The following is a 56428-nucleotide window of genomic DNA, read 5'->3' as shown; positions in this document are numbered from 1 at the left end:
AGGGCGCGCAGCGTTTCCCGTTCGGGTTCGGGCACATACCCGGCGTAGTAGTCGTACATGTTTTGCCGGGCGATCCGCGCCGCCGCGTGGCCGTCACCAGCGCGGATCGCCTCCACCACCTCGGCGTGATGCTGCAGCGACTCGAGCATCAGGGCCCGGCTGTTCGAGGCGTGGGCGATCTTGTCCGAGATCAGGCTCAGTACGACGCCGCGGACGACCTCGTTGCAGGTCTGGATCAGCGAGTTGCGGCTGACCTGGGCGATCACGTCGTGGAAGGCGAGATCCGCCTCGCTGAACGCCGCGAAGTCGACATCGATCGCGGCCCGCATCGCCACCAGCGTCTCCTCGATGTCGGCGAGTTGCTCCGGTGTCCGCAGGCGGGACGTGACCTGGATCGCGGCGCCGTCCATGATCATCCGGAATCCGATCAGCTCCGCCAGGGTCAGCTCGTCGACGCGGGCGAGCCGGACCAGCTGCTTGCGCAGCGCCGACTGGGAGAAAGGCAGGATCTCCGGCCCGTTCGGATCGCCGGGCCGCGACCGTACGACGCCGTTGCTCTCCAGGACCCGCAGAGCCTCGCGCACGGTGGAGCGGCTGACCGCGAACTGCGCCACCAGTTCGCGCTCACTCGGCAGGCGGTGACCCGGGGCGAGATCACCGCGGGCGAGCGCGTCCTCGACCTGTTCGACGATCCGCTGGTAGGCGCGCACCGGTTGCACCGGCTGGAACTGCGGACCCTTGGTCATCCGGTGCACCCCAATCGCCTTGACAGACCCCTGCGTTCCGACAAACCTAGTGGCCCACTGATACCTAGTCCACTGGTCGGACCAGTCACAGCTGGACGGCGAAGTCCGCCGTACCGCGTGGCCGCGGTCGCGCGAGCGGACCGGGATCGTCAGAATGCGGCGACAGCTCGAGGCACTGGAGGAGTTCGCGTGAAGTCCCCTTTCATCAAGATGGCGCTGCCTACCCGTGCGGTCGCGTTCGCCGCTGCGGCGATCCTGGCCGTGAGCGCCTGCTCAGCCGGATCCAGTACGTCGTCCGGTAGCTCACCCGGCGGCGACCAGTCACTGTCGATCGGTCTGGTTGCTGAGCCGGCCAGCCTCGACTTCACCACCACTGACGGCGCCGCGATCCCGCAGGTACTGCTCGGCAACGTGTACGAGAGCCTGGTCAAGCAGGACGACGCCGGCAAGATCGTGCCGTCGCTGGCGAAGTCGTGGACGGTGTCGCCGGACCGCAAGACCTACACGTTCGACCTGGTCGACAACGCGAAGTTCACCAACGACAAGCCGTTCACCGCGTCCGACGCGGTATTCAGCATCAACCGGGTCAAGACCGCGTGGACCACCTCGCTGAAGGCAGCGATGGACGTTGTCTCCGGGGCGAAGGCGCTGTCGCCGACGCAGCTCCAGGTGACGCTGAGCAAGCCGAGCAACGACTGGCTGTTCCGGATGACGACCCGGATCGGCGCGATGTTCTCGGAGAGCGGCGTCAGCGCGCTGGCCACCCAGCCGATCGGTACCGGGCCCTACAAGTTCTCCAAGTGGAACCGCGGCGACTCGATCGTGCTCGAGCGCAACGACGGTTACTGGGGGACCAAGCCCTTCTTCAACCAGGTCACGCTGAAGTACTTCAAGGATCCGACCGCGCTGAACAACGCGTTGCTCACCGGCACGATCAACGTGATCGGCACGGTGCAGGCGCCGGAGGCGCTCAGCCAGTTCACCAGCAACGACAAGTACCAGGTGATCGAGGGCACCACGAACGGCGAGGTGCTGCTGTCGTTCAACAACTCGCGACCTGTGTTCAAGGACATCCGGACCCGGCAGGCGATCCGGATGGCGATCGACCACAAGGCCTTGCTGGACACGTGTTTCGCCGGTCGCGGCAAGCTGATCGGCAGCATGGTCCCGCCGACCGACCCGTGGTACGAGGACCTCACGAGCATAGCGCCGTACGACCTGGCCAAGGCGAAGTCGATGCTGCAGGCATCGGGTGCGGCCGGCAAGACGCTGCTGCTCCGGCTGCCGACGTTGCCGTACGCAACGTCCTGCGGCCAGGTGGTGAAGAGCCAGCTGGAGCAGGCCGGGCTGAAGGTCCGGATCGATCCGCAGGAGTTCCCGGCGGCGTGGCTGAACACGGTCTTCAAGAACGCCGACTACGACATGTCGATCATTGCGCACGTCGAGCCGCGGGATCTCGGTGCCGTGTTCAACCCGGAGTACTACACCCGGTACGACGACCCGACGCTACAGCAGTATCTGGCCGCGGCGGACTCCGGTGACGAGGCCGCGCAGGTCGACAACATGAAGAAGGCGGCGCGGCGGCTGTCCGAGCAGGCCGCCGGCGACTGGCTGTTCCTGCTGCCGAACCTGATCGTCGCGGACAAGAACATCAAGGGCCTGCCCCAGAACGCGATCACCGAGAACTTCGACCTGTCGAAGCTGGCGAGGTGACCTGAGTGATCCTCCGCCTGATCGAGCGCACCGGAGTGCTCTTGGTCAGCCTTGCGGTGAGCTCGGTGCTGGTCTTCGCGTTCATGGCCGTGCTGCCCGGCGACCCGGCCCGGGTCGCCCTCGGCGTCAACGCCTCCGAGCAGGCTGTCGCCGAGTTGCGCCGGCAGTTCGGCCTCGACCGGCCGCTCACCACGCAGTACGTCGACTGGCTCGGCGGCCTGCTGCACGGTGACCTCGGGACGTCGTACGTGTCGAAGGCGGAGATCGGTCCGCAGGTGTACGACCGGTTGCAGGTGACGCTGTTGCTGGTCGTGGCCGGCATGATCATCGCGCTGCTGATCGCGGTCCCGGCCGGGACTCTGATGGCGGCGCGGCATCGGAAGATCTCCGGCCTGGCGCTGTCCGCGGTCTCGCAGATCGGCGTCGCCGTACCGGCGTTCCTCGCGGGCATCCTGCTGATCATGCTGTTCGCGGTGAAGCTCGGCTGGCTGCCGGCGAACGGCTGGACGCCGCCGGCCCAGGACCCGGCCATGTTCCTGAAACAGTTGATCCTGCCGGCGTTGGCGCTCGGGCTGGTGCAGGGCGCCGTGCTGACGCGGTACGTCCGCAGCTCGGTGCTCGACGTACTGCGGGAGGACTACCTGCGGACCGCGCGAGCCAAGGGACTGCGGCCGTTCCAGGCGTTGTGGCGGCACGGTCTGCGTAACGCGGCCGTGCCGGTCGTGACGGTCCTCGGGTTGCAACTGGCGACGCTGCTGATCGGTGCTGTCGTGGTGGAGCGGGTGTTCGTGATCCCGGGGCTCGGCAGTCTCCTGCTGGATGGGGTGTCGAACCGCGATCTGCTGCTGGTCCAGGACGTGGTGATGGTGCTCGTCATCGCCGTACTGCTGGTCAACTTCCTGGTCGATCTGCTGTACGTCGCCCTGGATCCGCGGCTGCGAGTGGGGTCGCGATGAGGCGGCTGAACCCGAGTCTGATCGCCGGCGGCGTGATCGTCGGGGTCATCGTGCTGATGGCGCTCGTGTCGTTTGTCTGGACGCCGTACGACGCGACGTTCGTCGACCCGTCGATCCGGTTGGCGAAGCCGTCGTGGGAGCACTGGTTCGGGACCGACAAGTTCGGACGGGACGTGCTCAGCCAGATCATGGTCGGCTCGCGGACAACGCTGTTCGTCGGCGTGGTCGCGGTGGGCGTGGCCGCGGTGATTGGCGTACCGCTGGGGATTCTCGCCGCCATGGCGCGTCGGTGGCCGAGCGAGTTCATCATGCGGACCAACGATCTGGTGCTGGCATTCCCGGCGTTGCTGCTGGCAATCATGTTCGGGGCTGTCTTCGGGACGAGCACGCTGACCGCGATGATTGCCATCGGCATCGCCTCGGTGCCCTTGTTCGCGCGGGTGATCCGGAGTGGTGCGTTGCAGGTGATGCGGACCGAGTACGTGCTGGCCGCGCGGGCGGCGGGACGGCAGCCTTGGCCGATCGCCGTGCGGCATGTGCTGCCGAACGTGACGAGTCTGATCACGGTCCAGGCGTCGGTGTCGTTCGCGATCGCTGTGCTGGCCGAGGCCGCGCTGTCGTTCCTCGGATTCGGTACGCCGCCGCCGACTCCGTCGTGGGGGCGGATGCTGCAGGAGAGCCAGGAGTTCTTGTTCAGTGCGCCGCGGCTGGCGATCTTCCCGGGGGTGGCGATCGCGATCGCCGTACTCGGGTTCAACCTGCTGGGCGACGGGTTGCGGGACCGGTTCGATCCGAAGCTGGAGGACCGGCGATGAACGACGTACTCACCGTGCAGGGGCTGACTGTGACGGTGCGGGACAAGACGCTGGTCTCCGATGTGGATCTCACCGTGGGGCCGGGGGAGCGGGTCGGGCTGATCGGCGAGTCGGGCTCTGGAAAGTCGCTGACCGCCTTGAGCGTGCTCGGTCTGCTACCCGAGGATGTGGTCGCTTCGGGGTCGGTGCGGCTGACCGGAGTCGACCACGACCTGATCGGCGCGGACGAACGCCGGATGTCCAGGGTCCGCGGCCGCGAACTCGCCATGGTCTTCCAGGAACCGATGACCGCCCTCAACCCGACCATGCGCATCGGCGACCAGATCGCCGAAGCGATGCTGATCCACCGGACGCGACCTGGTCGCGGTGCCGCCCGAACCGCCGCTCTCGAACTCCTGGAGCGAGTCCAGCTCCCGGCGGACCTGATGCGGGCCTACCCACACCAGTTGTCTGGCGGCCAACGGCAACGAATCGTTCTGGCCCTTGCCCTGGCCAACGATCCGGCTCTGCTGATCTGCGACGAGCCGACGACCGCACTGGACGTCACCGTGCAGGCACTCGTCCTGGACCTCATCGTCAAGGGCGTCGTCGCGCGCTCCTCCGCCTTGTTGTTCATCACCCACGACCTCGCCGTCGTCGCCACCGTGTGCGAACGCGTCCTGGTCATGTACGGCGGCCGCGTCGTCGAATCCGGCCCGGTCGGCGAGGTCTTCACCAATCCGCGCCACCGCTACACCCAAGGCCTCCTCGCCGCCTCGGATCTGGACACCGCCGACCGCCGCCTCCCCACCATCCGCGGGAACGTTCCAGCTGCGGGCCAGTTCCCCACCGGCTGCGTCTTCCGTACCCGCTGCCCCCACGCCACCGACATTTGCGCCAGTACGCCGGAATGGACCGGACCGATCGCGGACGGCTTCGCCTGCCACCACCCGGCTGAGCCTGCGTCGAGCCCCCGACTCCCTGCGGGAGGCGCGCATGCCTGACCACGTGCCCGTGCCGGCCATCCAGGTGATCGATGTCGTCCGCAACTATCCGCGTCCGCGCACATCCTTGTTGCGTCCAGCACCGGTCGTGCAAGCCCTCCGGGGCGTCAGCCTGGACGTCAAGCAGGGCGAACGCTTCGGCATCGTCGGCGAATCCGGCTGCGGCAAGTCCACCCTGCTCCGCATCATCGCCGCCCTCGACCAGCCGACCTCGGGTCGTGTCGTTGTCGAAGGCACCGACGTCACCCGCCTCCCGGAACGCCGGCTGCGCTTCCTCCGCGAGAACCTCCAACTCGTCTTCCAGGACCCGATGAGCTCGCTGGACCCCCGGATGCGGGTCCGCGACATCATCGCCGAACCACTCGTCGTCCAAGGGCATCCCGCCTCCGGAGAGCGCGTTCGCGAGTTGCTGGAGGCGGTCGGCCTGTCCGCGGATGCGGGGGACCGCTACCCGCATCAGTTCTCCGGCGGCCAACGTCAGCGTATCTCGATCGCGCGAGCCCTCGCGCCGCGGCCGCGGATCCTGATCGCGGACGAGCCGGTGAGCGCTCTCGACGTCTCCGTCCGCGCCCAGGTGCTCAACCTCATCTCGGACCTGGTCGACGAACTCGACCTCACCCTGGTGTTCGTCTCCCACGACCTGTCCGTGGTCAAGCACGTCTGCGATCGGGTCGCCGTGATGCATGCCGGCCAGATCGTCGAGACCGGCTACACGGGCGACGTGTACGCCGCCCCTCAGCACGCCTACACCCAGCGTCTCGTCTCGGCCATCCCGACCCTCCAGAGGGCGCTCTCCGGTGCGACCACGTCCGACCTGCTCGCGACGAAGGGAGAACCAGCGTGAAACTGCCAGCCGGCCTACCGATCGGTGAGACCTGGATCGAGGCCCCGTCCACCGCCCCGGTGATCTTCCCGTACGACGGTTCCACGGTCGCCGACGCGCCCGTTGGGAATGTCGAGCTGGCCCGCCAAGCCCTCGACCACGCCCTCGGCGTCCGCGAGACCGTCGGCCGGCTGCCGTCGTACCTGCGCCGGAAAGTCTTGCAGAGCGTGCATTCCGCGGTCCTGGCCGAGCGTGATGCCTTCGTCGACCTGCTCGTCCTGGAGACCGGGAAGCCGCTGGTCGACTGCCGGGTCGAGATCGATCGGACGCTGCTGACGTTGGAGACGTCGGCCGAGGAAGTCGCTCGGTTGCATGGGGAGACCGTGCCGCTGGATCTGCTGCCGAGTGGGGACGGGCTGGTCGGGTTCTGGGTCCGGAAGCCGATCGGGGTGGTCGTCGGGATCACCGGGTTCAACTATCCCTTGTTGCTGGCGGCCCATAAGATCGCTCCCGCCTTCGCGGCCGGCTGTCCGATCATCGTCAAGCCGGCGCCGCAGACTCCACTCGCGACGTTGTGGCTTGTGCATCTCATGCGCTCCGCGCTGCTCGAGGCGGGCGCGCCGGAGAGCGCGGTGCAACTGGTCACCGGGGGAGCGGACGTTGGCGCGACCCTCACCACGGACCGCCGGGTCGGCGCTGTCTCCTTCACGGGTTCGGCGGCGGTGGGTCATCAGATCGCGCGTGATGCCGCGCCGACCAAGGTTCTCCTTGAACTCGGGTCCAACTCGGCGCTGGTGGTTGCCGCCGACGCCGACCTGGACGCGGCCGCCGACGCCATCATCCGAGGCGGGTACTACGCGTCCGGCCAAGCCTGCATCTCGGTCCAACGCGTCATCGCCGTCGACTCCATCCACGCAGCCCTTCTCGACAAACTCAACGCCCGTCTTCCATCAGTCGTAGTCGGCGACCCCCGCGACCCCAGCACTCGCGTCTCCGCCCTCATCGACCCCAAGTCGACCGACCGCGTCCGCTCCTGGGTCAGCCAGTCCCTCGCCGCAGGCGCCGCCGTCGCCTATCCCGGCGCCGACGCCTCCACCGCGGTGCTCGGTCCGACGGTGTTGACGGATGTGCCGGCTGGGCAGCTGGCTTGGGACGAGGAGATCTTCGGGCCGGTGATCGCCGTACGGTCGGTGCCTGATCTCGACACCGCGTTCCGAACGGTGAACGAGTCGCGCTACGGGCTGCATGCCAGCGTCTTCACGTCCTCGCTCGACACCGCGTTCACCGCGATCGACCGGCTCGACGTCGGCGGCGTGGTGATCAACGAGGTGCCCGGGTTCCGCTCCGACGTGATGCCGTACGGCGGGGTGAAGGACTCCGGTATCGGCCGCGAGGGACCGCGCTTCGCGATCGAGGAACTGACCACCACCCGGATGGCCATCATCCGCCCGCGTCCCTGAGAGGTGAACCCGCCCGTGACCGACTACGCGAACCTCTTCCGTCTGGACGGCAAGCACGTCCTCGTCATCGGCAGCGGCAGTGGGATCGGCCGGGAGAGCGCACTTGCTCTCGCCGCCCACGGCGCCCGCGTCACCTGCGCCGACCGCGACCTCCCCGCCGCCGAACAAACCGTAGCCCAGGGCAACAGCCCTCAGCTCGTGGCCTACGAGCTGGACGTGCTGGACGACGACGCGATCACGCGGGCGGTTGTCGAGCTCGGGGATGTGGATGTCCTGGTCTTCACCGCGGCGACCAACGTGCGGAAGCGGATCCTCGACTACACCGGCGAGGAGTTCGACCGCGTCGTGGCGCTCAACCTGCGGGCGTCGTTCCAGCTGCTGCGTGCCTTCGGCAAGCAGATGTCGGAGCGGGGGAGCGGCAGCATCATCGGGTTCAGCTCGATCCGCGGTACGACGGTCGAGCCGGGCCAATCGGTGTATGCGGCAACCAAGGCCGGCCTCGTCCAGCTGCTGAGGACCGCAGCGGCCGAGCTCGGTCCACGCGGCGTACGAGTGAATGCGATCGCTCCCGGCGTCGTCGAGACACCGCTCACCGCCCAGATCAAGGCAAACCAGGCCTGGTACGACGCCTACGCGCAGAAGGGAGCGCTCGGCCGCTGGGCCGGCCCGGAGGAACTCGCCGGCGCGGTCGTCTACCTCGCCTCCGACGCCGCCAGCTTCGTCACCGGCAGCGTCCTGGCCGTGGACGGCGGCTGGACCGCAGTCGATGGCCGCTTCGACCCGCCGAACTGAGGAGCACGTATGACTCTCGCTGACCTGACTGCGACCGAGCTGATGTCGAAGTACCGCGAAGGCGCGCTCTCACCGGTCGAGGTGATCGAGGACGTGCTCGCACGGGTCGAGGAGCTCGAGCCACGGATCTGCGCGACGTACGCGCTCGACCCGGACGGTGCCCGCGCCGCGGCACAGGAGTCCGAGGTCCGCTGGCGTGACGGCACTGCCGGACCGCTGGACGGCGTACCGGTCACCGTCAAGGAGAACATCGCCACCCGCGGCACCCCGGTCCCGCAAGGCACGGCGGCGACCGAGCTGATCCCGGCCACCGAAGACGCACCGGCGGCAGCACGCCTGCGGGCGGCGGGAGCGGTCATCTTCAGCAAGACGACGATGCCGGAGTACGGGATGCTCTCGTCCGGCGTCTCCACCTTCCATCACCTGACCCGCAATCCGTGGGATGTGTCGAAGACGGCCGGCGGTTCGAGCGCCGGTGCCGCGGCGGCCGCGGCGGCGGGCTATGGTCCGATCCACGTCGGCACCGACATCGGCGGATCGATCCGCCTGCCCGCCGGCTGGTGCGGCATCGTCGGCCTCAAGCCCACGCACGGCCGGATCGCGGTCGGCAACCCGTACCCCGGCCGGGCGATCGGCCCGCTGACACGTACGGCGCGAGACGCGGCGCTCGCGTTGTCGGTCATGTCCGGGTACGACCCGCGCGACCACACATCGTTCCCCCCGACCCCGGAGAGCTCCACCGAGAGCGCTCTCCCCGACGGCCTTCGCGTCGCGCTCCTCCTGGATGCCGGCCTCGGACTGCCCGTCGACCCCGAGGTCACCGCAGCGGTCTCGGCGGCGGCCGCCGTACTCGAGAAGGCCGGCGCGACCGTCGAACCGATCGGCCCGATCATCACCCGCGAGATGCTCGACGGCCTGGACCGCTTCTGGCGGGTCCGGTCGGCCGCGGACATCGCCGCCCTGCCCGAGGATCGGCGCGCCAAGGTCCTCCCGCAGATCCGGTCCTGGGTGTCCACGGCCGCCGACCTGTCCGGCTTCGACGTCTTCCACGGGTACAGCCAGATGGGTGCGATGGCGGCGGCGGTCACCGCGATCTTCACGTCGTACGACGTCATCTTGTCGCCGGTGGCTCCGATCACCGCGTTCCCCGCCGAGCTGGCGTACCCGACCGACGATCCGGCGAAGCCGTTCGAACACATCGCGTTCACGGTTCCGTACAACATGTCAGCGCACCCGGCGACCACGGTGAACGTCGGCTGGTCCGCCGCGGGTCTGCCGATCGGTGCGCAGCTCGCCGTACCGCATCATCAGGATCTGACCGCGCTCGGTCTGGCCGGATACCTCGACAGCCAGCAGACCGAGCGGCGAAACTGGCCCATGGAGTGAGGTCTGGGTCTGATGGACGGCTACAGCGGAGCGAGAACCGGCGCTGACGCACAGCAGCGCGGGCTGGTCTCGCACTGCTACCGGATGCTCGCCTCCATCACCGAGGCCGTCGAGGTCGCCGAGTCCGCGCGTGGATCGTACGAACTCGCCACTAGCGAGTGCCTGACCCGAGCGGGCAGCCGTCCGCTTCCCACCGACCTCGCCGCCGCGAGCGACGACCCGGAAGGCGAGCTGCACCAACGCTCCGAAGTCCTCTGGCTCGAACCCATCCCGAGCGACCTCGCCGACCACCACCCGATCGACCTCGGCTACATCGCTGCGCTCCAGCACCTCCCCGCCCGCCAACGAGCGGCCGCACTGCTGCACAACCTGGAAGGCTGGCCGCTCAGCCAGGTCACCGACCTGCTCGGCCCGGTCGAGCTCCCGCAGCTACACACTCCGATGTCGTCGGTGACCGACGACACTCTGCTGGCCCGCTATCGCGAGGCGTTCGAGCAGTACGACGTACCTGCGATCGTCACGTTCTTCGCCGCCGACGCGGTCTGGGAGATGCCGCCGTTCACCTCATGGTTCCGCGGGCCGCGCAACATCGGCCGCCTCATCTCCACCCACTGCCCGGCGAAGGGCCCCGGCGACCAGTTGATGGTCCCGATCCAGGCCAACCACCAACCCGCCTTCGCCGTCTACATGCGAGACCCGAAGGACAACGTCCACCGAGCCTTCCAGATCCAGGTCCTGGCCCTCACCGCGGCCGGCATCGTCCACGCCGTCGCCTTCTTCGACCTGACCCTCTTCCAGTCCTTCGACCTCCCCGAACTCCTCACCGGCCTCCCCCCAAACCTCTACGACGGCTCTCCTCGCCCCCACGTAGAACGCCTACCAAGGCACTCCTAGCTAGTAGTCGCCGTAGACCTGGACCTTGGTGCCGATGGGGGTTTCGTCGAAGATCTGGTGGATTGCGGGGCGGAGGACCCGGACGCAGCGGTGGCTGGCGGGGTAGGACTTGACCAGGGAGTTCACGCGGGAGCCGTGCAGGGCGATGCCGGGACGGTCCTTCAGGAAGTACAGGGAGTCGTACATGTACGCGTCCTCGTACAGGCTGCTCTCGTGCGCGCCGGCCCACTTGCGCCAGACCTTGCCGGTGCGGTTCGGGGTCTCGTAGCCGGGGCCGCCGGTCGACACCCAGACGATCCGCTTGTAGGCCTTCCCGACGATCTGGTACAGCACCTGGCAGGTCTTGTTCACGTAGATGCCGGGGGCACGCGTCGGCACCGGGGCCTTGGTTGCGTTGAGCACCGAAAACGCGTCGGTCAGGTTGAGGCCGGCGCGGTTGACCGGCAGACCGTGGGTCTCACGCCACGCGCACAGCGCCTGCTTGGCCCGCACGGTGATGTCGCCGTCGACATCGCCCACCGGGTACCCGAGCTTGTCGAGTTGCTTCTCCACCCGGAGCGCGTAGTACTGCGGCTTCTGCTTCACCTTCTTCGGCTTCGGTGTGGGCTTGACCGTCGGCGTCGGCGTCGGCGTCGGTGTGGCGGAAGGCGTCGTGCTCGGCGTGCTGGACGTAGTGGTGGCGGAGGACGGGCTGGTTTCGCTCGCGGCCACGTCGGAACACCCGGCGAGTACGAACGACAGAACGACCGCACCGGCCACCAGACCACGTCGACGCGACATGATTCCCCTCTCCCTCAGCTCTGTTCAGAGTCGCAGAACCACGTCGCTCCAAGCGGTAACGCAACGCCGGAGAGGCTAGTCCGCCGAGGGGCCGCCGACCGGACGTTCCGCCGGGGCCGTCACCGAACTGTTGTCGACCACCGGTCCCGGGTCGTCCCGCAACCTGCTGTACAAGTACCCGTCCTGGTACTTTCCGGCCCTGAACTCGCACGCCCGGATCACGCCCTCGAGCCGGAAACCCGCCTTCTCCAAGGACTTCTGCTCGGCCACGTTCTCCGGATGTGTCGCCGCCTGGATGCGCATCACCGGCGTGTGGAAGAACAGGTAGTCGGTCAGCATCGCCTGCGCTCGCCATCCGATCCCACGACCGCGGTGCTCAGGCAACAAAGCGATCCCGATCTCCCAGTACTTCGTCCTGCCCTCGAACGATCCCGATCGCCAGCTCACCAACCCGGCGGTCTCGTCGTCCGCGCGGACCATCAGCCGTCCGTCGTCCGCGCCGAGGAATCCGTCCTCGGCGTACCGACGTCCCGACGCCTGGGCGTCGCGGAACCCGGTCCAGTCGAGCCCGATCAGCCACGGCTCCACCGCGAATCGCCGGAACAGGTCAAGATCGCCTTCATCCACAGGCCGCAGCTCAATCCGCATGCTGCCACACTAGGCCGATGGAGTTCCGCATCCTCGGTCCGCTCGAGATCGTCGTCGACGGTCGCCCGGTCCCGACGCCTGCGCCGCGGCTCTGCACGCTCCTCACCACTTTGCTGCTGCGGCCGCATCGGGTCGTCCCGATCGGCGAGCTGATCGACCGGCTGTGGGCGGACGAGACCCTGCCCGCGAACCCGACCTCCTCGATCCACACCTACGTACGCCGGTTGCGCGCCATCGTCGGCGCGGACGTCCTGCAGACCCGTCCCGGCGGGTACCTGCTGGCCGCCGAGGCCGCCGATCTCGTTGCCTTCCACTCCTATCTCGCGAAGGCCGCCGAGGAGCCGGCCCGGACGGTTGAGCACCTCCGGCGAGCGCTGGACCAGTGGCGCGGTGATCCGCTCGCGGTCGAGCACCACTACGCCGTCGGGCTGGTCGAGGAGCGGCTGACCGCGCTCGAGCAGTACTACGACGCGCAGTTGGCGCAGGGCGACCACGCCGACCTCCTACCCGAGCTCCGGGCATCGAGCGCCAGGGAACCTCTGCGTGAACGGTTCAGCGCGCAACTGATGATCGCGCTCTACCGCTGCGGACGGCAGGCCGAGGCGCTGGCGGCGTACGACGAGATCGCGGCCCGGCTCGTGGACCAGTTCGGCCTCGACCCGGGCGACGAACTGCGTGAACTCCGGCAGTCGATCCTGACCTCGACCCTCGAGCCGGAGCCGCGGCCAACGGGGGACTGGGTCCGGCAGAACCATCTACCGCTCGACATCCGCACTCTCGTCGGCCGGGACGACCTCGTCGACCAGATCGTGTGGCTCGCCGCGCAGACCGACGGTGTGCCGATCGTCGTCCTCACCGGCACGCCCGGGGTCGGCAAGACCGCTCTCGCGGTCCGGTCCGCGCATCAGCTGTCATCGTCGTTCCCCGACGGCCTGTGGTTCGTCCGCCTGCGGGGTGCCTCGGACCAGCCGCGCCGCCCGGACGACGTACTGGTCGAACTCCTGCGGTCCTCCGGCCTCGATCCCTCGGCGATCCCGGACGATCTCGATGCTCGGGCAGCAGCGCTCCGCGCCCGCCTTGCCGGCCGCCGCGTCCTCCTGGTCCTCGACGACGCCCGCGACGCCGCGCAGGTCCGCCCGTTCCTCCCCGGCACAGCCGGCAGCGCGGTCCTCGTCACCAGCCGTCATGCGCTGGACAGCCTGGTCGCCCTCGACGGCGCGATCGGACTGCGCGTTGCCACGCTGACCCCCGACGACGGCGCCGCCCTGATCGCCTCGCTCCTCGGTCGCCCGTACGACAGCGACATCGCCGAACTCGTCGCGATGTGCGCCGGCCTGCCACTCGCGCTCCGCATCGCCGGTGCCGTCGCGTCGCGCGGACCCGTCTCGGGGCTCGTCGACCGCATGCGCGCCGCCGGCGCCCTGCCGGTCCTCACCATCGACGACGACACTGCGGTCAGCACCGCCTTCACCACGTCGTACGACCTCCTGGATCCCGCCACCCAGCGCGGCTTCCGGTTGCTGTCGCTCTTCCCTGGCCCGGAGTTCGGCTCTGGTGCGGCGCAGGCGCTCATCGGCCGCGGGTACGCCGAGGTCCTCGCCCGGCTGGAATCAGCCAGCCTCCTCCAGCCGGTCGGCGCCGCCCGCTACGTCATGCACGACCTCGTCAAGCAGTACGCCGGCCAACGCGCCGAGCCGGACGCCGGCGCCTGGAACTCCTTGTGTGCCTGGTACATCGGTACGGCCGACTGCGCGGTCGACACGTTGTTCCCGACCGCGGTCCGCGTGCCGGTCACGTCGTACGAGCGCCGTCCGGTCGACGACGCGGCGGGCTGGCTCGAGAGCGAACTGATCAACATCGAGGCCGTCGCCACCCGGGCCCAGGTCCTGGGACCGCCGGACGCCGCCTGGCTCCTCGCGGACATCCTGCGCGTGTATCTCTACGAGCACAGCCTGATCGACGCCTGGCGACGTCTGGTGCGTCTCGGCGCGGTCTCCGCCGCCGGCAACCGGCTCGGCGAGGGGGCGATCGAGCACGCACTCGGCGTGCTGGACCGGATCACCGGTGATGCGAGCGGCGCCGTCGAGCACGTCAAGAAGGCGATCGAGCTGTATCGCTCCGGCGGCTTCGAACTGGGTGAGGCAGCGCTGCTGTGCAACCTCGGGCTGGCCTACAACGATCGCGGTCAACTGACCGATGCCACGGAGGCGCTGTCCGCCGGCATTGCGATCTTCCGCGGGCTGGGCGAGGTCAGGTTCCTGCCGAGGGCGTTGCTCAACCTGTCGATGAACCACGAGCATCTGGGCCGCTTCCACGATGCCATCGACTGCACGACCGAATATCTCGAGATCAAGGCAGCGGAGGGCGACCCCGACACGCTCGCCGCGTACGTCAACCGTGCGGGCGCTTACTGCAGGCTCGGCGACCTCGAGAAGGCGGCCGCGGACCTCCAGACGGCGACCCTGCGCGCCGACCGCCGTGACGTGATCGCCTGGCGGGTTGCGATGGCGGCACTCCACAACCGGCAGGGCAAGCACTCGGAAGCACTCCAGTACGCATCCGACGCCGTACAGGACAGCCTGGACATCGGATCGGCGTACCACGAATCGCTCAGCCGCATGGTGGTCGGCGAATGTCATCTGGAGGCCGGCGACCACGTCACCGCGAGGACCTTCTTCGAGCAGGCCGACGCCCTCGCCATGAAGTCCGGCTACGACACGATGCTGGCCGACACCCACTGTCTCCTGGCCCAGTGCACCTATCTTGACGGCCGTACGGCGACAGCCCACGAACTCGCGGCCGCTGCCCTCGCCGAACTCGAAGCAGTGCAGTACCGCGTCGGCGAGTACCACGCGCAGGTCCTGCTGGCTCACTGTTGCACCGATCTCGGACGAGACGACGAGGCAGCGGTGTATCGGGACGCGGCTTCCCGGATGCGTGAGGAGACCGGGTACGTGCCGTCCCGGTAGCGGCGGCCTTACCCTCGGAGGAGGGGGATGGGGGCGCTATGGACGAGCAGACGGTGATCACTCCGGACGGTCGGAAGCTCGGGGTGTGCGTGTGGGGAGATCCCGGGGGTGCGTCGATCTTCTGGCTGCACGGGACGCCGGGCAGCCGGTTCCTCCGGCACCCCGATGACGGGTACGTGACTCGCGGTTTGCGCGTGTTCACCTATGACCGGCCGGGTTACGGGCGGTCGACACGGTTGCCGGGCCGACGGGCCGCGCAGGTGGCGGACGACATCCGTGCGATCGCCGACGCCTACGAGCTCGAGCGCTTCGGGGTCGCTGGGGTGTCCGGTGGCGGTCCGGGTGCCTTGGCTGCTGCGGCGCTGCTGCCGGGGCGGGTGGTTCGGTGTGCCGTCGTTTGCGGGCTTGCGCCGTTCGCGGCGGACGGGCTCGACTTCTCGGCCGGGATGGCGGAGGGCGAGCGGCAGGAGTGGCAGTTGGCTGTGCAGGGTGCGGCGGCGCTTCAGCCGTGCTGGCGGGAGTTCGTCGAATGGGTCGACGTGGGCATGCCTGGTATCGCGGCCGGCGATCGCGCGATGTGGATCGAAGCAGCGTACGAGGCCGGCCGGCAAGGATCGTCGGGGTACATCGACGACCTTCTGAGCCTGGTCGGCGAATGGGGGTTCGCGCTCTCGGCCGTTGAGATCCCGACGCGGATCATGGTGGCGCGCGACGACACGTCAGTGCCCGCCGCGCACGGTCAGTGGCTGGTACGGCGGTTGCCCGCGGCCGAACTGATCACGGTCGACGGCGGCCACCTCGGTCCTCGTGACGAGCCGGAAATGCGACTACTCGCCTGGCTCGGCCACGGCACCGCGTAGCGTCTACAGGCCGAGGTCGCGGAGGAACTCCGGCTTGTAGGCCTGCATCACGACGTACCGGGGATCCGGCACCTCCATGCCCTTGTTCTTCGCGGCGTCACTGGTCGCGTCGTGCTCGCCGACCGGGACGCTCGGGTCGGTCCAGTCCTGCTCGGCCGGATTCCACCGCGTCACCGTGTACTCGGCGATGAGGTTGTCGTGGGCAACGACATCCTTGGCGGTCCGCTCTGCCTCCTGGGCGTCCTCGAGCGTGTGCGTGTACAGCAGCATCCGGTTCCCATCGCGAGTCACCGTCACCTGCCCCCCGAGCCGCTTCCGCGCGTCGTCGTCCAGATCGTGCGCCCGGAACCGCTCCCACATCGTCAACCCGTGCTCCTCGCTACCGAGCACGACCTCAACCCGAAACTCCTCATCCGCCATAGGCACACCCTATCGACCCCGGCCTGTGCGCTTCGATCCCACCTGCCCGCTGTCCTGAGAGTTGGGACAGGTGAATCGCGTTGGTTCGATCGACTAGACTTCTGAGTCATGGAGCTGAGGCACTTGGAACACTTCGTGGCGGTGGCCGAGCAGAAGCACTTCACCCGCGCGGCGGAGGCGATGTCGATCTCGCAGTCCGGCCTGTCCGCCTCCATCCGTGCGCTCGAGCGGGAGCTTCGCGCTCCGCTCTTCCTCCGCAACACCCGCAGCGTCGAGCTCACCGAGGCGGGGCGTGCCCTCCTGTGCGAAGGCCGCCGTACGCTCGCCGCCGCCGAGGCCGCCAAGGACGCGGTCGCAGCGGTCCAGGGGCTGCTCCGCGGTCACCTGACCGTTGGGCTCGAGCAGTGCCTCGGGGTGGTCGACGTACCTGCGCTGCTGGCCAAGTTCCGCTCCGCATACCCGGGCGTCGAGATCGAGGTCCGCCAGGGCGGCTCCACCCCGATGCTCGACGAACTCGCCTCCGGCCGGCTCGACATCGCGTTCGTCGCCACCGCCGGCGACCCGGTCGACGGCCTCGACCTCCGCCCGCTGTCGACCGAGTCGATGGTCCTCGTCTGCGCCCCCGACCACCGCCTGGCTCCGGCGACCGCGGTGTCCCTGGACGATCTGGTGGGGGAGTCGTTCGTCGACTTCGACCCGACCTGGGGAGCCCGCGCCATCTCCGATCGCGCCTTCGCCGGCGCCGGCGTCGCGCACCCCGTGACCATCGAGGTGAACGACGTACACACCCTCCTCGCCCTGGTCGCCCACAACCTCGGGGTAGCCCTGGTCCCCGAACGCATCGCCGCCAAACGAGGCGACCACATCACCGTGCCCCTCACCCCCGGCAGCGCCTCCGACTGGCAAGTCTCAGTAGCCATGCCCACCAGCCCCGCCGCCTCCCTGGCCGCCGACGCCCTCATAGGCATGCTCCCCACCACAGCCGTCCACCATTAAGACCGGCCGCCGCACCGCCCGACCCGCCTCCGCGCCACCCCGGCTCCCCGCTGGTGGGCTGACCCACGAGAGGGCTCCTGGCTGGTGGGCTGACCCACGAGAGGGCTCCCGCTGGTGGGCTGACCCACGAGAGGGCTCCTGGCTGGTGGGCTGACCCACGAGAGGGCTCCTGGCTGGTGGGCTGACCCACGAGAGGGCTCCTGGCTGGTGGGCTGACCCACGAGAGGGCTCCCGGCTGGTGGGCTGACCCACGAGACTGTGGGTTGGCCAGTCGCCTGCCGTGGGTGAACCCACAATCCGCTGGGTCAACCCATCAGATCTCGTCCGCGGACGGCCGCCGCACCCTGGGGTACGGCGGCCGACTGGTTCGTGGGTCTGCCCGCGAGAGGCAGCCCGGGTGCGGGGTGTTACCAGGCGTAGTCTTCGGGGGCGGTTTTGTAGCCCGGGAAGATCTCGTCGAGGCGGGCCAGCGCCTTCTCGTCGAGTTTGACGTCGACGGCGCGTACGGCGGACTCGAGCTGCCCCATCGTGCGCGGTCCGACGATCGGGCCGGTGACGGCGGGCTGGTGCAGCAGCCAGGCGAGTGCGACCTCGCCCGGCTCGTGGCCGAGCTCGTCGGCGAAGGCCTCGTACTGCTCGATCTGCGGCCGCAGCCTCTCCAGGGTCTCCTTGGCGCGACCCTCGAGGCGACGTACGCCCTCGTTCTCCTTGCGGATGACGCCGCCGAGCAGGCCGCCCTGCAGCGGCGACCACGGGATCACGCCGAGGCCGTACTCCTGCGCCGCCGGCAGCACCTCGCGCTCGACGTCACGCACGAGCAGGTTGTAGATCGACTGCTCACTGACCAGGCCGACGTAGTTGCGCCGCGCCGCCGCTTCCTGAGCCTGCGCGATGTGCCATCCCGCGAAGTTGGAGGATCCGGCGTACAGGATCTTGCCCTGCTGGATGGCGACCTCGATCGCCTGCCAGATCTCGTCCCACGGCGTGTTCCGGTCCACGTGGTGGAACTGGTACAGATCCACGTAGTCGGTCTGCAGTCGCTTCAGCGACGCGTCCAGCGCCCGCCGGATGTTCAGCGCCGACAGCTTTCCCTCGTTGGGCCACCCGTCGCCCATGTCTCCGTAGACCTTGGTCGCCAGCACCGTCTTGTGCCGGTTCCCCGGGTCCTTGGCGAACCACTCACCGATGATCTCTTCGGTCCGCCCCGGGTAGATCGCCCGCCCGTACCCGTTGGCGGTGTCGAAGAAGTTGATCCCCTTCTCGTGCGCCGCGTCCATGATCGCGTGCGCATCCGCCACCTCGGTGTGAGGCCCGAAGTTCATGGTCCCCAACACGATTCGACTGACGTTCAGTCCCGTACGTCCAAGCTGAGTAAAGTCCATACCTCCACCCTCCCGCGCGCCCGCTAAGACTTCCAACAAGAGAATCAGCTCAGTCCCATCACCAGAGCTTCTGAGTCACCCGTGGGCGCGCGCCGCCTCCGACAACCTGCTCCGCACCCCGTCGGTCGGCTGAGCCCCACCTTCAGCCAACGCGTCCAGAAGTGCGCCCACGAGCGCGGGGTCCTGAGTGTGCTGAAGGTCGAGGTTGAGTTCCCGACTCTCGCACGTACGACGGAGCGCCGCGAACACCGGCGCACCCGGCTCCCGCAGGAGGCCGCCGCCGGCAACGACGGTCACGGGCTCAGTGAATCCACAGTTGCCCGCCAGGCTGACGATGTAGTCGGCGAGGCGCGATGCCTGCGTATCCACCAGCCCAGCCACCACAGGATCGTCGTCGATCAGCGCCAAGACCGACGGAGCATGCGCCGCCAACGTCGCGAAGTTGAACGTGTTCTCCCGCTTGGTGGTCAGCTCGAGCATCTCCTCCGGCGTCGACGCACCGAACAACGCAGGCAGTACGGCGGTGAGCTTCGTCGACTCGCCCAGCCCGAGCTCCGACAGATACACAGCTCGCAACGCCTCGCCGACCAGGCCTGCCCCGCCGAGCGGATGCTGCAGCCACCACGACAGTGCCCACTCCTTCGCCGGACCTCTGCCCGCCAGCGCGGCCCCAGTACCCAGTACGACGGAGATCCCCTGCCCATCGAGCCGCCCGCACCGGATCAGGGCGAACCCGTCGTTCTTGATGCTGAGGTCACTAAAGCGTGGCTCTAGAGTCGCACTCCAGAATCGTGCGTCACCCGGCCAATCGACACCCGCCAAGCGGAACGCCGCGTGCTTGATGTCGGATGCCCGGAGTCCCGCCGACTCGAGTACGTCGCCGACCAGGCCAAGGACGACAGCCTTCGCCGCCTCAGCCCCGGCCGGCGCGTAGATGTCGCCGACGCCGCCACGGGCCAGGCCGACGAGGTCACCATCGGCCGTCGTCAACCCCGCCCAGGTCTTGGTGTTCCCGGCGTCGACAGCGAGAAAGACGTCCTTCACTGAAGAAGTCTTTCCGGCAGGTACGCCGCATGCGCCGCGGCCATCTCGTCGTACAGGTTCTCGGCGATGGACAGGTCGGGCACCAGCGGGTTCGCGACCAGCACCCGGATCGCATCGGCCCGGGTGCCTTCCCAAGCAGCCTTGGCGGCCAGCATCTGGTAGTCGGCGAGTTGACGCGTGATGCCGCGGACGGCGAGTGGCAGCGGCTGCTGCGGCTCGATGTGGCAACCCTTCCGGTCCACAGTGCAGTAGACCTCGACGACGGTCTCCGCGTCGAAGCCCGGCAGTGCATTGTCGACATTCGGAAGGTTGACGGGTAGACGCGCACCCGTGTCGTTGTAGTAGGCACTCATCACGTCGATGGCCAGTTCGAGTTCGTGGATCCCGCCGCGGGACCGCGCGGGATCGAGGTGGGGATGGCTGGACTCAGCCTGTTCGCGGTAGTGATCCCAGTACCCCGGAACCGCATCCATGATCACTTCCGACCGGGTCCGCGGCGCGGCCTGCTGATCCCTGAACACCTCGTTCCGGAAGTAGTAGTAGTTGAAGTAGTCCGACGGAATGGACCGCATGACCACGGCCAGGTGCAGTGCCCGCTTGGAGTTCGCATCGAGGGTCGGGTCGTCCTTGCGCCGTTCCCACGCTGCGTCGAGCAGCGGCATGACGTCTTCCCCGTCGTACAGGTGCTCGTAGCTCCAGCAGTTGTGGTTCACGCCGGCCATGGTGACCTTGGCTCGCTCGGGGTCGAGTCCGGCGGCCCTGAGGACGACGGGCGGGAACACGATCGGCCCCTCGCACATCGAGTAGATAGGTACGGGCGTGTGGTCGGCAACTGCCTGGGAGACGATGTTGACCGGGTTGGTGTAGTTGAAGATCACCGCGTCCGGGGCAACTGCCTGCAGGTCATCGGTGATGGTGCGCATGTCGTTGATGGAGCGCAGCGCCATGAAGAACCCACCAGGGCCCTGCGTCTCCTGACCGATGACGCCGTGCTTGATCGGAATGCGTTCGTCGAGCGCGCGGGCGGCGAAGTTCCCGGGACGGTAGCTGGTCAGCACCGCGTCGACATCGGCCAGTCCAGCGCGCTGGTCAGTGGTCGCCGTGACGGTGATCCCGTCACCGCCTTCTGCCGCGAGTTTCTCGGCAATCCTGAGGACGGTCTCCAGACGCTCCGGGTCCTTGTCGATCAGCACGACCTCGGATCCCGCGAACTCCGGCCCGTGCCACAAGAACGAGGCTATGGTGCCGGCCGCTCTGGAGGATCCTCCGCCGATGTAGGCCATCTTGATTCGAGCCATGTCCTATGAGACCCCTTCTCGTTCTGACTGTGCGGCTTGTTCATCTGCGTAGATGCGGGCGTTGTGGCAGTCGTGCACGATGGTCGCCGGCCACTCCGGCTCGTAGCTGTCGGCCCGGCGGATGCGCTCGAAGGCGTACGCCTTGTTCGGTCCCCACAGGAGCATCACCACCGACCGCGAGAGCGCCGCGAGTTCCGCCGTACCGATCGTGACGCCGTACGCCGGGACGTCGTCGAGCGACCGCAGACTCGGGAAGGTGGACACGTTGTCCCTGCGGGTCGACTCCGGCAACTCGACGACGCGGGTGGGTGCGTTCCGCGGCGTACCCGGTCCGTTCAGCGCGACGTGACCGTCACCCTGGCCGCTGGCCAGCAGGAACACGTCGATGCCACCTCCATCGATGAGTTCCTTCTCGAAGGCAGCGGGCTCGTTGGGGTCGGGGGCGATGAGACTGGTCGATCGCAGGCCAAGGTCGCCGAGAGGCTCCAGGAGATTCCGCCGGGCCCATCCGATGCAGCTGTGCGGTGTGAGCGGGGAGAGGAGCTTCCACTCTCCGGATTGTCCGGTGACGTACTCGTCCATCATCACGATCCGCAGATTGTCGACACGGACTCCGCCATGATGCGCGAGCCGATCCAAGGCAGCAGCCACCGGAGTCGCACTGCGACCGGCAGGAAAGCCGACGACGTAGCGATCCGTCGCAGCGAGGCCGTCGAGAATCTGCTGCGCGACGACCTCGCCGATCTCGGCGGCAGAGGGCATCACGGTGATAGGTGTCGCCACGTCACTCCTTGACCGCGCCGGCCATGACGCCGCTGATGAACTCACGCTGGAAGAACAGGTACAGAGCCACGACCGGCAACGAGACGATCAGTGAGCCGGCCGCCATCAGGTTCACCTGCAGGACGTGTCGGCCCTGAAAGGCGCCCAGGGCAACGGTCGCGGTCTGCTTCTCGGGGTCGCCGAGGAAGATCAGCGACAGGAAGAAGTCGTTCCACGTCCACATGAACGACAAGATCACCAGGGTGAGAACCGCGGGACGAGCCATCGGGACGAGGATCCGCCACAAGGTGCTCCACACGCCCGCGCCGTCGACGGCCGCGGAGTCCATCACCGAGCGAGGCAGCGCCCTGAAGGTGGCCCGCATCCAGTAGGTCCCGAACGGGACACCCATCCCGAGCTGGATGATGACCAGCCCCAGCCAGGAGTTGGTCAGGCCGAGGCGCTGGAACTCGTAGTACAGCGGGATCACGATCACCTCGGTCGAGACCATCATCCCCAGCAGAATGACCGGGAACAGGAACCGCTCGCCGACAACCCCGAGGACGCCGAACGCGTAGCCGGAAAGGATCGCGAGCAGGGTCTGCCCGATCACAGCCGACACCGTGATGACCAGCGACGCGTACATGGAGTGCGCGAGGTTCCCGTCCCGCCAGGCCGCGCTGAAGTTGCTCAGCGAGATCCTGGACAGGTCAAGTGCACCAGAAGTGTTGGGGCTGACGGAGGTCAGCACGAACCAGGCGACGGGGAAGAGCACCGCGACGGTCAGCACGATGACGATCACGTAGTTCGAGAGACGCTCGTACCTGGAGATCATCGGTCCTTGTTCTCCATCATCCGCGTGATGCCGACCGCGATCCCAAGGCACAGAAGGGCGAGTACGACGCCAGTGGCGGACGCCTTACCCACATCGGGATTGACGAACGCCAACTGGTACAGGAGCAGCGCAGGGGTGGTCGTCGCGTCCCCGGGGCCGCCCTGGGTCGTGATGTAGACCATGTCGAAGGTCCGCAGCGCACCCGTGATGGTCAGGGTCAGTGCGATGGCCATTTGTCCGCGGAGGCTGGGGAGCGTGATGAGCCAGAACTCCTGCCACCGTGTCGATCCGTCCAACCGTGCGGCCTCGTAGAGCTCGTCCGGAATGGCGAGGATGCCGGCCAGGAACAGCACCATGGTGAATCCGAAGCCGCCCCAGACCCCGATCATGCCGAGCGACGGAAGGGCCCAGGTGAAATCGCCCAGCCAGTTGCGGGTGAGCTGACCCAGTCCGACCCAGCGCAACACCGTGTTCAGTGGGCCATCGGGCGCGTAGATGCGCTTCCAGATGATCGCCACGACGACACTCGTCAACACCTGCGGGAGAAAGAGGAACCAGCGGTAGATGCCCTCGCCGCGGATCTTCGCCCGGCTGAGCAGGGCGGCACTGATCAGCCCGAGGCCGAGCGGGATCAGACCGAACATGACGATGAGCACCAGCACGTGCCCGAAGGCGGCGTACATCCGCGGGTCGCGTCCGAACTCCAGGTAGTTCTGCAGTCCCATCCAGGTCGGCTCGCTGACTCCGTCCCACTTGTAGAAGGAGTAGTTCACCGTCTGGATCAACGGCACGAGGACGATCGCGCCGTACAGCAGGAGGGCGGGGGACAAAAAGAGCAGCCCGATCCAGCGCCGTTTGCGGGTCTGTCTCGAGACGGCTCGCGTCCTTGGCCTGGCCCGGACGCTCAGACGCGAAGTCTGAACAGTCATCGGGCGGTCTGGAACTTGTCGTAGTCGGCCTGAACCGCCTTCACCAGTGCGTCGGGTGTACTCCGGCCGGCCAGCAACTGCTGGACCTGTCCACCGAGGGTGTCGAGCATCGAGGGTGTGGACCAGTCGAAGTACGGAACGTACCCGTTGTCCTTGTCCAGCGACCGCTGACCGGTGATCTCCGTACCGAACTCGGGGTTGTCCGCCGGCGCCTTGACGTCGTTCAGGAGCGGCAGGAAACCGTTCTCGACGACGTACTGCGCGGTCTGCGGGCCGGCGAGGAAGTCGAGGAACGAGGCGGCGACATCCGGGTTCTTGCACTTCGAGCCGAGCGCGACAGCGGTGGACGCGCCCGTACCGACGACCTTCCCGCCCGTGACCTGCGGGAGCTGCACGTAGCCGTACTCCTGCTTCTGGGCGCCCTGGAAGGCCAAGGTCCCGGTGTACTCGAAGCGGAACGCGGACTTCCCCTTGAGGAAGGCATCGCCGGCGTCGGCGAACTGGATGCCGGCATGGTTCGGCGTGAGCCAGCCCTTGTCCTGGTACGACTTCAGCCGCTCAGCCGCGTCCTTCAGGCCGATCTCGTCGGCCTTCACCGAACCGGTCGAGTAGACGAAGTCGTTGATCTTCTTCTGATCGCCGAACAAGTCCTGCAGGGCCAGGAGGATCGCCGTCGACGACCCCTTGTCCTGGGACCCGTAGCCGATCGGCACAACGCCCGCGGCCTTGGCCTTCGTGCAGGCGTCCTCGAACGACGCCAGGTCGGTGGGCACCGTGGCACCCACGCGCTCCAGGACTGCCTTGTTGTAGTAGAGGCCGATCAGCGACGAGCTGGCGACCGGCGTGGCGAACAACGATCCCGAGCCCATCTCCGTGCCGTCAGCTGTGAACTGGGTCTGACGCAGGATCGTGCTCGGAAATCTGTCCCAGCCGAACGACTTCGAGTAGCCGTCCAGGTTGAGGACGAGCCCGGCCTTCGAGAGCGTGCCCAGGGACTGCCACCCGTTGTTGACCGTGATGATGTCCGGCGGGTTCTTCTCCTTCAACCGCAGGTTGGCCGTCTGGGTCAGCTGACCCCAGTCGACGGACGTGCGCTTGATCGTCACGTTCGGGTACTTCTGCTGGTACGCCTTCACCGCGTTGCCCACCCACTTGGCGGAATCACCGCCCCAGAAGTCCAGCATCGACAGCGTCACCGTGCCGGCCTTGGCGACATCGATCGACTTGGCAGGCGTGGAGGGCGCGCTGCTCGCCTTGGTGCCCTGCGGCGCGCAACCAGCCAGCGTGAACAGGCCGAGTGCGGCTCCCGACTTCAACACGGTCCGCCTGGTGACCATCGTGACTCCTTCGTCCGTTCCCGTGACTTCCGGCCACCCTACGACTCTGAAACCAGTTATGCCAGTCCCAACCAGTTGCTGAATGCGAGCGGAGTCAGGCCTGAAACTGGTATAGTGACGGCCGTGACAGCAGCAGAGCCCGCGGTCGAACGGGTCAAGAAACGGATCCAAGACGGGATAGTGCGCGGGCGCTACCCGAGCGGCAGCCGACTGCCGAGCGAACGGCAGTTCGCGATCGAGACCGGCCTCAGCCGCATGACCGTCCGGGCCGGCTTCCAAGCCGCCTCCGACGAGGGCCTGATCGTCCCGTCACCCCAACGAGGCTGGTACGTACGCGATCTCGTACTGCGTGAGCCCCCGAGCCGGCTCCAGTCCTTCACGGAGATGGCTCACGAACTGGGCTTCCGCCCCAGCTCGGAAATCCTCGACCACCGCGAACGACCAGCCACCCTCGACGAGGCCCACCGTCTCCACCTGGCCCCCACCGCCCCCGTCGTATCCATCCGCCGCCTCCGCGGCATGGACGGCCGCCCCGTCACCGTCGAGGACCTCGTCATCCCCATAGCCATCGCCCCCTGGCTACCCACCGCCGACCTGACCAACGCATCCCTCTACGAACTCTTCTCCACCCACGGCATCGAGTTCTCCTACTCCCGCTACACAGTCCAGGCCCAAAACGCCGACGCCACCCTCGCCACCCTCCTCAACCTCCCCACCGGCGGAGCCATCCTCGTAGCCACCGAAATAGCCTTCGCCCAAGACACCACCACCCCCCTCCTCTCAGGCACCAACCACTACAGAGGCGACGCCTACCAATTCACCGCCGACCTAACCCGCTGAGGACAGCGCGGAGTTAGCCTGCGTGCCTGGCGTGACCGCTGACGCACGTCTGGGAGCGCCTCAGTTGCAGTGCTCGCGAAGATCAGGATCATGCAACCACGGAAGCAGCTTGGAAGACCTCGGTGGGCATGGGGTGGGTTAGTTGCCAGGTGATCGCTATTGGTCGCTCGCCGGTGTGAGTGGTGTACGTCGCTGGGCCGAGGAAGAGGTAGGGGTCGGTGGCTCCGTCGGTGCGTTTGTGTTGGCGGGCGAAGATGAGGATGTCACTGCCGCGCTCGCGGTGATTCAGGTACCGCTGGCCAGTTTGCGAGTCGACCGCGGTGTTGCTTTGGGACTCCCAGTGGAACAGCGTTGGGCTGATCGCGTAGTCCTGGTACATCGTCGTGGGGGAGTAGTCCGCCTCGGACTTGGTCAGGGTGACGAGGAACGCGTCGAGGTTCCGCTCGTGTGAGTAGAGCACCCCGGATTGGAACGTACTCGGCTTGCGCTGCAGGTTTGCGTAGTCGAGGGCGGCCAAGATCTCCTCCCGCTGGTACCGCGCATGCACGCGAAGGGGCAGGTCGCCGAGTCGACCGCTGAGCTGGAAGGCGCGATGCCGGGCGTGATCCATGGCGAAGTCGGTGATCTCCAGCAACTCGTCGCGCAGGGCATTCTCCTGGCGCAGTGCGTCAATGCCTTCCGCGTACGACGCGAATCCGCCGCCGTCGGGCCAGAGCGAGAAGAACAACATGCGGGCGAACGCACTGTGGGCTGGGTCCAGTTCGTCGTACGTCGGTCCGTCGTCCTGCAAGAGTCGTCGGTAGACGCGGGCTCGGTCAGGGTCGTCGACGTGGGCCAGTGCGCGTACGCGTCGGAGAAGAGCTTTCTCCAGGCTCGATCCGGAGCGCGTGTGGAGTCCGGCGTCGCGGCGCAGGTTCGTCCAGCTGCGGCCGGGGCGCAGTACGTCGCTGAGCTCCGTACCGGACTCCTGGAGGAAGGTCGGCAGGGTCTGCTCGCCGTGAGCCCTGAGCTCCTTGACCATGTCCTGCCAGCGGCCGGCGATCTGGCTGCGAAGGTTCGACAGGACCACCTCTTGTGCGACCTTGTCGAGCACAATCTGGCAGCCAGTCGGCAGAAACGGGAAGCCTTGCTCAACCTGACGTTCTAGCCCTTTTCGGGTTTCGCCAGTCAGTGCGCGGAAGCGTAGGTCGAAGCGGAACTCTTTGCGTTGGTGACCGACAAAGTCGAGGGCCGTGAGAACCGGCTTGGCTTCGGATTGGCGCAGACCTCGGCCGAGCTGCTGGAGAAAGACAGTCGGGCTTTCGGTCGGGCGAAGGAATAGGACAGTATTGACCTCTGGGAGATCAAGACCTTCGTTGAAGAGGTCCGCGGCAAACAGGGCGTTGACCCGGAGGTCCTTGAGGTCTCGCAGCGCCTGATCCCGGTCGGCGGTCAGAGTCTGGCCGGACACGGCGCGTGCAGGGATGCCCGCCTTGCTGAAGACATCCGCCATGTACTCGGCATGGGCGACCGAAACGCAGAAGCCGAGCGCTCTCATGGTGCGCAGGTCTGTGAGCTTGTCACGAACCTGGTTGAGGACGATGGCCGCACGTCTGTCGTTGCCCGTGTACAGGTTCTCGAGTTGCCGCTCGTCGTACCTGCCTCGCTTCCATTGCAGGTCAGCGAGGTCGGTGTTGTCGGAGATCCCGAAGTAATGGAAGGGACACAGGAGATCCGCAGATAGCGCGTCCCACAGCCGAAGCTCGACCGCCGTTCGTCCACCGAAGAAGCTCAGCAGGTTAAAGCCGTCGGTGCGTTCGGGCGTAGCCGTCAGCCCGAGCAGCTCACGTGGCTGAAGATGATCCAGTAGTCGGCGATAGGTCGGTGCGGCTGCGTGATGGAACTCGTCAACGACGACAACATCAAAGGTCTCCGCGGGCATCGTCGTGACGTCGTACGAAGTGAGCGCCTGAACGGAGGCAAAGACGTGTCGCCACCGTTCGGGGCGTGCTCCCGAGTAGTACTCCTCGCCGAAGGTGGCGTCGGCGAGGACCTCGCGGTACGTGCGGAGCGACTGCTGCAGGATCTCTCGACGGTGGGCGACGAACAGGAGTGACGGCGCCGGCTCGCCACGCTTCAGCGCGGCCTCGCGAAGGCGGCGATAGTCGAGCGCGGCGATCACCGTCTTACCGGTGCCGGTTGCCGCGACGACCAGATTGCGATGGCGGTCATGAACCTCGCGTTCGACCTCGATCTCCTCGAGCATCTCGGCTTGGTACGGCCGCGGTCTTACCTCAAGGCCGGCGAGCGAGATCGTGACTCGGTCCGAGGACTTGCGATTGCCTGCCTCGGCCAGTGCATCGTCAAGGCGATCACGGTCGTGCTCTGGGTCGTACTTCTCAAAAGTTGCGTCGTGCCAGTAGGTGTCGAAAGTTGCCTCGAACTTGTCGAGCAAGCTCGGTGTCGCGATCCGCGAAAGACGGACGTTCCACTCGACGCCGTCGAGCAACGCGGCTCGCGAGAGATTGGACGATCCGACGTACGCCGTGTCGAAGCCAGTGTTTCGGCGGAACAGCCACGCTTTGGCGTGCAGCCGAGTGCGAAGTACGTCGTACTGGATCTTGACCTCGGCGCCGAACTCGTTGACGAGTCGGTCAAGCGCAGTGCGATCCGTTGCCCCGAGATAGGTGGTGGTGATGACGCGAAAGGGCGCGCCACGGAGCCGGAGACGTTGGAGCTCAGGCTCGAGCAGGCGAAGGCCGTACCACTTCACGAACGCACAGATCAGGTCCACCTCGTCCGAGGTGTCGATCTCGGCTCGCAACTCCGGACCTAGCGAAGGCTCACCGTGTGCGTTGGTGAGCAGGGCGGCATCGGAGAGCGGAGTGGTCGGCCGGGCCTCGCTATAGGTGGTGGCGCCAGGCCGGACCGGCGGATGCAGCGAATGCAGTTGCCGAAGCTGTCCGTCGGGTAGCTCCTCGCCATTTACGGCAAGGCGCTGCAACAGGTCGTTGACCACCGCAACACGCTTGCCCTCATCGCGAGTGTTCCCAAGCACCCGTAGTACGGCGTCCCGCACATGCCGAGCCAGAACCTCTGGCTGATCCGCCAAATCAACATCATGCAGCCTCGCGACCAGCCCATCACCCTCCCCGATCGCCTCAAGCAGCCCATTCGTCACGAGCGCGTCGTAAATCCCTGGCTCCATCTGCCCACCACCCCTCCCGGAGGAGCTTGCCAGATGCATCCGACATCCCGCTGGACGTTGAGGTACGTGACGGTCAGATAGTTGCCATCCTACCGAATCAGCTGTTGACAAGTTGGTGGAGGGCGTCGAGGTCCGCATTGACGACTCGATCCACTGCGCGGGCGGTGGGAGATCCGTGGCATGCTCGCGGGGTGTCTGATCTGATCGAGTTGCGAGACCGTATGCGGGCCTTCACCGAGGAGCGGGACTGGGCTCAGTTTCATGATCCGAAGTCGCTGATTCTTGCACTGGTCGGTGAGGTGGGTGAGCTTGCTGAGCTGTTTCAGTGGTTGCCGGCGGATTCGGCGGCTGCGCGCGTGCAGGACGAGCCACTTCGGAGTCGAGTTGGTGAGGAGATGGCCGACGTACTCCTGTACTTGGTGAGATTGGCCGACGTACTCGAGATCGATCTGGGGGACGCCGCCATGCGGAAGTTGAGCGGCTCGGCGTCGAGGTTTCCACCCGACGATGTCCGTGGGCAGGCGCCCGAGAAGGCATGACCTTGCTAAGCCACTCCACCGGTAGAGAGGGATAGCCCGCATGCCCATCGAATTCGAGGCCAAGGTGCTGGATGTCGAGCCGGATGCGCTCGCGGAGAGGATTCTTCGGCTGGGTGGGCGGCGGGTGGGGGATCGGCTGATGCGGCGGTACGTCTATGACATCGCGGCGGGGGACGACTCGCGGTGGATTCGGTTGCGGGACAGCGGTACGGCGGTGACGTTGACCGTGAAGGAGATCGCGCACGACGGGATCGACGGGACGACTGAGACCGAGGTCGAGGTTGGTGACTTCGAGGCGACGAACGAGTTGTTGGGACGGATCGGGTTCGAGGCGAAGTCGTACCAGGAGAATCGGCGGATGAGCTTCGAGCTCGAAGGTGCCCAGTTGGAGATCGACTGGTGGCCGCGGATCCCGCCGTACCTCGAGATCGAGGGGCAGTCTCGGGAGCACGTTCTGGGGGTTGGGGCCTTGTTGGGCTTCTCCGAGGACGAGCTCACGGGGGAGAACACCCTCAAGGTGTACGGGCGGTACGGGATCGACCTGACGGAGATCTCAGAGCTTCGCTTCACCGAGTGAGGTAGAAGGCAATCGCGGAAGGTTCTGTTCCGCGATTGGTGGGATGCTGGGTGGATGTTGGAGACGTCGGCTCGGTTGTTGCGGTTGCTTTCGTTGTTGCAGGTTCGGCGGGATTGGGCGGGGGGTGAGTTGGCGGGGCGGTTGGGGGTTTCTACGCGGACTTTGCGGACGGACGTCGAGCGGCTGCGGGTTGTGGGGTATCCGGTTGAGGGGCGGCCGGGGGTGGCGGGTGGGTATCGGTTGGGGGCTGGTGGGGAGTTGCCGCCGTTGTTGTTGGATGACGAGGAGGCGGTGGCTGTTGCGGTGGGGTTGCGGACCGCGGCGGCTGGGGGTGTGGCGGGGATTGAGGAGACGTCGGTACGGGCGTTGGTGAAGTTGGAGCAGGTGTTGCCGTCGCGGTTGCGCCATCGGGTGCGGGCGGTGGCGGGGGCGACGGTTGCTGTGGGTGGGGGTGGGCCGCGGGTTGATGCTGAGGTGTTGACCGCGATTGCGTCGGCGATTCGGGATCGGGAACGTCTGCGGTTCGACTATGCCGGCGGGTCGGGTGGTGGGGTGTGGAGTGAGGCGCCGCGTGGTGATGAGGCCGAGCAGGACGACGTACAGCCGCCTCGGGTGGTGGAGCCGCATCGGTTGGTGGCTTGGGGGAGGCTGTGGTATTTGGTTGCTTGGGACAACGGGCGGGACGCGTGGCGGACGTTCCGGGTGGATCGGATGACAGTCCGGTCGCCAAATGGCGCGAGGTTTGTGCCGCGGGAGTTGGACGAGGTCGACGTCGAGGAGTTCGTACGGCGCTCTGTGGGCGAGGCGTCGTGGCATTACCGGGCCCGGATCCGGGTGGAGGCGTCGAGTCTGTACGTGCAGAATCGGATGCCGATCCCGATCGAGCCTGAGGTGGTTGACGACAACACGTGCATCGTCGAGTTGGGGTCGGACGATCCGCATCAGTTGGCGTTGTGGTTGGGGCTGCTGGACGCGGACTTCGAAGTACTGGATGCGCCGGAGTTGGCCGAGGCGGTTCGTGCCGTCGGCGATCGGTTCCACCGGGCGGCGCGGGCGTTCGGCTGACGCCTCAGTAGAGCTCGGGGCGAGCCTGGACGAGAAGGTGGCTGAGGTCGTAGCCGTCTTCGTCGGTGGCTGCGGCTACCAGGGCGCGCCAGACTTCGACGGGGATGATGGCTGCCTCGGGCTCGCCTTCGTCGCCGAAGACGAAGGGCTCCGTGCTGCCGGCGCGGAACAGGCTGAGCAGGTCTGGGAGGTACGTCGACGCCTCGGCGGTGGGCTGCACCCAGACGTGGGCTCCGTCGGGGAGGATGTGCGGCGCTTCGTTGAAAGGCATTGAAATCCTTCCGGTTAGGGGACGTCTTGATCAGGATAGGAGTCGGGAAGCACGCGACGCCGGAGTTATCCACAGGCCGCGGAATGGGGCCGGACGCAACCGTTGGAGGAGCTGGGATGGGCGAAGGGCGCTGGGTCGAGGTGCGGGCGACAGCCGGGCACGGGGTGGACGAGAAGAAGTGTGTGAAGTCCCTCCAACAGTTGCGGAAGGAGTTCGCGGGGGAGGAACTGCCCACACAGGATGTTGTTGAGCCGTCAGACGGAAAGGTGGCGATCGCGGTCGCGTTGATGGGCGCGGGCGCGGAGGAGACCGTGGTCGCAGTACTGGGGGACTGGATTCGGCGGCGGAAGAATCCGGGAACGGTGACCCTGACGCTGGAAGGCGATTCGATCGAGGTGGACCGGCCAACGTACGAGGACCGAGAGCGGGAACTTGCAGCGTTTCTCACCAGGCATTAGCAGAGCGAGCGTTTGAACGTCCCGGCGACAGGAGTGAGTCGTTGTCGGGGTGGGTGGTGCGGCGTAGCGTCGAAGACGGGGTTCGGGGATGACGTTGGTGGGGGTAGTGGTTCGGGTTCAGTGGTCCTCGCCGGTTGCGGGCCCGTGAAGGAAGCTCTGCCCGGACCTCCCTCCAGAAGGGTGGAGCCCAAAGGAGCCCGGAGTGCGTGAGCACTCCGGGCTCCCCTTTTGGCACGACGACTGGTTACAGGTTGCGGAAGAAGGTGCGGAGGTCGTTGGTGACGTCGTCGGGGCACTCGAGGGAGGCGTAGTGGCCGCCTTTGCTGAAGTTGGACCAGTGGACGATGTTGGTGTTGTCGCGCTCGGCGAGTGCACGGATGGTCTTGAAGTCGTCGGTGAAGACCGCGACGCCGGTGGGGGCGTGGTTGAGCTGAGGCTCGGTGCCGGCGTGGGCCTCTTCGTAGTGGTAGCGGCCGGCTGCGGCGGACGTGTTGGTGAACCAGTACAGGGAGACCTCGGTCAGGATCTGGTCGCGGGAGACCAGGCTGGTGCCGTCGCCGAAGTTGTTGAAGAGTTCGTTCCAGGCGAGCTGGCCGACCGGTGAGTCGGAGATGCCGACGGCAACGGTCTGCGGCCGGGTCGCGTTGATCGCGTTGTACCCGCCGACCGACTGGAACCACTTCAGGTGCTCGAGCGCCGCGTAGTCCTCCGGGGTGAACTTCTCGAACTCCGCCGGGTCGCCGGACGGGAACGAGAACAGTTGCAGCACATGCAGCCCCAGGAAGCCTTCCGGGTTCAGTAGGCCGAGCTCGCGGGAGATCATCGCGCCGCCGTCGGAGCCATGGGTGCCGTACGACGAGTAGCCGAGCCGGCGCATCAGGGTGTCGTACGTGCGAGCGACCCTGGCCATCGTCCAGCCCCGGTCGACGAGCGGCGTACTGAAGCCGAAGCCCGGCATCGACGGTACGACGACGGAGAAGGCGTCGTCGGCCGAGCCGCCGTACGCGACCGGATCGGTGAGCGGGCCGATCATGTCGAGGAAGTCGACGAACGACCCCGGGTAGGTGTGCAGCAACAGCAGCGGTGTCGCGCCCTCGACCTTCGACGGTACGTGGATGAAGTGGACGGTCTGGCCATCGATCTCGGTCAGGTAGTGCGGGAACTCGTTCATCCGCGCTTCCTGCTGGCGCCAGTCGAACCCTTGCTGCCAGTGGTCGACCATCTCGCGGAGGTAGTGGTTCGGGGTGCCGAGGTCCCAGCTGTCGCCGGGGGCCGGCTCGGGCAGCCGCGTCCGCGCGAGGCGGGCGAGCAGATCGTCCAGGTCAGCCTGGGCGATGTCGACGGTGAAGGGCCGGATGCTCTCGTTCGTGGTCATGGCTTCACCGTAGAATCCATATAGGAACATTACGTTCCTGTTTGTGCGATGATTTTCTGCATGCTCGAAACCTCGTCGCGGTTGCTGTCTCTCCTGGCGTTGCTGCAGGCCCGGCCGGCCTGGACCGGCACCGAGTTGGCTGAGCGGTTGGAGGTGACGACGCGGACGATCCGCAACGACATCGAACGGCTTCGCGAGCTCGGGTATCCGGTCGACGCGACTCGAGGTGCCGCTGGGCACTATCAGTTGGGCGTTGGTGCCAAGCTCCCGCCGTTGCTGCTGGATGACGAGGAGGCGGTGGCGGTCGCGGTCGGCTTGCGGACGGGCGCCGGTGTTGTCGGAATGGCGGACAGCAGTGTGCGGGCGTTGACGAAGCTGGAGCAGGTGCTGCCGCATCGGCTCCGGCGTCAGGTGAATGCGATCAGCAGCACGATGGAGAAGGGTCCTGACAACACTGGCTCCAACGTGGCGGATCCGGAGATCGATCCTGGGGTGCTGACGGCTATCGCGGCCTGCATTCGGGATGAGCATTACCTGCGTTTCGACTACGAGATCCCCGTGGATGTGCCGATTCGTGGCCCAGGGTCAGGGGTCGGGAGCGATCTGCCGATTCTCGTTGAGCCGTATCGTCTGGTGAGCTGGCAGCGGTACTGGTACCTCGTCGCGCGGGACGATTCCGACGTATGGCGGACGTACCGGGTCGACTGGATGTCGTTGCGGATGGCAACCGGTCGGCGCTACAACCCCCGGCCGATGCCGGGTGACGACTACACCGAGTTCGTACTCCGGGATGTCGCGTCCACCGGGTGGAAGGTGCACGCCCGGATCACGGTGCTTGCTCCCGCGCAGGAGGTCCTGTCCCGGATCCATGCCGCCGTTGGGATTGTGGAGTCGGTGGACGAGAACACCAGCGTCCTCGTCACCGGCGCTGATTCGTTGGAGATCGTTGCCGTCTACATCGGCATGCTCGGCATCGACTTCCGCGTCGACGGCCCGCCAGCCTTGATCGACCACCTCAAAACCATCGGCAACCGCTACCTGAACGCAATCCCGTAGAGGCTTAGGAGTGGTCTGTGCCTAGGCCGGCGTTGCGGGCTTGGATTATGGCGGTGGAGCGGTCGGCTATGCCTAGTTTGGTGAAGATGGCGGAGACGTTGTTGGCGACCGTTTTGGGGGCGAGGTCCAGGCGGGTGGCGATGGCGGGGTTGGAGAGGCCGGCGGCTAGCAGGTCGAGGATCTCGCGTTCGCGGGTGGTGAGTTCGGGGAACGGGTCGGTGGTGGGTGGTGGGGCGGAGAAGAAGCCCAGGACTCGGCGGGCGATGCCGGGGCCGAAGATGGCCTCGCCGGCGGCGACTGCGCGGATCGCGCGGGCGATCTCTTCCTGTTCGGCGCCTTTGACCAGGTAGCCGCGGGCGCCGGCGCGCATCGCGGCGAACACCGAGTCGTCGTCCTCGAACATTGTCAACACGAGTACGGCGACCTCCGGCGCGGACCGGACCAGTTCGCGGGTCGCGGCGAATCCGTCGATGTCGGGCATCTGCAGATCCAGTACGGCGACGTGTGGCCGGGTGGTGATGACCTCACGGATCGCCTCTCGTCCGGTCTTGGCAACACCGACCACCTCGATGCCCGGCAACGACGTCAGCAAGGCAGCGAGCCCAGCGCGAACAACCGGGTGATCGTCGGCAAGCACAACCCGGATCGTCTCGTCCCCAGGCGAAAGCTGGTCGGCGGGCGTCGTCATCTGGGCTCCAAGGGGAAGTGGGCTTGGACTTTGCCGCCGGTGGGAGTAGGGCCGGCTTCCACGTGGCCGCCCAGTTCGGTGGCTCGGTCGTGCATGGCTTGGAGGCCTACGCCCGGGCGCCAGGCGCCGTTGGGTGGGCCGTTGTCGGTGACTTCGACTTCCAGGTCGGGGCCGCAGCGTAGAGCGAGTACGGCGATGGTCGCGTGCGAGTGCTTGACGACGTTGTTCAGCGCTTCGGTGGCGATCCGATAGGCAGCGACCTCCAGAGCTGCGGGCAGTGCCGGCAGTCCGTCGGCCGAAACCTCCACCTGAACGGCCGCGCCGTCTGCACGGAAGGACAACTGGTCTGCTCGCTGTCGCAGAGCTCCGACCAGGCCGAGTTCGTCCAGCGCGGGTGGTCGCAGATTGTCAACAAGCCTACGTACGTCGGCGATCGCGGTGCGCGTGTCGGCGCGCAAGGTGGCCAGGAGGTCACCCGCCTTGACCGGATCAGTCGACACCAGATTGGCGGCGGCGTCCGCGGTGAACGCAACGCCGGTCAGCGTGGGGCCGAGGCCGTCGTGCAGATCGCGGCGGATCCGCCGGCGCTCCTCTTCTCGCGCGGAGACCAGTTTCTCCCTCGACGACTGGAGTTCTGTCGACAATCGGGTTGCATGCACGGCAGCGGCGAGTGGTACGGCGACCAGCGCGAGAACGTCGCGGTCCGTCGACGACACCGTGGACTCGCCGGATCGCAAGCCGACCTCGAGCGCTCCGACGACCCGGCCGCCGTACTCGAGTTCCAGCGGTACGACGGTCTGCGGTGGCGTGCCGTCCGTGGCGACAGTCGTGTTGTCGACAATCAGACCGACGTACGGGAACCGGAGAGCGGCGCGGATGGCGGCGACCACGCCGGGGAGGCCGGCCGTCAGTTGCTCGCCGGCACCGGCACCGGAGCCGGCGCGGGCACCGGTGCGGGCAGCGGTTCGGGCTCCGGCGGAGAGTTGCTCGCCGACCCGGGACGCGACGCGGGCGGGGTCGCGGCGGTCGCCGTACAGGGCGCGGTCGACGAGGCTCTGGAGACGGGGAAGGATCGGCGCGAGGATCAGCGCGAGGAGCACAGTGATCGCGGCGGATCGGCCGACGTGCGACGAGATCAACGTGCCGAGGAGCGCGGCCAGGGCGGAATAGGCGCCGATGGCAACCAAGGACAGCAGCGCCCAGGTCAGCGCGCGGGAGACGACGAGCCGGATGTCGAGCAGCTGGTACCGCACGATCGCGACCGCAACCGCGATCGGGATGAGCGGAATTGTCAACAATACAAAGATCGGCGTGCCCGCGACGAAGGACCACGGGGTGACGAAGAGCAGCGCGATGACGGTGGCCAGAACCAGCCACAGGAGTTGTCGGCGACCCATCTCGTCGGCGCGGCGGTAGCGGATCAGCAGGCAGACGACGGCGATCAGGATCGCGACCAGGTCGCGGGCCTCGGTCACTGTCCAGAGGGGCTGGAGCTCGTCGTACGAGGGAATGGTCAGGTAGCCACTGGACGTGCCGGGGGTCAAAGTGTCGCCGCTGCCGACCATCTCGAGGACGAACAGTGGTGCGGTGGCGATAATGCCGATCGCGGCCCAGCGCCACCGTGGTGAGAGCAGATGGCCGGTGGGGAACAAGAGCAGGGCGAGCGGGAGGAACAGGCCGATCGACCATGGCCACGCCGCCAGAGCGACGGTGACGGTCAGGCGTTGAATCGTGCTCCCGTCCGGGAGAGCTACGGCGAGCGGCCCGCCGAAGGCGGTGGTGGCGTGGCCGATGCCGTCGGCGATGAAGAGCCAGCCGATCGGGTTCGACGGGCGGTGCCAGGCGATCACTGCACCGCAGAGTCCGAAGGTCAGGCCCATCAGGCCGTTCGTCACCACGAACGCGTCCACGAGTTCCGGCCAGCTCAACCCGATCGCGGCGGCGATCGCCAGTCCGGCGACAACCTCGGCGACGGCGAACGCACCCAGACCGCCCGCGAGCAAGCGCTTCGACGGGGCGCTGGATGCGGTCATACCGGCAGTGTGCGCCCGGAGGTGTCCTGACGTCTCGGGAACGCGATCCCGGATCGGCCGGGGAGCTGCCTGGACCGCTGGGAGTGCGGCCCCAAGTGAAACCACCGGCCGGCGCGCGACGGTGGAGCGGTCAGAACCTGTTGAGGGGGTAGCGAGATGTCTGGAAGGAACAAGGCCGGGCTGGTTGTGCTCGGGCTGTTGTCGGTGGTGGATCTGTTCACGCCGCTGCTGACCGATGGGGAGCACCCGCCGATGGAGATCGCGGTCGGTGCGGCCGTGGTCGGGCTGGTCAGCCTCGTGCTGGTCGGGTTCGCCTGGCGGGGAACGCGGTGGGCGTTGGCGCCGCTGATCACCCTGCGGATCGCCTCGGCGCTGTTCGCTGTACCGGCGTTCTTCGCGTCCGATGTCCCGGCGCCGGCAGTCGCCGCCGCGGGGATTGGCGTAGCACTGACGATCTTCGGTGTGATCGCGGTGCTGCTGCCGTCGCGTGAGCTGGTGGGTGCGCGATGAGCCAGACGATGACGCGTACGACGGGCGCCGATGTCCGTCCCGTCTCGCGGTGGTTCACGGCTCTGATCCTGCCGATCGGACCGGCCGCGATCGCGCTGCTGCGGTACTTCCTGCCGTACGACACGGTGGATGACGTGTCGACGATCGTCACGAAGATTGTCGACAATCTGGATCGAAGCTCGATGGTGATCTGGCTCGGCTTCATCGGGATCCTCACGTTGGTCCCGGGTGCCTACGCTGTCGGCCGGCTCACCCGCCGGCGGGCTCCATGGCTGACCGCGATCGCGCTCTTCCTCGTCGTACCGGGGTATCTGGCGCTGCCGTGGACTGCGTCCAGCGACCTGTTCACCTGGTCGGCCGGGACGGCGGGGCTGGACGTCGGGACGATCACCAAGGCGGTCGACGTGACGCACGGATCGATGAATCTGGCCGGTGCGATCTTCGTCTTCGGGCACGTGGTCGGGACTGTCGTGCTGGGGATCGCGATGTGGCGGTCGCGGATCGTGGCTCGGTGGGCCGCGGTGGCGGTGATGGTGTCGCAGCCGATCCACTTCGTCGCGGCGATCATCGTGCCCAGCCACGCGCTGGATCTGTTCGGCTGGGGTCTGCAGGCAGCCGGGTTCGCCGCGGTCGGGTGGGCGATCCTCCGGATGACCAACGACGAATGGCAGCCGTTGCCCTGAAGGGCCGTGTCTTCAAGGGCCTTCTGGGAAAGGGCTTCGGGGGTGGGCTCGTCCGGCGCTAGTCTCGGCGTACTGAAGGGGGAGATCAGATGACGGAGACGCAGGTGCCGGACGAGCCCGTGGTCGACGCGACGCGGGGGAGCTTCAGGCTCACGCACGTCGCGGAGCAGAACATCGAGCGGCAGGCGTTCATCCTCGACCAGATGGCGTCGCGGCCGGCCGTGAAGGCGCTGAAGACGTGGGCGCTTCAGCAGTTGGCACCGGCGCCGGGGGAGACGGCGGTCGACGTCGGTTCGGGCACGGGCGAGGACGTGGTCACCTTCGCGGAGTTGATCGGACCGGACGGCCACGCGATCGGTGTCGAGCCGAATCCAGGCCTCCGCGCCGAGGCAACCCGACGAGCCGAGTCAACACGACGGGCCGAGGCAGCACGAGGGTCCGACGCAGCACGAGAGGCCGAGGCGGTACGACGGTCGGCCGGTGCACAGGTGGAATACGTCGACGGTCATGCGGAGGCGCTCCCGTTCGCCGACGAGTCCGTGGACGTCCTGCGCTGTGAGCGCGTCCTGCAGCACGTCGACAATCCGACCGCGGTGGTGCAGGAGATGACGCGCGTACTCCGTCCCGGCGGGCGGATCGCCCTGATCGACACGGACTGGGCGACAGCCATCATCCATCCGGCCGACCCCGACGTACTGCAGCGAATGGTCGGCTACTTCCTGTCCGAGTCCGCCAATCCGTTCTCCGGAAGACAACTCCGCGGCCTGCTGGCCCAAGCCGGCTTGGAGATCACCGGCGAGACCGCGTCCACCTGGATCGAAGCGCAGGATGGCGCACGGCAGGGCTTCATCGCGATGATGCATCTGACCGCCGCCCAGGCCGGCGTGATCACCCCGGCCGAGGCGGATGCGTTCTCCCGATCCCTCAACGAAGCAGCCGACCGAGGCGCCTTCCACATGTCGCTGACGATGTACGCCGTCAGCGCGCTCAAATCCCGTGCTGTTTGAGGAAGGCGACCGTGCGGGCCATCGAGGTCGGCCAGGCGGGGCCGAAGGCGTGTTCCTCGCCGGGGTAGGTGTACATCGTGGCGTCCTTGCCGGCGGCCTTCAGCGCGGCGAGAGTCTCGCGCGACCAGGAGATCGGGCAGGTCGAGTCGGACGTGCCGTGGTGGATCAGGACCGGTTCGGTGACCCGGTCGAAGAAGTTCACCGGTGACACGTTGCGCCAGAACGTCGGGTTCCGCGCCGGTTCGCCGTACGCGCCCACGATCGCTGTGGCGACCGGCCGCTCGTCCCGGGTCCAGCGGTTGAAGTTGTCGACAGTGTCGGAGCTGACCGGAGCGAAGACGACGCCGGCCTTGACCAGCCCGGGTTGCGCGACCAGCACGTTGTAGGTGATCCCGCCGCCCATCGACCGGCCGAGCAGTCCGATCCGCTCCGGGTCGACGTACTGCGACGTCCGGAGCGCGAGGACCGCGTTGATCACGTCCTCGGTGTAGCCGAGGCGCAGGTTGAGTTCGGCTCGTGCGTCGTCGGTCGACTGCGCGTGGTTGCGGTAGTCGGTGTGCAGTACGACGTACCCGCGGCGCGCGAGGTAGTCCTGCTCACGCATCAGGCCGCGGCCGTTGGTGTAGACGGCCGGGTCGATGTAGCCGTGGTTCAGGACGAGGGCCGGGTGTGGTCCGGGCGTGGTCGGCACGTTCATGATCCCGGAGATCGTCAGCCGGCCGCTGGAGTACGTCACGTGATAGCGCGTGTAGGCGGCATTGCGCGCCAGTACGCGGACGAGGCGCAGGTTGCGGCCGTCGTACTTCTTCGCGATCAGCGCCTGCAGTGAGACGGGATGGGGCGCGGCCGTCGGCGTGGGCGTTGGCGCTGCGGAGGAGCGAGTGGGCGAGGAAACAGCGGATGGCGTGGCCGGGGTCGAGGTGGCCACACTCGGAGTGGACGCAGGGGGTGCCGCATCGTCGTCGCTGGTACACGCGACCGCGGCCGTCGTCGCGAGTGCGGCGACTCCCGCCCACGCCATCCGCCGGTTCATGTCATCCAGTCTGCCGTCGTACGCCGCGAATCCAGCGAAAGATCCGGCAACGATTGTCGGCACGGTGTGTTCGGCCCGATCCGGTCCGTGATTTCGCCGCAATTCCAGTCGGAGTACAGAATGCACGATTACTGCCGCGTACCGTGAATTGTTCGCGCTTTTCCGCGTGCCATGGCAGCATTTTGGCCCGGACGGTCGATTGTTCAAGTTGGGGGACTTGAAATATGTCGCGAGCCAGACGGGCAATACACCGGCAACGACGACCGATGCTGCTGGTCACCGTGGGGGTGATCGCCGCGGTCGTCGCCGCCGCGGGCGTGGCGATCGCGCAACTCGGGTCGGGTGACAAACCAACGGTTCAGCCTCCACCCACTGCGGATCATGCTGGACACAATGCAAGCCATCCGGCACCGACAGCGAGCGTGTCCGAGCCGGCGCGGAATGTCACCAGCAGGGCGCCCGCCGATGCGTGTACTGCGGAGATCCGGACGACTGAGGCCGTCGTTGCCGCGGCTCGGACGGCTGCCGGGCATTGGCGCGAACACGTTCAGGCCAGGACCGATTTACTGAGCGGCAAGAATTCCGAAGAGGTCACGAAAGCGATCTGGAAGCGGACGCGCCTGGCCGGACCGGCAGATATCGCAGCGCTGAATACCGCCGTGACCGCGCAGGCCAGGTCCGCGGGTGGCTGCGCGAAACTTACCGGGAGTACGGCCGCGGCCTGCAAACAGCGAATGGCCGTCCTCGGCCGGGTAGCGACCGCCGATCGCGCGGCCGCCGCCGACTGGGCCCACCACCTGTCGATGATGGCCGCTCACGCGGCAGGCGACTTCGGCTCGGAACACGCGCAGGCGCTGTGGGTCTCAGCCTGGTCCTCGGCTCCGAAGAACCTCAACGCGGCGACCCGAGCCAACGCCGACCTCGCCGCAGCCCCGGTCTGCCGCCCGGCCTGAGCAGACGACCCGCGCCCGGCCTGAGCTGAGGCCGCGCGCCCGGCCTGAGCTGAGGACCGGCTGGGCCACTGGACAATCAGTACGGCGGACAGCACGAGCGCACCACCGAGCCACTGGATCGGCGTGAGTACCTCGCCGAACACGACGGCCGCCGCGATCACCGTCACGACCGGCTCGAGGATCGACAGGATCGACGCGACCGACGGGCCGACCCGGGCCATCCCGGCGAAGAACAACAGGATCGCCGCGACCGTGCTGACGAGGGCCAGGGCGCCCAGCCACAACCACCCGGCCGGCGCGAAGCCAAGATCGGTGCCGCCGCGTACGAGCCCGGTCAGCAGGAACGTGCCGAAGGCGCCGGTGCAGACCAGTGCCGCAAGCGCGAGCGGGGAGATGTCGACCCGATCACCAACCAGGATGTAGCCGGTGTAGACAATCGCCGCGCCCAGCGCCAGCAGTGCGCCGACCATGTCGAACCGGCCGGTCGCCGCGCCACTGAGTACCAGCCCGATTCCGACCAGCGCCAAGCCGAGTGCCCACACTCTCCGCCGCGATGCGCGCTCTCGTCGCAGCACGACGGCGCCGGCCATGACCAGCACGGGGTAGACGTACAGGATCAGCGCCACCAGCGACGCGTCGATCCGGGCCAGCGCGGAGAAGTACAGACCGGCCTGTGCCGCATAGCCGAAGACGCCCATCCCCAGACCGGCGAGCACGGCCGTGCGGGGGAGGTTGCGCAGCGCGCCGCGGGCCAGCGCGATCGCCAGCAGCACCGCACCCGCGAGACCGAAGCGGACCAGTAACAGCGCGTCGACCGACACACCAGCGTCGTACGACAGTTTGCCGAACACGGCCATCGCCCCGAACCCGGCGGCGGAGAGAAGACAGAAGAGAGCACCCACGGCATCGATGGTCGGGCCAACCGATTGTTCACGTCCATCGCGGCTTCCTGGACAGCATCGTGTAGCTATTCTGAACAGATGCTGGACCTGCATCGCCTCCGACTTCTGCGGGAAGTCCACGGTCGCGGCACCGTGCACGGAGCGGCCCGCGCCCTCGGTTACACGCCCAGCGCCATCTCGCAGCAGCTGTCCGTGCTGGAGCGGGAAGCAGGGACTCCGCTGCTCGAACGCATCGGGCGCAACGTCCGGTTGACCGCGGCTGGTCAGGTTCTGGTCCGGCATGCATCGATCCTGCTCGAGGGCGTGGAGGCAGCGGAGGCGGAGTTGGCCGCGGTAGCGGCGGGCCGGGTGGCCGGGGTTGTTCGGGTCGCGTCCTTCCAGTCCGCGTTCCTGCGCATCGTGGCTCCGGCCGTGCGGGCCTTGGCCGCTAGCCACCCTGAGATCCGCATCGAGGCCGCCGAGACCGAGGTGGAGCAGGCCGCGCCGGCTCTCAGGTTGCAGCAACTGGACGTGGTGGTCGGCGACGAGTACGACGGTCAGCCGCGGGCCGTGCATGCCGACTTGGTTCGCGAGCGTTTGCTGCGCGAACAGATCCGCGTCGTGCTGCCCGAAGATCATCCCGAGGCTGCCGCCGGCCGAGTGTCGATCACGCGCCTGGCCGACGTTCCGTGGGCGTCTTGCCAACCCGGCACCGGCCATCGCGAGATGCAGGTGCGGGTCTGCCGGGAGCTCGGTGGGTTCGAACCGGATCTGCGCTACAGCTCGGACGACTTCCTGATCCTGCTCGAGTTGGTTCGTACGACGGGTGCCGGCGCGCTCCTCCCGGACCTGGTCCTAGGCCACGGCGCGCCGTCAGGAGTCGCGGTCAAGCTTCCGGCTGAGGGCTCAGTCGGCCGTGAGGTCTTCCTGCTGACGCGACGTACCCAGACCCCGGCGGTCGCCGCCGTCGCGGACGCACTCCGCGCAGCGGCCGGCGAAAGCCTCTAGATCCAAACCAGGCTGGTGTCGGTCCGCCAGCTGTAGCTGCCGGTCCGGATAGGGCTGCTCTGTGAACAGAGGTTCGCGCTCAGCTCGTGGCCCCGGTACCTCATGGCGAAACGGCTAACACCAGCTCTTGCCAGTCGTGCATTCTTGTCTGACAATCTTAGGACCCGACGACTCCGGAGGCGCGATGCACACCGAGCCCGAGCAGCAGGCCCCAGCCGCCGATTCCGATCCGGACTGGCCGTTGGCGGCCACGCGGTGGGCCCAGATCACGTTGGCCGAGGACGATCCCGCGCACTTCGACGCGGACTTCTGGTTGCAGTTGATGCGCGACAGCAAGTCGAACGCGACCTGCATCAGCGCCGGCGGGTACGTCGCCTACTACCCGACGCGGCTCGAGTACCACCACCGCAGCAAGTACCTCGGCGACACCGATCCGTTCGGCACCCTGGTCGAGGGCGCCCGCAGCCTCGGCATGAGCGTGATGGCGCGTGTCGACCCGCACGCGATCCACGCCGACGCGGCCGAGGCGCATCCGGAGTGGCTCGCCCGCGACCGCGACGGCAACCCGATCGAGCACTGGGCGTATCCCGGCATCTGGCTGACGTGCGCGTTCACGTCGTACCACCGGGAGTTCATCACCGACGTGATCCGCGAGATCGTCCGCGACTACGGCGTCGACGCGGTCTTCGCGAACCGGTGGGAGGGGTACTACGGCATCTCCTACAGCGAGGCCGCGCGCAAGTCGTTCCGCGACGAGACCGGCCTCGAGTTGCCCGCCGCCGAGTACGCCGAGGGCTGGCCGGAGTACGTCGCCTGGCGCCACCGGAGACTCGGTGAACTCGTCGGCATCTGGGACCAGGCGGTCCGCGACCTCCGTCCGCATGCTCGCTTCGTCCCGAACCTGGGTGCACTCGCCGCGCGCGACCTGGCCCGCGATCTGGCCGAGCCACTCGCGCCGCTGTTCATCATCGACAAACAAGGCCGGCACGGGATCGAAGCGCCCTGGGCCGCGGGCCGCAACGGCAAGCGCAACCGCGGTGTCTTCCCGGATCGACCAGTCCGCCTGATTACCTCGGTCGGCCCGGAGCACCAGTACCGCTGGAAGGACTCGGTCGCGCCGGGCGAAGAGGTGAAGACCTGGATTGTCGACGGGTTCGCCCACGGCGCGCTGCCCTGGTTCACCAAGTTCAACGCGAGCGTGCCGGACCACCGCTGGGTGCAGCCGATTGTCGACGCCTTCAACCTGCACGCGACCGTCGAGCCGGTACTGCGCGACCTGCGCATCACCGCCGAGGTGGCCCTGCTCGACCCGACCCGCACGGGCCAACTCCACGCCGGCGACCACGATCACGAGGACGGCTTCTACCAGGCGCTGGTCGAGGCACGGGTCCCGTTCGAGTTCGTCTCCGACCAACTCCTGTCCGCCGAACGGCTCAGTCCGTTCAAGCTCGTCGTCCTCGCGAACGCCGAGCAACTCAGCGACGAGCAGTGCGCAGTCCTGCGTGAGTACGTCGCCCAGGGCGGTTCACTCGTGGCGTCGTACCAGAGCTCCTTGTACGACGAACACGGGCAGGCGCGGGCGGACTTCGGACTCGGCGATGTGCTCGGGGTTCGGTTGAGCGAGCCGAGTCGTGCGGTGAAGAACAACTACATCGCGCTGATGGACGAGCATCCGCTGAACGCGGGCTTCGAGGGAACGACCCGCATCATTGGCGGCACCAACATCCTGGGCGTCGAGGCGACCGGGGTCGTTCCGTGGAGGTTCATCCCGGACTTCCCGGATCTGCCGATGGAGGAGGTGTATGCGCGGGAGGCGCCGGACCGGCCCGCGGTGATCTGCACCGAGAACGCGAACGGCGGCCGGACCGTCTACTTCCCGTTCAACCTCGGCGCGATCTTCTGGGAGGCGCTCCAGTCCGACCACGGCCGGCTGATCGCGAACGCCGTCGGCTGGGCGCTCGGCAAGGCGCCGGAGGTGACCGTCGAGGGCGCCGGCCTGGTCGACGTCGCGGTCCATCGCGGTGATTCCGGCGTGGCCGTTGCCTTGGTCAACCTGACGAACCCGATGGCGATGCGCGGCCCGATCCGCGAGACCCTCCCGCTGCCGCCCCAGCGTGTGTCGATCGCCGTACCGGATCGGCCGGTGAAGGTGCGGCTGCTGGTCGCGGGGGTGGATGTCGAGCCGGCGGTCGTCGACGGTCGCGCGGAGATCGTCATCCCGACCGCGGGCCTGCTGGAGGTCGTGCATGTGGATTGGGGCGACGCATGAGGATCGGATTCGTCGGTCTCGGGGTGATGGGTCGGCCGATGGCAGCCAACTTGCTTGCTGCCGGCCACGAACTCTCGCTGTACCGCGGCCGTACCGATCTCGAGGGCCACGTCTGCCGCTCCGCGAAGGAGGCGGCCGAGCGGTCCGAGGTCGTCATCCTGATGGTCCCGGACACTCCCGACGTCGAGTCAGCGCTGTTCGGTCCTGACGGTGTGGCCGCGGGCCTCCGAAAGGGCTCGCTGGTGATCGACATGAGTTCGATCTCGCCGACCGCGACCGTCGGGTTCGCGGCGCGGATCGAAGAACTGGGCTGCGCCTACCTCGACGCACCGGTGTCAGGTGGGGAGGTCGGTGCGCGGGACGCGACGCTGACGATCATGGTCGGCGGGCGGCCGGAGGTGTTCGAGCGAGCCCGCCCGATCTTCGCGACGCTCGGCAAGAACGTCACGTTGATCGGCGGCGCCGGCGCCGGCCAGACCGCGAAGGTCGCGAACCAGATCGTTGTCGCTCTGACCATCGAGGCCGTGGCCGAGGCGCTGCTGTTCGCCAAGGCTGCCGGCGCGGATCCGGCCGTCGTCCGCGAGGCTTTGATGGGCGGCTTCGCGAGCTCCCGGATCCTCGAGTTGCACGGCGAGCGGATGGTGAAGCAGACCTTCGACCCGGGGTTCCGGATCCGCCTGCACCGCAAGGATCTCGGCCTCGCCGTCCAGGCGGCCGCCGAGCTCGACCTGGCCCTGCCCAACACCGCCGCGACCCAGCAGTTGATGAACGCCGCCATTGCGGATGGTGACGGCGATCTCGACCACTCCGCGCTCTACCGCACGCTGCGCCGGGGGCCGGCATGAGGCTGTGGTGGCACGACCCGTTCCGGATGTTCCAGACCAACCTGCGCGAGATCGACGCCGGGCTGGATGTGGAGAAGGTGCTCGATTATCTGGAGGAGTTCGGTGCCAACACCTGGCTGCTGAGCGTCGGCGGGATCCTGTCGAACTACCCGACCGACCTCGACTTCCAGACCCGCAACCCGCACCTGGCCGAGCGTCCTTCCGGCGACCTGGTCGGCGACGCCGTGAAGGCGGCCGCGCGCCGCGGGATCCGGGTGATGGGCCGGATGGACTTCTCCAAGATCGACCACCGCCGGGCCGAGGCCCACCCGGATTGGTGTTTCGTCGGACCGCAGGGCGCGCGCCAGGTCTACAACGGCCTGACCAGCGTCTGCCCGAGCGGCGACTACTACCAGGTGAAGTTGTTCGAGGTCCTCGATGAAGTCCTCGATCGCTACCCACTCGACGGCTTCTTCTGCAACTGGATGTCGTTCAACGAGGTCGACTACAGCCGCGTGTACCACGGCGTCTGCCACTGCGTGTCCTGCCACGAGCGGTACGACGGGCCGCTGCCGGACGGGCGGGATTCGCCGGGCTATGAGGACTGGCAACTGTTCTCGGCAACGGTTCTCGCCGACCTGACACAGCGGATCCGGGATCATCTCGCGGCCCGCCGGCCCGAGGCGCCGCTCGTGCTCGGTGACCAGGCCGACATCGTGTTCCACGAGGCGAACAACGCCGTCGGCCGGCGCCTGTGGCACCACCGCACCAGCGAAGCCGTGAGTGCCGCGAAGACCTACCGCCCGACGGTCCCGGTGCTGACGAACTCGGTCGGATTCGTGGACATGCCGTATCGGATGGCGAGCGAGGATCCTCATCACTTCGCGCAGTATTTGCTCCAGGCAATCGCTCGTGGCGCGAATCCGTCGACGTACATCATGGGGACGCCGTCGGACAATCCGTACGCGTGCCTGCAGGTCGCGGGGGAGCTGACCAGGTTCCATCGCGATCATCAGGACGTCTATCGGGACCTCGTGCCGGCCGCCGAGACGTTGCTGGTCAGGCCGAAGGAAGGCTCGACGCCCGACTTCCAGGGGCTCTACCTGTCGTTGCTCCAGCGTCACGTGCCGTTCGATGTGCTGCCGGAGAAGCGGCTCCTCGACGTCGACCTGCGCCGTTATCGGGTGATCGTGCTGCCCGATCTTGGAGTGGTCGAGCTCGGGGAGTACGACGGTGGGATTGTTGCCACGGGTGCCACAGAGGTGGAGCGACTGCCTGTGAGGCGGTTGGCGAGCTACGAGACCGAAGCAGCTACACGGGGGTTGCATCTCCAGGGGTGGGGTGCCTGTGGTCGGGGCCTTTCACGTGGTCGAGGCCGGACCGGGTGTCGAGACGGACTTGCCGGCGCTGTCCAGAGCGCCGTACGGGCCGCCGGAGAAGTGTCATGGGCAGGTGCAGCTCGAGCATCCGGGGGTCGTCAAGCGTGGCAACACGGTGCTGTTCCCGTGGACTATCGGGCGTTCGTACCGGGAGGTCGGGCTGGGTGTGCACCGGGACCTCTTTGTCGACGAGGTGATCGGGACCGGAGGGCCGTCAATGGCGACGGACCTGCCGGAGCAGATCGAGATCGTGCTCGGCCGGTCCGCGGCCGGGACGGTCGTGCATCTGCTGAACAGATCGGGGGATACCGACCAGCGGTTCGCTCCGCCCGTCCCCGTCGGTCCGGCGCGGCTACGGCTGCCGGACGGTGTGCGGGAAGTCGAAGCGCTGCGGTCCGGTGAGCGCCTGCCGGTGACCGACGGCTGGGTGCAGGTGCCGGAGATCGGGTTGTTCGAAGCACTGATCTTTGACGTCCTCCCCACCGTCAAGGCGGAGATTCCAATCACTACGCGGAGGTAGCAAGTTGAGGTTCACGCTTCAGCGAGATCCAGGCAGGCGTCTCTCGGCGTGCACTGACGGCCCGTCCGGCCGCGATGTTGACAGCCGCATTCACGTCCGCATTCGCCCGATATCCGCAGGCCACACACCGAAACACCGCTTGACTCTCGCGGTTCTCCGGGGCGCAATGCCCGCAGACGCTGCAGGTCTGCGACGTGTACGCGGGGTTCACCTTCTCAACCCGTCCCAATGCCTTGTGCTCCAGGCGACGTATCAGGACACCCCAACCATTGGTCAGGATGCCACGATTGAGACCGGCCTTGGCGCGGCGCCGGTTCGGCAGGTACTTACCCGACCGCTCGGGATCGGGTTTCGGTTGAGGCCGCCGGACCATCTGGCCGACACGCAGGTCTTCGATTCGGATGACGTCGAATCGCCGTGCCAACTCGGTGCTGGTCTTCTCCACCCAGTCCTTGCGGCGGTCGCCAGCGCGGGCGTGCAGCTTGGCAATCGCCGTCTTGGTCCGCCGACGCCGGCTGGAACCGCGATGGCACCGGGCCAATCGGCGTTGCAGGTGCTTGAGCCGTGCCTCCTCGCGTTCCGACAGCCCGGGACACAACAGGAGTTCACCGGTACTCAGCGCGGCCGACACCGTCACACCTCGGTCCAATCCAGCGACCTCGCTCGTCCCCGGTGCGGGGATCGGCGGCGGGACAACGGCGAACGCGAGGTGCCAGCGACCTGCCCGGTCCTTGGTCACACGGTACGACTTCGCCTCCGGAACCGGGCGGGACAGGCGGAACCGCACCCAGCCGACCTTCGGCACGAGGACGATGGCCCACTTTCGGTTCAGTTTGACTATCCGGGACGCCTGGGGCCCGACGACGCGAAACCCCTCGTGCCGGCCCGTCTTGCGCCAGGTCGGACGCCGATGGCTCCCGGTGTAGAAGTTCCTGATGGCCTGGTCGAGGTCACGCAGCGCCTGCTGTTGGACCATGGTCGACCCGGCCCGCAGCCAGGCGAAGGTGGCTCGAGCGTCGGTCAGTTGCCGGCACTGCTCGACGTACCCAGGCGTCGAAGCCTTGTCGCGGGTCCACATCGACCACTGCTCAAGCGCCAGGTTCCACACGAACCGCGCGTGCTTGCAGTGCTCCAGCAACGCAGCGTTCTGCGCGGCAGTCGGGTACATCCGGAACCGAGACATGCCTCTAACTCAATCAGTCAGCACCGACAGTTCCAGACTTCCGACTGCAGGCGGTCGTGGTTCGTTCCAGACCTAGACGGTTCAACTCAGGTGAGGAGTGCGTTGTGGATCGACGAAGCTTTCTCAGGTTCGCCCTACTAGCGAGCGCAGCGACCACCGCGGCCGGGTGTAGTGGTGGCGGTGGTGGACCGTCGGGTGACGGCGGGAACGTGACGCTGCGCTATGCGTGGTGGGGCAACAACATCCGGCAGCAGAACTACACCAAGGCGCTGAAGCAGTTCAGTACGGCGAACCCGTCGATCGCGATCGAACCGGAGTTCGCGGAGTACACCGCGTTCCAGGAGCGGATGACGACCCAGATCGCGGCACGCGACGTACCGGACATCTTCTGGATCGCGTCGCCGCAGGTGATGACGTACCACAAGAGCAAGTTGTACCGGAAGCTCGACGACATCCCGACGCTGAACTGGGGTGACTACAGCAAGCAGGACCAGGAGACGTTCAAGCTGGCCGGCGAGCTGAACACGTTGCCGTTCGCAATTTTCACGCCGGTGATCCGCTACAACGAGACCGTCACCAAGGCCGACGGGGTCACGATCCCGGCCGAGGGCGCGGGCTGGACCTGGGACAGCCTCGCCGAGCTGCTGGTTGCCTACAGCAAGAACAATCCGGGCAAGCGGAAAGGTACGCCCTACGCACCGGACCACGACCTGACGTTCGAGGCGTGGCTGCGGCAGCGAGGCGAGCAGCTGTGGACCCAGGACGGTCAGGCCGGGTTCACCGTCGACGGACTGGCGAGCTGGCTCGACTGGTGGGAGAAGCTGCGCAAGGCCGGTGGTGCGCTGTCGCTCAGCGAGCAGGAGGGGATGGGCCCGGACTGGGCGCAGGTGGGGAAGAAGGTCCTGGTGAACTTCGGCAACTCCAACCACATCATCGACGACGCGAAGATGTTCCCGAAGGAGAAGTTCCGGCTGCGTGCGGCGCCGATCGCGCCGACCGCGGAGGCAGGTCACAAGTACCTGTACTTCCCGCGGATGGCGATCTACCAGCGGATCGACGACGGCAACCTCGAGGCGGCCGGCAAGGTGCTCGACTACAACGCGAACAACCCCGAGATGCTGAAGACTGTCCGCCTGACCATGGGCGCACCGACGAATCCGAAGGTGGCCGAGCAGGCGAAGGCGTTCGCCAGCCCGGACGAGAAGGAGATGCTCGCCGTCGTCGAGAAGGAGCGGGCCGCCGAGCGCAAGCCGCGCTACGAGGCACCGCCGGGATCGAGCACCTGGCGTACGACGATGACACGGATCTGCGAGGAGATCGCGCTCGGCAAGACGAGTGTCCCGGACGGCGCGAAGAAGTTGCTCGATGACGTGAACGCCGGGATCAAGCGGGCCGCATGAGGTCGCGGTCAGCGTTCCACCTCAACCGTCAGGGGAGGGCAGCCCACGTCTTCCTGATCCCCTGGCAGCTGGGCTTCCTGCTGATCACCGCGGTGCCGCTGTTCGCGTCGCTCTATCTGGCGTTCACGAACTACGACATCCTGAACCCGCCGGAGTGGACCGGGCTGGAGAACTTCCAGCGGATGATCGACGACGACCAGTTCTGGGCGTCGGTGAAGGTGACCCTGATCTACGTGGTGGTGTCGGTGCCGCTGCAACTCGGCTTCGCGCTGCTGCTGGCACTGATCCTCGACCGTGGGCTGAGCGGACTCGCGTTCTACCGCAGCGCGTTCTACCTGCCGTCGCTGCTGGGGTCTTCGGTAGCTATCGCGATTCTGTGGCGGGAGATCTTCGGCGACGACGGACTGATCAACAAAGGGCTGGCGTTGATCGGGATCCACGGCGAGAGTTGGTTGCAGAACCCTCGCACTGCGCTGGCGACCCTGATCGTGCTCAACGTCTGGACGTTCGGGTCGCCGATGGTGATCTTCCTGGCGGGTCTGCGGCAGATCCCGGACGAGCTGTACGAGGCGGCGAAGGTCGACGGCGCAGGAGTGTGGCGGCAGTTCACCCACGTGACGGTGCCGCTGCTCACGCCGATCATCTTCTTCAACCTGATCCTCCAGACGATCGGCGCGTTCCAGACCTTCACCCAGGCGCACATCATCAGCGGAGGCACCGGCGGGCCGGCGAACTCGACGCTGTTCTACACGCTGTACGTGTACCAGCAGGGTTTCGTTGCCTTCGACATGGGCTACGCGTCCGCGCTCGCCTGGGTGCTGATGGTGGCGATCGCCGTCGTCACCGCACTGCACTTCCTGGTCTCGAAGTACTGGGTCTTCTACGGAGACAGCTGATGGCGACTCTGACCGCAGGTGAGGTGATCAGCAGCCCGGCGCCGGTCCGGCAGGGCCGCTTCCGGTCCGTCCTGAAGCACGCCGGGCTGCTGGTCTTCGTGGCGTTCATGATCTATCCGCTGGTGTGGATGGTCGTCAGCGCCTTCAAACCGCCCGAGCAGATCCTGACCGAGCCGGGCATCATCCCGTCCGAGTGGACATTCGAGAACTTCAAGGAAGGCTGGCATGCGCTGAACCGGCCGTTCTCGGTGTTCTTCGTCAACTCGCTGATCGTCACTCTCGGGTCGATTGCCGGCAATCTGTTCTCCTGCTCGTTGACGGCGTACGCGCTGGCCCGGTTGCAGTTCCGGATGCGGAAGGTCTACTTCGCGATCACGCTGGCCTCGGTGATGCTGCCGTTCCACGTGCTGGTGATCCCGCAGTACATCTTCTTCTCCCAGCTCGACCTGGTGAACACCTACTGGCCGCTGCTGATCCCGAAGTTCCTGGCCACCGACGCGTTCTTCGTCTTCCTGATGGTGCAGTTCATCCGGACCCTGCCGCGCGAGCTCGACCGGGCCGCCTGGATCGACGGTGCAGGCCCGTTCCTGACCTTCTGGTACGTCGTCCTGCCGCTGATGCGACCGGCGTTGGTGACCACTACGATCTTCACGTTCATCTGGACGTGGAACGATTTCTTCGTACCGTTGATCTACCTGACCAGGACGCAGGTGTTCACCGTGCCGGTGGCGCTGAACTCCATGGTCGATTCCGAGACCCAGAGTGGGGTGGGCATGCTGTTCGCGATGTCGTTGCTGTCACTGGTTCCGATCCTGATCTTCTTCGCGGTCGCGCAGAAGTACCTGATCCGCGGGATCGCCACGACGGGGCTGAAGTGATGAGGATCGTTGTGGTGGGCAAAGAGTCGCCGGTGTACGTCGAGGCGGCCGCCGGCGCCGAGCTGCGGTTCGTCGAGTCCCTCGACGACGCGTCGGACCTGTTCGGTGAGATGGAGGCCGTGATCGGCCGGGTGCCGCCGCATGTGCTGGCGAAGGCGCCGAAGCTGCGGTGGGTGCACAGTCCGTCAGCCGGTGTCGACGCCGACCTGACGCCGGAGATGCTGGCGTCGCCGGTGGTGCTGACGTCCAGTGCGGGCAACGGCGGCATCTCGCTGGCCGAGCATTCGCTGCTGCTGATGCTCATGCTGAACCGCGACGTGCCGCGCTGGATGCGCGCCCAGGCGGAGCACCGCTGGGACCACTTCGTCCACAGCGAGCTGGCCGGCTTGACGGTCGGCATCTACGGTCTCGGCAACTCCGGGATCGACCTCGCGCTGAAGGCGAAGGCGTTCCACATGCGGGTGCTGGGCGTACGTCGGCGCCCTGAGCAACCATCGCCGAACGTCGACGAGTTGTGCTCGCTGGACCAACTGCTGGCCGAATCGGACTTCGTCGTGGTCACCGCACCACGGACGCCCTCGACGGCAGGGGTGTTCGACTCCGACGCGTTCGCGCGGATGAAGTCGTCGGCGTACTTCATCTGCATCTCCCGCGGCGGGATCGCGGACGACGACGCCTTGCTGGAGGCGTTGCGGACCGGACAGATCGCGGGAGCCGGACTCGACGCGCACGGCGTGGAACCGTTGCCGCCGGAGAGCCCGTTCTGGTCGTTGCCCAACGTCATCGTCACGCCACACAACGGAGCCACCAGCACCGGTACGAGGCGCCGCAGCCAGGAGATCGTGGCCGAGAATCTGCGTCGTTTCGTCGCCGGCGAGCCGCTGCACAACATCGTCGACAAGTCCGCCGGATATTAGGGCGTGTCTCCCGAGCCCACGCCTACTGCGCGGCGCTCGGCGGGCACCTCGCTGAGCTGGAGCGAAGGGCACGATGGAACCACATCGAACCCTCCGCTCCAGCTCACCGAGGCACTCCGCCGAGCACCTGCTCGCTACGGCGTGGGATCGGGAGACACACCCTAGTGCCACGCCCGTACACTTGCCTGACCAGTTGGATTCCACAGGGGGTGCAGTGAGTACCGAAGCGCGCCTGGAGCTCGGGCCGTCCTCGCTGACCGATGCGCTGTACGAGTCGGTTCGCAAGCGGATCGTGAACGGCGAGATCCCGCAGGGCGAGAAGCTCACCGAGGTCCGGCTGGCGGGCGAGTACAACGTGGCCCGGCCGACCGCGAAGGCGGCGCTGGAGCGACTCACTGCACTCGGCCTACTCCGGCGTACGGCCCACAAAACGGCGGTCGTCCCGGTGCTCGACCAGGCCGAGATCCGGGACCTGTTCTTCAGCCGGATGACGATCGAGAAGGCGGCGGTGTCCGCGCTGGCCGCGACCGGCGAGGTGCCGGCCGACGCGGCCCGTGCGCAAGTGGCGATCGAGTACGCGGCTCGCGACCGTCTCTTCGAGAACCAGGTCGAAGCCGACATCGCGTTCCACACCGCTTTGGTCGCCGCGGTCGGGAGCCGGCGGTTGTCCCGGATGCACGAGCTGATCATCGGCGAGGTGCACCTGACGATGGGCCAGTACCAGGCCCACCGGAAGGCTGCGCCGACCACTGTGGCCGAGGAGCATGCCGCCATCCTCAAGGCGATCGAGGATGGGACTCCCGCTGCCGCCGCCGAGCATCTCGCCTACCATCTCGAACAGGCCCAGGGCCGGCTGCTCACCACGCTGCAGCAGGCGTCAGACGAGGTCGTGCCGCAGTAGGACGGTGCGTCCGTCGAACGCGCGGGTCTCGGCCAGGCGCAGCGTGCGGCGACCGGTCGGCTGGTAGACGGGCTTGCCGCCACCCAGGATCACCGGGTGCACGATCACGTGGTACTCGTCGAGCAGCCCGAGCTCGGTCAAAGCAGCGGCGACCGTCGCGCTGCCGGTGAGCAGGATGTCCTTGCCCGGCGCGTCCTTGATCGCCCTGATCTCCTCGGCGGTCCGGACGATCCGGGTGTCCCAGTCCGCGCTCTCCAGCGTGGTCGACAGCACGACCTTCGGCGTCGTACGCCAGACCGGTGCGAACGCGACCGCGTGCTCGTCCGGGTTCATCGACTCGGCGTTCGGCCAGTACGACGACATCAGCTCCCAGACCTTCCGTCCGTACAGGAACGTGTCGGCCCGCTCCGTCAGCCCCATCGAGTACTCGCCGAGCTTCGGACCGAGCTCGGCCCAGTCGAACTCGCCGTTCGGCCCCTCGATGAACCCGTCCAGCGACTGGTGCACGTAGTACATGATCTTCCGCATGATGTCCTCCGGACGGTCTCTGCTTGTACCGTCTGGTCGGACCCGGCCGGTGGGCCTTGACATCGGATTCCAGGCATTGACGAAAGTCGGCGGGACAGGCAGGCTCGGGGTCGAACGGGCGGGTCTGGGGAGGGCCGGCTGCTCGTCGGGGGTTCAGACGCTCTCTGGGGTGAGGTTTCGCGCAACGCTCGACGGTCACAACCGGTTTGTGCGGCGCCGTGCTTTCACGCGCGCCGCTCCGCGACACAGCGACGGGCCGGGGAGCCGACATGGGCACGATCGACAACTTGAGGGAACGCACCCGCGGGCAGATCTTCACCGAAGGCGACGAGGGGTACGACGAGGGCCGCCGGGTTCGCAACGGCATGCACGACAAGCGTCCGCGGGTCATCGTGCGGTGTGAGAACGCCGGCGACGTGATGGCCGCGATCGATTTCGCGCGAACGAACGAGCTCGACCTTGCCATCCGGGGCGGAGGGCACAGCGTCCCCGGCTTCGGCACGGTCGACGACGGTGTGGTCATCGACCTCAGCGCCATGCGCGGGGTGCGGGTGGATCCGGCGACGCAGACGGCGCGGGCAGGCGGCGGCGCCACCTGGGGTGATCTCAACGACGCGGCGCACGCCTTCGGGCTCGCGGTCACCGGCGGCGTCGTGTCGACGACCGGTATCGGCGGACTGACCCTCGGCGGGGGAATCGGGTACCTCGCCCGCGGACTCGGGCTGTCCTGCGACAACCTGATCTCGGCGGACGTGGTGACTGCGGACGGGCAGTTCGTGGTCGCCAGCGAGAAGGACCACGAGGATCTCTTCTGGGCGTTGCGCGGCGGTGGCGGAAACTTCGGCGTGGTCACCGCGCTCGAGTACCGGTTGGCTCCGGTGTCGACGGTCTACGGCGGCCCGATGTTCTTCGAGATGTCGGACGCGACAGCGGTCGTGGCGGGCTTCCGCGACATGATCGGGGACGCACCCGAGCAGCTCGGCGGGTTCCCGGGCTTCCAGATCGCCCCGCCGCTGCCGTTCATCCCCGAGGATCGGCACGGCGACCACTTCGCGCTGATCGTGGGGTGCTGGGCGGGTGATCCGGACCGTGGCGAGGAGGAGATCTCGCGGTTCCGGGAGTTCGCGCCGGTGGTTGCCGAACATGTCGGGCCGATGCCGTACCCGGCGCTCAACAGCGCTTTCGACGCGCTCTACCCGACGGGTCTGCAGCACTACTGGAAGGCGAGCTTCGTCCGCGAGCTGACCGACGAGGCGATCCAGACGCACCTGCGCCACGCACCCAGCCTGCCGTCGGTGCACTCGACCGTGCACATCTACCCGATCGACGGAGCCGTGCACCGGGTGACCCCGGACGGCACCGCCTTCGCCTACCGGGACGCCAACTTCGCGACGGTGATCGCGGGGATGTGGCCGGACGCGGCGGACAACGAGGCGAACATCGACTGGGTGCGGTCGTACTACGACGACATCGCGCCGCACTCCGAGCCCGGCGGCTACATCAACTTCATGGCCGACGACGACCAAGGCCGGATCCGCGACAACTACCGGCAGAACTACGACCGGCTGGTCGAGGTCAAGCGCAAGTACGACCCGGGCAACCTGTTCCATCTGAACCAGAACATCGTGCCCTAGGCAACCAACGGCCGGGGGGGGGGGGGGGGGGGGGGGGGGGGGGGGGGCCGGGGGGGGGGGGGGGGGGGGGGGGGGGGGGGGGGGGGGGGGGGGGGGGGGGGGGACGT

General features: G+C 67.4%; 51 protein-coding genes (1 of these 51 running past the window's edge). 31 read left to right on the top strand and 20 right to left on the bottom strand.

From position 1 onward, the window contains the following. Positions 1-746, bottom strand: the 5' portion of a protein-coding gene (locus tag ACIBG5_RS35365; RefSeq protein WP_396395885.1) for a FadR/GntR family transcriptional regulator. The gene continues 13 nt to the left of window position 1, outside the view; only the first 746 of its 759 coding nucleotides appear in the window; its start codon is at positions 744-746; its stop codon lies off the left edge, out of view. 189 nt (positions 747-935) lie between these two features. Here ACIBG5_RS35365 and ACIBG5_RS35360 point away from each other — a divergent pair, with 189 nt between their 5' ends. Genes ACIBG5_RS35360 through ACIBG5_RS35320 form a run of 9 tightly spaced genes read left to right on the top strand, consistent with a single transcriptional unit; the run spans position 936 to position 10568 of the window. Beyond that, entirely contained in the window at positions 936-2459 is a 1524-nt protein-coding gene (locus ACIBG5_RS35360; RefSeq protein ID WP_396395883.1) for an ABC transporter substrate-binding protein, read from the top strand. A 5-nt stretch (positions 2460-2464) separates the two neighbouring features. Further along, a complete protein-coding gene (locus ACIBG5_RS35355; protein ID WP_396395881.1) occupies positions 2465-3415 on the top strand; it encodes an ABC transporter permease in 951 nt (316 codons plus the stop codon). Beyond that, positions 3412-4230, top strand: coding sequence for an ABC transporter permease (locus tag ACIBG5_RS35350; protein WP_396395880.1), 819 nt, complete (start codon positions 3412-3414; stop codon positions 4228-4230). Before ACIBG5_RS35355 ends, ACIBG5_RS35350 begins: the two co-directional genes overlap by 4 nt. After that, on the top strand, positions 4227-5213 hold the full coding sequence (locus tag ACIBG5_RS35345; protein ID WP_396395878.1) for an ABC transporter ATP-binding protein: 987 nt from the start codon (positions 4227-4229) through the stop codon (positions 5211-5213). The genes ACIBG5_RS35350 and ACIBG5_RS35345 overlap by 4 nt, the downstream gene beginning before the upstream one ends. After that, positions 5206-6057 carry an ATP-binding cassette domain-containing protein gene (locus ACIBG5_RS35340; protein WP_396395876.1) on the top strand — a complete coding sequence of 284 codons (852 nt, stop codon included), beginning with the start codon at positions 5206-5208 and terminating at the stop codon, positions 6055-6057. The genes ACIBG5_RS35345 and ACIBG5_RS35340 overlap by 8 nt, the downstream gene beginning before the upstream one ends. Beyond that, positions 6054-7496 (top strand): aldehyde dehydrogenase family protein, encoded by a 1443-nt coding sequence (locus ACIBG5_RS35335; RefSeq protein ID WP_396395874.1) that lies wholly within the window; start codon positions 6054-6056, stop codon positions 7494-7496. Before ACIBG5_RS35340 ends, ACIBG5_RS35335 begins: the two co-directional genes overlap by 4 nt. Before the next feature lie 15 nt (positions 7497-7511). Then, on the top strand, positions 7512-8288 hold the full coding sequence (locus ACIBG5_RS35330; protein WP_396395873.1) for an SDR family NAD(P)-dependent oxidoreductase: 777 nt from the start codon (positions 7512-7514) through the stop codon (positions 8286-8288). 9 nt (positions 8289-8297) lie between these two features. Next, complete coding sequence (locus ACIBG5_RS35325) at positions 8298-9674, top strand: amidase (protein ID WP_396395871.1); 1377 nt, start codon at positions 8298-8300, stop codon at positions 9672-9674. Positions 9675-9686: 12 nt separating this feature from the next. Further along, positions 9687-10568 (top strand): hypothetical protein, encoded by an 882-nt coding sequence (locus tag ACIBG5_RS35320; RefSeq protein WP_396395869.1) that lies wholly within the window; start codon positions 9687-9689, stop codon positions 10566-10568. Here the strand turns inward: ACIBG5_RS35320 and ACIBG5_RS35315 are convergent, their stop codons facing one another. Next, positions 10569-11348: a L,D-transpeptidase gene (locus ACIBG5_RS35315; RefSeq protein ID WP_396395868.1), complete on the bottom strand. Its 780-nt coding sequence runs from the start codon at positions 11346-11348 to the stop codon at positions 10569-10571. It abuts the gene before it with no gap. 75 nt (positions 11349-11423) lie between these two features. Next, positions 11424-11996 (bottom strand): GNAT family N-acetyltransferase, encoded by a 573-nt coding sequence (locus ACIBG5_RS35310; RefSeq protein WP_396395866.1) that lies wholly within the window; start codon positions 11994-11996, stop codon positions 11424-11426. A gap of 17 nt (positions 11997-12013) precedes the next feature. On the opposite strand from ACIBG5_RS35310, the gene ACIBG5_RS35305 reads away from it, so the two are divergent. Together ACIBG5_RS35305 and ACIBG5_RS35300 are read left to right on the top strand one after the other, a co-directional pair. Next, positions 12014-14965, top strand: a complete 2952-nt coding sequence (locus tag ACIBG5_RS35305; protein WP_396395865.1) for a BTAD domain-containing putative transcriptional regulator — start codon at positions 12014-12016, stop codon at positions 14963-14965. A gap of 38 nt (positions 14966-15003) precedes the next feature. Beyond that, the gene (locus ACIBG5_RS35300) at positions 15004-15825 is read left to right on the top strand and encodes an alpha/beta fold hydrolase (RefSeq protein WP_396395864.1); all 822 of its coding nucleotides are present in this window, start codon (positions 15004-15006) and stop codon (positions 15823-15825) included. A gap of 3 nt (positions 15826-15828) precedes the next feature. Here the strand turns inward: ACIBG5_RS35300 and ACIBG5_RS35295 are convergent, their stop codons facing one another. After that, entirely contained in the window at positions 15829-16245 is a 417-nt protein-coding gene (locus ACIBG5_RS35295; protein WP_396395863.1) for a hypothetical protein, read from the bottom strand. Between the two features lie 108 nt (positions 16246-16353). Between ACIBG5_RS35295 and ACIBG5_RS35290 the strand changes: the two genes are divergently transcribed. Next, positions 16354-17241 carry a LysR family transcriptional regulator gene (locus ACIBG5_RS35290; RefSeq protein WP_396395862.1) on the top strand — a complete coding sequence of 296 codons (888 nt, stop codon included), beginning with the start codon at positions 16354-16356 and terminating at the stop codon, positions 17239-17241. Positions 17242-17648: 407 nt separating this feature from the next. Here ACIBG5_RS35290 and ACIBG5_RS35285 read toward each other — a convergent pair whose 3' ends face one another. From ACIBG5_RS35285 to ACIBG5_RS35255, 7 genes are all read right to left on the bottom strand, one after another. Further along, entirely contained in the window at positions 17649-18623 is a 975-nt protein-coding gene (locus ACIBG5_RS35285) for an aldo/keto reductase (RefSeq protein WP_396395861.1), read from the bottom strand. A 75-nt stretch (positions 18624-18698) separates the two neighbouring features. Beyond that, positions 18699-19667 (bottom strand): hypothetical protein, encoded by a 969-nt coding sequence (locus ACIBG5_RS35280; protein ID WP_396395860.1) that lies wholly within the window; start codon positions 19665-19667, stop codon positions 18699-18701. Next, positions 19664-20965 (bottom strand): glycoside hydrolase, encoded by a 1302-nt coding sequence (locus ACIBG5_RS35275; protein ID WP_396395859.1) that lies wholly within the window; start codon positions 20963-20965, stop codon positions 19664-19666. The genes ACIBG5_RS35280 and ACIBG5_RS35275 overlap by 4 nt, the downstream gene beginning before the upstream one ends. A gap of 3 nt (positions 20966-20968) precedes the next feature. Continuing rightward, the gene (locus ACIBG5_RS35270) at positions 20969-21748 is read right to left on the bottom strand and encodes a 6-phosphogluconolactonase (RefSeq protein ID WP_396395858.1); all 780 of its coding nucleotides are present in this window, start codon (positions 21746-21748) and stop codon (positions 20969-20971) included. 1 nt (position 21749) lies between these two features. Next, positions 21750-22562 (bottom strand): carbohydrate ABC transporter permease, encoded by an 813-nt coding sequence (locus ACIBG5_RS35265; RefSeq protein WP_396395857.1) that lies wholly within the window; start codon positions 22560-22562, stop codon positions 21750-21752. After that, the gene (locus tag ACIBG5_RS35260) at positions 22559-23392 is read right to left on the bottom strand and encodes a carbohydrate ABC transporter permease (RefSeq protein WP_396395856.1); all 834 of its coding nucleotides are present in this window, start codon (positions 23390-23392) and stop codon (positions 22559-22561) included. Before ACIBG5_RS35260 ends, ACIBG5_RS35265 begins: the two co-directional genes overlap by 4 nt. Before the next feature lie 95 nt (positions 23393-23487). Continuing rightward, positions 23488-24828: an ABC transporter substrate-binding protein gene (locus ACIBG5_RS35255; RefSeq protein ID WP_396395855.1), complete on the bottom strand. Its 1341-nt coding sequence runs from the start codon at positions 24826-24828 to the stop codon at positions 23488-23490. A 123-nt stretch (positions 24829-24951) separates the two neighbouring features. Here ACIBG5_RS35255 and ACIBG5_RS35250 point away from each other — a divergent pair, with 123 nt between their 5' ends. After that, complete coding sequence (locus ACIBG5_RS35250; RefSeq protein WP_396395854.1) at positions 24952-25668, top strand: GntR family transcriptional regulator; 717 nt, start codon at positions 24952-24954, stop codon at positions 25666-25668. An 88-nt stretch (positions 25669-25756) separates the two neighbouring features. Here the strand turns inward: ACIBG5_RS35250 and ACIBG5_RS35245 are convergent, their stop codons facing one another. Further along, the gene (locus ACIBG5_RS35245) at positions 25757-28855 is read right to left on the bottom strand and encodes a DUF3427 domain-containing protein (RefSeq protein ID WP_396395853.1); all 3099 of its coding nucleotides are present in this window, start codon (positions 28853-28855) and stop codon (positions 25757-25759) included. A 191-nt stretch (positions 28856-29046) separates the two neighbouring features. On the opposite strand from ACIBG5_RS35245, the gene ACIBG5_RS35240 reads away from it, so the two are divergent. Genes ACIBG5_RS35240 through ACIBG5_RS35230 form a run of 3 tightly spaced genes read left to right on the top strand, consistent with a single transcriptional unit; the run spans position 29047 to position 31036 of the window. Then, positions 29047-29394, top strand: coding sequence for a nucleotide pyrophosphohydrolase (locus ACIBG5_RS35240; RefSeq protein ID WP_396395852.1), 348 nt, complete (start codon positions 29047-29049; stop codon positions 29392-29394). Positions 29395-29434: 40 nt separating this feature from the next. After that, complete coding sequence (locus tag ACIBG5_RS35235) at positions 29435-29971, top strand: class IV adenylate cyclase (RefSeq protein WP_396395851.1); 537 nt, start codon at positions 29435-29437, stop codon at positions 29969-29971. 54 nt (positions 29972-30025) lie between these two features. Next, a complete protein-coding gene (locus ACIBG5_RS35230; RefSeq protein ID WP_396395850.1) occupies positions 30026-31036 on the top strand; it encodes a helix-turn-helix transcriptional regulator in 1011 nt (336 codons plus the stop codon). A gap of 4 nt (positions 31037-31040) precedes the next feature. On the opposite strand, the gene ACIBG5_RS35225 is transcribed toward ACIBG5_RS35230, so the two are convergent. Further along, complete coding sequence (locus ACIBG5_RS35225; RefSeq protein WP_396395849.1) at positions 31041-31307, bottom strand: hypothetical protein; 267 nt, start codon at positions 31305-31307, stop codon at positions 31041-31043. Between the two features lie 116 nt (positions 31308-31423). Here ACIBG5_RS35225 and ACIBG5_RS35220 point away from each other — a divergent pair, with 116 nt between their 5' ends. Further along, entirely contained in the window at positions 31424-31765 is a 342-nt protein-coding gene (locus tag ACIBG5_RS35220) for a hypothetical protein (RefSeq protein ID WP_396395848.1), read from the top strand. 244 nt (positions 31766-32009) lie between these two features. Here ACIBG5_RS35220 and ACIBG5_RS35215 read toward each other — a convergent pair whose 3' ends face one another. Further along, positions 32010-33140, bottom strand: coding sequence for an epoxide hydrolase family protein (locus ACIBG5_RS35215; RefSeq protein ID WP_396395847.1), 1131 nt, complete (start codon positions 33138-33140; stop codon positions 32010-32012). Positions 33141-33200: 60 nt separating this feature from the next. On the opposite strand from ACIBG5_RS35215, the gene ACIBG5_RS35210 reads away from it, so the two are divergent. Then, complete coding sequence (locus ACIBG5_RS35210; RefSeq protein WP_396395846.1) at positions 33201-34196, top strand: helix-turn-helix transcriptional regulator; 996 nt, start codon at positions 33201-33203, stop codon at positions 34194-34196. Between the two features lie 4 nt (positions 34197-34200). Here ACIBG5_RS35210 and ACIBG5_RS35205 read toward each other — a convergent pair whose 3' ends face one another. Continuing rightward, positions 34201-34884 (bottom strand): response regulator, encoded by a 684-nt coding sequence (locus ACIBG5_RS35205; protein WP_396395845.1) that lies wholly within the window; start codon positions 34882-34884, stop codon positions 34201-34203. Continuing rightward, entirely contained in the window at positions 34881-36917 is a 2037-nt protein-coding gene (locus tag ACIBG5_RS35200) for a histidine kinase (protein ID WP_396395844.1), read from the bottom strand. Before ACIBG5_RS35200 ends, ACIBG5_RS35205 begins: the two co-directional genes overlap by 4 nt. Positions 36918-37073: 156 nt before the next feature. Here ACIBG5_RS35200 and ACIBG5_RS35195 point away from each other — a divergent pair, with 156 nt between their 5' ends. The 3 genes from ACIBG5_RS35195 to ACIBG5_RS35185 all read left to right on the top strand — a co-directional run bounded on the left by ACIBG5_RS35195 (position 37074) and on the right by ACIBG5_RS35185 (position 39117). Beyond that, a complete protein-coding gene (locus ACIBG5_RS35195; protein WP_396395843.1) occupies positions 37074-37427 on the top strand; it encodes a hypothetical protein in 354 nt (117 codons plus the stop codon). Between the two features lie 8 nt (positions 37428-37435). Then, the gene (locus ACIBG5_RS35190; protein ID WP_396395842.1) at positions 37436-38110 is read left to right on the top strand and encodes a hypothetical protein; all 675 of its coding nucleotides are present in this window, start codon (positions 37436-37438) and stop codon (positions 38108-38110) included. Between the two features lie 89 nt (positions 38111-38199). Beyond that, complete coding sequence (locus tag ACIBG5_RS35185; RefSeq protein WP_396395841.1) at positions 38200-39117, top strand: methyltransferase domain-containing protein; 918 nt, start codon at positions 38200-38202, stop codon at positions 39115-39117. On the opposite strand, the gene ACIBG5_RS35180 is transcribed toward ACIBG5_RS35185, so the two are convergent. Together ACIBG5_RS35180 and ACIBG5_RS35175 are read right to left on the bottom strand one after the other, a co-directional pair. Next, positions 39098-40150, bottom strand: a complete 1053-nt coding sequence (locus ACIBG5_RS35180; protein ID WP_396395840.1) for an alpha/beta hydrolase family protein — start codon at positions 40148-40150, stop codon at positions 39098-39100. The genes ACIBG5_RS35185 and ACIBG5_RS35180 overlap by 20 nt on opposite strands. A gap of 814 nt (positions 40151-40964) precedes the next feature. Next, entirely contained in the window at positions 40965-42005 is a 1041-nt protein-coding gene (locus ACIBG5_RS35175; protein WP_396395839.1) for a DMT family transporter, read from the bottom strand. Between the two features lie 78 nt (positions 42006-42083). On the opposite strand from ACIBG5_RS35175, the gene ACIBG5_RS35170 reads away from it, so the two are divergent. From ACIBG5_RS35170 to ACIBG5_RS35155, 4 genes are all read left to right on the top strand, one after another. Beyond that, positions 42084-42992: a LysR family transcriptional regulator gene (locus tag ACIBG5_RS35170; RefSeq protein WP_396395838.1), complete on the top strand. Its 909-nt coding sequence runs from the start codon at positions 42084-42086 to the stop codon at positions 42990-42992. 184 nt (positions 42993-43176) lie between these two features. After that, positions 43177-45261, top strand: coding sequence for an alpha-amylase family protein (locus ACIBG5_RS35165; protein WP_396395837.1), 2085 nt, complete (start codon positions 43177-43179; stop codon positions 45259-45261). Continuing rightward, positions 45258-46106, top strand: coding sequence for a 2-hydroxy-3-oxopropionate reductase (locus ACIBG5_RS35160; protein WP_396395836.1), 849 nt, complete (start codon positions 45258-45260; stop codon positions 46104-46106). Before ACIBG5_RS35165 ends, ACIBG5_RS35160 begins: the two co-directional genes overlap by 4 nt. Beyond that, on the top strand, positions 46103-47866 hold the full coding sequence (locus ACIBG5_RS35155) for a hypothetical protein (protein WP_396395835.1): 1764 nt from the start codon (positions 46103-46105) through the stop codon (positions 47864-47866). The genes ACIBG5_RS35160 and ACIBG5_RS35155 overlap by 4 nt, the downstream gene beginning before the upstream one ends. 104 nt (positions 47867-47970) lie before the next feature. On the opposite strand, the gene ACIBG5_RS35150 is transcribed toward ACIBG5_RS35155, so the two are convergent. Beyond that, the gene (locus ACIBG5_RS35150) at positions 47971-49167 is read right to left on the bottom strand and encodes an RNA-guided endonuclease InsQ/TnpB family protein (protein ID WP_396395834.1); all 1197 of its coding nucleotides are present in this window, start codon (positions 49165-49167) and stop codon (positions 47971-47973) included. Positions 49168-49271: 104 nt separating this feature from the next. Between ACIBG5_RS35150 and ACIBG5_RS35145 the strand changes: the two genes are divergently transcribed. The 5 genes from ACIBG5_RS35145 (at position 49272) to ACIBG5_RS35125 (ending at position 54159) form a co-directional block, all read left to right on the top strand. Continuing rightward, positions 49272-50567: an ABC transporter substrate-binding protein gene (locus ACIBG5_RS35145; protein WP_396395833.1), complete on the top strand. Its 1296-nt coding sequence runs from the start codon at positions 49272-49274 to the stop codon at positions 50565-50567. Beyond that, a complete protein-coding gene (locus ACIBG5_RS35140) occupies positions 50564-51463 on the top strand; it encodes a carbohydrate ABC transporter permease (protein WP_396395832.1) in 900 nt (299 codons plus the stop codon). The genes ACIBG5_RS35145 and ACIBG5_RS35140 overlap by 4 nt, the downstream gene beginning before the upstream one ends. Then, a complete protein-coding gene (locus ACIBG5_RS35135) occupies positions 51463-52341 on the top strand; it encodes a carbohydrate ABC transporter permease (protein WP_396395831.1) in 879 nt (292 codons plus the stop codon). Before ACIBG5_RS35140 ends, ACIBG5_RS35135 begins: the two co-directional genes overlap by 1 nt. Continuing rightward, positions 52341-53258 carry a D-2-hydroxyacid dehydrogenase gene (locus ACIBG5_RS35130; RefSeq protein ID WP_396395830.1) on the top strand — a complete coding sequence of 306 codons (918 nt, stop codon included), beginning with the start codon at positions 52341-52343 and terminating at the stop codon, positions 53256-53258. The genes ACIBG5_RS35135 and ACIBG5_RS35130 overlap by 1 nt, the downstream gene beginning before the upstream one ends. A 214-nt stretch (positions 53259-53472) precedes the next feature. Continuing rightward, the gene (locus ACIBG5_RS35125) at positions 53473-54159 is read left to right on the top strand and encodes a GntR family transcriptional regulator (protein WP_396395829.1); all 687 of its coding nucleotides are present in this window, start codon (positions 53473-53475) and stop codon (positions 54157-54159) included. Here ACIBG5_RS35125 and ACIBG5_RS35120 read toward each other — a convergent pair. After that, the gene (locus ACIBG5_RS35120; protein WP_396395828.1) at positions 54136-54687 is read right to left on the bottom strand and encodes a dihydrofolate reductase family protein; all 552 of its coding nucleotides are present in this window, start codon (positions 54685-54687) and stop codon (positions 54136-54138) included. The two genes, ACIBG5_RS35125 and ACIBG5_RS35120, sit on opposite strands and share 24 nt — an antisense overlap. Positions 54688-54956: 269 nt before the next feature. Between ACIBG5_RS35120 and ACIBG5_RS35115 the strand changes: the two genes are divergently transcribed. Further along, entirely contained in the window at positions 54957-56321 is a 1365-nt protein-coding gene (locus ACIBG5_RS35115) for an FAD-binding oxidoreductase (RefSeq protein WP_396395827.1), read from the top strand. Positions 56322-56428 lie beyond the last annotated feature (107 nt).

This window comes from Kribbella sp. NPDC050241 (assembly GCF_044459685.1).
GTDB lineage: Bacteria > Actinomycetota > Actinomycetes > Propionibacteriales > Kribbellaceae > Kribbella.
Note: the sequence above shows the minus strand (reverse complement) of the source record. Positions and strands in the feature narration are given on the sequence as shown.

Bases quoted from the DNA above. Each gene is read 5' to 3' on its own strand.
- ACIBG5_RS35180 (WP_396395840.1), bottom strand. From the start codon at position 40,150: ATGAACCGGCGGATGGCGTGGGCGGGAGTCGCCGCACTCGCGACGACG.
- ACIBG5_RS35230 (WP_396395850.1), top strand. From the start codon at position 30,026: ATGTTGGAGACGTCGGCTCGGTTGTTGCGGTTGCTTTCGTTGTTGCAG.
- ACIBG5_RS35345 (WP_396395878.1), top strand. From the start codon at position 4,227: ATGAACGACGTACTCACCGTGCAGGGGCTGACTGTGACGGTGCGGGAC.
- ACIBG5_RS35220 (WP_396395848.1), top strand. From the start codon at position 31,424: ATGGGCGAAGGGCGCTGGGTCGAGGTGCGGGCGACAGCCGGGCACGGG.
- ACIBG5_RS35200 (WP_396395844.1), bottom strand. From the start codon at position 36,917: ATGACCGCATCCAGCGCCCCGTCGAAGCGCTTGCTCGCGGGCGGTCTG.
- ACIBG5_RS35245 (WP_396395853.1), bottom strand. From the start codon at position 28,855: ATGGAGCCAGGGATTTACGACGCGCTCGTGACGAATGGGCTGCTTGAG.
- ACIBG5_RS35305 (WP_396395865.1), top strand. From the start codon at position 12,014: ATGGAGTTCCGCATCCTCGGTCCGCTCGAGATCGTCGTCGACGGTCGC.
- ACIBG5_RS35315 (WP_396395868.1), bottom strand. From the start codon at position 11,348: ATGTCGCGTCGACGTGGTCTGGTGGCCGGTGCGGTCGTTCTGTCGTTC.
- ACIBG5_RS35235 (WP_396395851.1), top strand. From the start codon at position 29,435: ATGCCCATCGAATTCGAGGCCAAGGTGCTGGATGTCGAGCCGGATGCG.
- ACIBG5_RS35120 (WP_396395828.1), bottom strand. From the start codon at position 54,687: ATGCGGAAGATCATGTACTACGTGCACCAGTCGCTGGACGGGTTCATC.
- ACIBG5_RS35215 (WP_396395847.1), bottom strand. From the start codon at position 33,140: ATGACCACGAACGAGAGCATCCGGCCCTTCACCGTCGACATCGCCCAG.
- ACIBG5_RS35325 (WP_396395871.1), top strand. From the start codon at position 8,298: ATGACTCTCGCTGACCTGACTGCGACCGAGCTGATGTCGAAGTACCGC.
- ACIBG5_RS35275 (WP_396395859.1), bottom strand. From the start codon at position 20,965: ATGGCTCGAATCAAGATGGCCTACATCGGCGGAGGATCCTCCAGAGCG.
- ACIBG5_RS35160 (WP_396395836.1), top strand. From the start codon at position 45,258: ATGAGGATCGGATTCGTCGGTCTCGGGGTGATGGGTCGGCCGATGGCA.
- ACIBG5_RS35185 (WP_396395841.1), top strand. From the start codon at position 38,200: ATGACGGAGACGCAGGTGCCGGACGAGCCCGTGGTCGACGCGACGCGG.
- ACIBG5_RS35265 (WP_396395857.1), bottom strand. From the start codon at position 22,562: ATGATCTCCAGGTACGAGCGTCTCTCGAACTACGTGATCGTCATCGTG.
- ACIBG5_RS35350 (WP_396395880.1), top strand. From the start codon at position 3,412: ATGAGGCGGCTGAACCCGAGTCTGATCGCCGGCGGCGTGATCGTCGGG.
- ACIBG5_RS35135 (WP_396395831.1), top strand. From the start codon at position 51,463: ATGGCGACTCTGACCGCAGGTGAGGTGATCAGCAGCCCGGCGCCGGTC.
- ACIBG5_RS35300 (WP_396395864.1), top strand. From the start codon at position 15,004: ATGGACGAGCAGACGGTGATCACTCCGGACGGTCGGAAGCTCGGGGTG.
- ACIBG5_RS35225 (WP_396395849.1), bottom strand. From the start codon at position 31,307: ATGCCTTTCAACGAAGCGCCGCACATCCTCCCCGACGGAGCCCACGTC.
- ACIBG5_RS35210 (WP_396395846.1), top strand. From the start codon at position 33,201: ATGCTCGAAACCTCGTCGCGGTTGCTGTCTCTCCTGGCGTTGCTGCAG.
- ACIBG5_RS35255 (WP_396395855.1), bottom strand. From the start codon at position 24,828: ATGGTCACCAGGCGGACCGTGTTGAAGTCGGGAGCCGCACTCGGCCTG.
- ACIBG5_RS35115 (WP_396395827.1), top strand. From the start codon at position 54,957: ATGGGCACGATCGACAACTTGAGGGAACGCACCCGCGGGCAGATCTTC.
- ACIBG5_RS35165 (WP_396395837.1), top strand. From the start codon at position 43,177: ATGCACACCGAGCCCGAGCAGCAGGCCCCAGCCGCCGATTCCGATCCG.
- ACIBG5_RS35190 (WP_396395842.1), top strand. From the start codon at position 37,436: ATGACGCGTACGACGGGCGCCGATGTCCGTCCCGTCTCGCGGTGGTTC.
- ACIBG5_RS35340 (WP_396395876.1), top strand. From the start codon at position 5,206: ATGCCTGACCACGTGCCCGTGCCGGCCATCCAGGTGATCGATGTCGTC.
- ACIBG5_RS35285 (WP_396395861.1), bottom strand. From the start codon at position 18,623: ATGGACTTTACTCAGCTTGGACGTACGGGACTGAACGTCAGTCGAATC.
- ACIBG5_RS35320 (WP_396395869.1), top strand. From the start codon at position 9,687: ATGGACGGCTACAGCGGAGCGAGAACCGGCGCTGACGCACAGCAGCGC.
- ACIBG5_RS35150 (WP_396395834.1), bottom strand. From the start codon at position 49,167: ATGTCTCGGTTCCGGATGTACCCGACTGCCGCGCAGAACGCTGCGTTG.
- ACIBG5_RS35130 (WP_396395830.1), top strand. From the start codon at position 52,341: ATGAGGATCGTTGTGGTGGGCAAAGAGTCGCCGGTGTACGTCGAGGCG.
- ACIBG5_RS35205 (WP_396395845.1), bottom strand. From the start codon at position 34,884: ATGACGACGCCCGCCGACCAGCTTTCGCCTGGGGACGAGACGATCCGG.
- ACIBG5_RS35295 (WP_396395863.1), bottom strand. From the start codon at position 16,245: ATGGCGGATGAGGAGTTTCGGGTTGAGGTCGTGCTCGGTAGCGAGGAG.
- ACIBG5_RS35195 (WP_396395843.1), top strand. From the start codon at position 37,074: ATGTCTGGAAGGAACAAGGCCGGGCTGGTTGTGCTCGGGCTGTTGTCG.
- ACIBG5_RS35310 (WP_396395866.1), bottom strand. From the start codon at position 11,996: ATGCGGATTGAGCTGCGGCCTGTGGATGAAGGCGATCTTGACCTGTTC.
- ACIBG5_RS35155 (WP_396395835.1), top strand. From the start codon at position 46,103: ATGAGGCTGTGGTGGCACGACCCGTTCCGGATGTTCCAGACCAACCTG.
- ACIBG5_RS35140 (WP_396395832.1), top strand. From the start codon at position 50,564: ATGAGGTCGCGGTCAGCGTTCCACCTCAACCGTCAGGGGAGGGCAGCC.
- ACIBG5_RS35290 (WP_396395862.1), top strand. From the start codon at position 16,354: ATGGAGCTGAGGCACTTGGAACACTTCGTGGCGGTGGCCGAGCAGAAG.
- ACIBG5_RS35170 (WP_396395838.1), top strand. From the start codon at position 42,084: ATGCTGGACCTGCATCGCCTCCGACTTCTGCGGGAAGTCCACGGTCGC.